The organism is Dactylosporangium maewongense (assembly GCF_039531485.1).
GTDB lineage: Bacteria > Actinomycetota > Actinomycetes > Mycobacteriales > Micromonosporaceae > Dactylosporangium > Dactylosporangium maewongense.
Map to the genome: position 1 here is coordinate 344,750 of NZ_BAAAQD010000010.1, position 55,397 is coordinate 400,146.

The following is a 55,397-nucleotide window of genomic DNA, read 5'->3' on the forward strand; positions in this document are numbered from 1 at the left end:
GACCTTGAGGTCCTTCACCACGCCGACCTCCTCCACCTCGATCCTGCCCCAGCTCACATCCACGATCCGCGGAGAACGTGCCTGCATGACGGAAACTCCCTTTGTCGACCGAATTGAGTGCGTGCATGTTACGCCCAAGGCGTGGACTTCGCCGGCTTGGGGCGCGATAATGCGCGAACGATGTGTGTCCAGGATGATACGGATGTACGAATCATCAGGTGGACGCATAGTTGATTGTTGGTGTTGATGATCGAGGGTGATCGTCCGCTGGTCTGAATTCGCTTGTCGTGCACGAGTCGCCAACCCGACAGCGATAGGAAGATGATCTCGGCCTGCCGATAGCGTCAGATGTCGCGCATGTGTCTCGACTGGGGGTCGGTCATGCAGGTCGTTGCGGTGATGAATTACAAGGGTGGGGTCGGCAAGACAACGTTGACAGCGAATCTTGGGGCAGAGATAGCAAGTCGGGGTCATCGAGTCCTGCTTGTTGATCTGGACCCTCAGGCGAACCTGACGTTCTCGTTCTACAGTATCGACGAGTTTCATGAGTCGCTTGCTGATGACAAGACAATCATGCAGTGGTATCTGGGCGACATGCCGGGACGCAAGGCGAACCTCGCGGACCTGGTCGTCACGCCCGAGCCGGTCAACCGGAGGTTCGGTGACGGTGATGGGCAACTCGACCTCATCGCCTCGCATCTGGGCCTGATCGACATCGACCTCGAACTCGCCGCCAAGTTGGGCGGCACGACGATCGGTGAGTCGAAGCGTAAGTTCCTCGAGCTGCACGGCTGTTTGCTCAAGGCGTTGAAAGGGCCTGACTTCGCGCAGTATGACCTCGTGCTCATCGATTGCGCACCGAACTTCGGACTTGTTACCAAGACCGCGATCGTTGCGAGCGACCATATTTTGGTGCCGGCAAAGGCCGACTACCTTTCAACACTCGGCATTGAGTATCTGGTGGGAAACTGTCAGAAATTGGTAAAAGACTTCAATGACTATGTTGAGCACGGATTCAGTGCGGATAGTGGTTTTGTGGCTATCCGGCCGCAATTTGCCGGGGTTGTCTTCACCATGATCCAAGTGTACGCGAATAAGCCGATCGGTACCCAGCTGAACTATGTCGAGGAGGTGCGCATGAACGCGTCGGTGCCTGTTCTGGACGGCGTCGTGCGTAACAGTCCCCGACATTTCGGCGATGCTGGATCGACTGGAGTGCCGGCCATGCTGCGGGCAGCGCTGGATGACGAGGTCGCCGCGGAGTTCCGCGACCTTGCGGAGGAGATCATCACCACGATCACCAGGCAGCGGAGTGCTGCCGGATGACCGACCTTGCCGGACTGCTGGTTCAGATCCAACAGAGATTCGTTGACTTCCTGGCTGGGCAGAGCGAGGAGGACCTGACGTCCCTCGCCGAGGGGCGTCTCGCTCTGGCGCTTGTTGATCATCAGCGCCTGAGGCCAAGTGCGGTGGCCAGCGTGACGCCTGAAGCGAAGCCGGCGGCGGGGGGTGACTCTGTGCGGCGGAGAAGGACCTCGCCCGCGAAGGCGGCACCCGCGGCTGCGCCGAAGGGCGCTGGTAGCAGGTCCCGCGGTAAGGCGCCGATCGACGCTACGGCTGTTGCTGCTGAACTTCGTGAGCTTGGCACGCTTGAGGACGGGATTGCTTATCTCTCATCCCGCGGCATGACCGTAGACCAGCTCAAGCAGGTCTGTGTCGAGTTGAACATCCGCCCTCGTGGCAACAAGGGCGATATCGAGAAGCAGGTCCTCAACCAGGCGATCGGTGCGCGGCGGAAGTACGCCGGCCTCCGTGAATGGTGACGGCGACGGTTGGAGTCGGCAGTGGTGAATCTCGCGAGCGGGTCCCCTTCGACCGCGACACGCTCGATGTATCTGCTTGGCGGGCGCAGGGTCACGGTGAGGGATCTGGTCGACAACGGCCTCGTCGATCCCGGTGCGGCGTTGCGATTCGAACGACGCCGCATCGGGCAGACCTACGTGGCTCGTGTTACCGAGTCTGGTCGGATACAACTCGAGGACGGGCAGGAGTTCCGCTCGCCGTCGCGCGCGGCCATGGTTGCCGCCGGGATGAGAGCAGTGGACGGGTGGCGGGCTTGGATTGTTGAGGGCAACGGTCGCATGCTTGACGGCTTGCGGCAGGAGCTGCTGGACAAAGCTGCTCGGAATGCCGCATCAGTGGCGCCGCTTGCCTTGGACGAAAATATCGACCAGCGTGTCCACGAGCGGCTCCGTGAGGCGCGTATCCGCGCTGACGCGAAGCACCCCGAGGAGATCTCGGTGCGCGAACTGCTGTCGTTGTGGGGCGCGAAGGGACGAGGCGACCAGATCAGTCGCATCGAGGCGGATTTGGCCAATCACGGGCTTGTCACCTCACCCAGCTTCCGAAAGGTCACGCTGGACGCGAACGTCCGGCTGCTTACCGCCAGTGATGAGCCGGACGAGGACACGCCCGCCGACGTCGCGGAGGTCCTTGCAACCACGGACGAAGAGGACGCCGGCGCTCCGGTTGGACTGACGGTGGGCAACTTGCCGTCTGCCCTCGGCGGTATCACTTCGGTCGCTCCCAACGCGTCGTTTGACGAGGCCATCACGGCGATGCTTCTCAACGACTACTCCCAACTCGCCGTGCTCAACGGTCCTCGCAACCTGCGCGGAGCCGTGACGTGGAGGTCGATTGCCCACGCCCGGCACGCTGGAGGCGACGCCCCCTTCTCGGATGCCATCGATCAGAATGTTCACGAGGTGCGGTATGACCGTGAACTGATCGATGTCCTGCCGGTGTTGCAACAGGCCGGCTTTGTCTTTGTTCGTAATGAGAAGAACGTCATTGCGGGCATCGTCACCACCGCTGACGTCGTCCAGATTTACGGCGAGATGGCGACTCCGTTCTTCCAGATCGGGGAGCTCGACCAGACCCTTCGGCGAGTCATCGCGCGAAACTTCGAACTGGACGAGGTAGCAAGCTTGTGCAGCCGGCCGGTGAAATCAGTCGACGAGATGACCATGGGTGACTATCAGCAGGTGCTGGGCAACCAGGCAATCTGGGCCAAGTTGGGGTGGCGGCTGGACAGAGCGACGTTCATCATGCGGCTCAGCGAGATCCGGAAGGTCCGAAACGACGTGATGCATTTCAACCCTGATCCCATCCCGGCGGATGCCGTCAACAAACTTCGGCGGCTGAACGCCGTCCTCCGCACGTACAGTGGATGATCGGGGTGAACGGCTGAGGAGACGTTCGCCTCGTGCGGGGTACCTTGTTCGCTCAGGTCGGTGCGGGCAGGGGAGGGTCGGTGCAGGTCACGCCGCTGTCCGGCAGGCTGTGGGTCAGTGTGCTCGGAGACATGACCGCGACGGTCGACGGGGAGGTCGTGGACCTCGGGGGGCGGCGGCAGCGGGCGGTGCTCGCGGTGCTGGTGGTCAACCGGGGCGACATCGTGCCCACCGACCGGCTCATCGACTGTGTCTGGAGCGGGCAGCCGCCGGCGAACGCGGCCGGGGCGCTGCAGGCGTACGTGTCGCACCTGCGCCGTCGGCTGGAGCCCGGTGCGACGGCCCGGGCGCGCGGGAACGTGATCGTGTCGCGGCCGCCCGGCTACGCGCTGACCCTTGAGGCCGGGGCCGTCGACGCGTGGCGCTTCGACCGGGGTGTCACCGAGGCGCTCGGCACCGCGGACCCGGCCGCGCAGCGGGACCTGCTCGAGGCGGCGCTGCGGCTGTGGCACGGGCCGGCCTACGCGGAGTACGCGGACGAGACCTGGGCGCAGGCGGAAGCGGCGCGGCTGCGCCAGCTGCGCGAGGTGGCGCGGGAGCAGCTGCTCGCGGCGCGGCTGGCGCTGGGCGACAGTGCGCTGCTGGTGCCCGAGCTGGAGGCGCTCGTCGCGGAGGAGCCGCTGCGGGAGCAGCGCTGGCGGTTGCTGGTCCTCGCGCTGTACCGCGCGCACCGGCAGGGCGATGCGCTCGCCGCGCTCCGCAGAGCCAGGCAGACCCTGTCGGAGCAGCTCGGCGTCGACCCCGGGCCGGCGCTGCGCGCGCTGGAGGCCGAGGTGCTCGCCCAGTCGGAGTCCCTCGACGCCCCGGCCGCGCCGACCACGCCGGCAAGCCAGGGCACGCCGGTGGAACGAGGCGCTCCGGCAGGGGCGGGCGCCACGAGCGATCCGGTGGCAGGGGAAACGGCGGGCGAGGGCGTGCCGGCGCACCGGTCCGATGTGCACGCGGCGGCCACCGGTCCGGCCGGCGCGGCGCCGAGGGTCGACCCGGTGGCGGTACAGACGCGGAAAACGCCGGACGAGCACCTTGTCGACCGGGACGCGGAGGTGGCCGAGCTGCGGATGGCGGCGGCCGACGCTTTCGGTGGGGTGCCGCGGCTGGCGATGATCGAGGGCCCGGCCGGGATCGGCAAGAGCCGGCTGCTCACGGAGGCGCGCAGGATCGCCGACGGGCACGGGGCGCTCACGCTGACGGCGCGCGGCAGCCAGCTGGAGAAGGAGTTCGGCTTCGGCGTCGTGCGGCAGCTGTTCGAGGCGCTGCTCACCGACCCGGCCGAGCGGGAACGGCTCCTGGCGGGCGCCGCCGCGAGCGCCGCGTCCGTCTTCGACCTCGCGGTGGACGGCGAGCGCGGCGACCACACGTTCGCGGCGCTGCACGGGCTTTACTGGCTGACCGCGAACGTCGCCGCGACCAGGCCCGTCACCATCGTCGTCGACGACCTGCAGTGGTGCGACACCGGTTCGCTGCGGTTCCTCGCGTACCTGGTGCGCCGCCTCGACGGGCTGCCCGTGCTGCTCGTCGCGACGCTGCGGACCGGGGAACAGTACGACGACGAGGCGCTGCTCGCCGAGCTGCAGCTGGACCCGGCGGCCGCGCCGGTGCGGCCCGGCCCGCTGAGCGCCGCCGGCGTCGCGGACCTCGTGCGGCAGCGGCTGGGCGACGGCGCCGAGCCGCGGTTCGTCGACGCGTGCCACCGCACCACGTCCGGCAACCCGCTGCTGCTGCGCCAGCTGCTGCGGGCCCTGGAGGCCAACGGCGTGCGCCCCACCGACGCGCACGCCGGCACGGTGACGGCCATCGGCTCGCGGGCCGTGTCCAGCATGGTGCTCATCCGGCTGCGGCGGATGCCGGCGGCGAGCACCGCCGTCGCCCGGGCCATCGCGGTCCTCGGCGACGGGGCGGGCCTGCCCACGATCGCCGCGCTCGCGGGCGTCGACGAGCCCACCGCCGCGGCCGCCGTCGCGGCGCTCGCGCGGGCCGAGGTGGTGCGGCACGAGTACCCGGTCGGGTTCGTGCACCCGCTCGTCCGCGACGCCGTCTACCAGGACCTGCCGCCCGGTGAGCGGCAGCTGCACCACGAGCGGGCCGCCCGCGTGCTCAGCGGGCTGTCCGCGGCGCCGGAGCAGGTCGCCGCGCACCTGCTGCAGATCCCGGAGCGCGCCGACCAGTGGGTCGTCGACGTGCTGCGGGCCGCGGCCGACACGGCGCTGCACCGGGGTGCGCCGGAGGGCGCCGCGACCTACCTGCGGCGGGCCCTGGCCGAGCCGCCCGCGCCGCCGCAGCGCCCGGCGGTGCTGCTCGCCCTCGGGCAGGTGGAGACGCTCAACGACGGTCCGGCGGCGATCGCGCACCTGCGGGCCGCGTACGACGACCCGATCACCGACCCGGTCACGTTCGCCGCGGTGGCACGGATGCTCATCCACACGCTGATCTTCGCCGGGCCCGAGGGGAACGCGCCGGAGTTCGCGCGGCGGGCGTCGGCGCGCCTCGCGGCCGGGTTCGTCGACGAGCGGCAGGGGATGCAGGCCCTGGAACGCATCGCCGCATACATGTACAGCGGTGCCCCGGACTCGTTCCCTGCCGAGGTGCCGGTGATCTCCGGCGACGGGCTCGGGGCGCGGATGCTCGCCGCGTGCCGCGCCTGGGAGCTGATGGCCCGCGGGGTGGACCTGGAGGAGGCGGTGCGGCTGGCCCGGTTCGCGCTCGCCGACGGCATCCTCATGCGCGGCGACCCGGGGCTCTTCTGGGTCATCGCGGGTGTCGTGCTGGAAGGCGCCGACCAGGATCCCGGCACCCTCTGGGACGACGCGCTGACGCTCGGGCACACCCGCGGGTCGCTGTTCACCGTGCTCGCCGCGCACCTGTGGCGCGGGTGGCGGGAGTGGCTGCGCGGCGACCTGCCCGAGGCCTGCACCTCGCTGATCGCGGCCAACGAGCAGAGCCTGCGCTGGGGCGGCGCGCCCGCGCTCGGCATCTCCTACGGCGAGGCGTGCCTGGTCCGGGCCCTCGTCGACCGGGGTGAGCTGGCCGAGGCCCGCGCGTTCGTCGACGGGCACCGCGGCCGGCCGCGGGTCGGCGACGGGATCCGGCTGTTCCGGCAGGCCGAGGCGGCCCTGCTGATCGCCGAGGGGGCGTTCGAGCCGGCGCTCGCGCTGCTCGACGTGGGGGCGGCCGGCAACCCGCTGTGGTACGAGGAGCGGTCGCTGCGGGCCAACGCGCTGGCCGCGCTCGGGCGCTCGTCCGAGGCGCTTTCGCTGGTGTCGGCGGATCTGGCGGGCATGCGGCGGTGGGGGGCGCCGCAGGGCGTCGGGCGGTCGCTGCGGGCCGTCGGGGCACTGCGGGGCGACCGGGCGGAGCTCGTGGCCGCCGTCGAGCTGCTCGCCGGCACGCACGCGCGCCTCGAGCACGCGCGGGCGCTGTTCGCGCTCGGCGAGCTCGACCGCGACCCGGCGACGCTGCGCGCGGCGCTCGGCCTCGCCGAGGAGTGCGGCGCCGCCCCGCTGCGCGCCGTCGTCGCCGCCGCGCTCACCGGCCTCGGCGAGGCCGTGCCCGCGGAGCCGTCCGTGACGCTGACCACCGGCGAGCGGCGCATCGCGTCCCTCGCCGTCGGCGGCGCCGACGACCGTGACATCGCGCAGGCGCTGTTCCTGACCCCGCACACCGTCAGCGACACGCTCGCCGCGATCCGGCGCAAGCTGGGCGTCACGACCCTCGCGGAGCTGCGCGCGCACGTCTGACGCAGGTCTCAGGTCTGCCGCAAGTTCGCTCCAAGGGCGCGGCCGCAGGGTGTACGCCATGACCACTGTTGCGAACTCACTGCGCGGCCTGTGCGGCGGCGCGGTGCACCTCCCTGGCGACCCGGGGTACGACACGGCGCGGACCCCGTGGAACGTCACGGTCGACCAGCGGCCCGCCGCCGTCGCGTTCCCGGCCGACGCCGACGAGGTCGCCTCGGTGGTCCGCGCCTCGGCCGCCGCCGGGCTGCGGGTCGCGGTGCAGAGCACCGGCCACAGCGCGGCGGCCCTCGGCCCGCTCGACGACGTGGTCCTGCTGCGCACGTCCGCGATGACGGGCGTCACCATCACCGGCCGCACCGCCCGGGCCGAGGCCGGCGCGCTGTGGATCGACGTGGTCGAGCAGGCCGCGCCGCACGGGCTCGCCGCGCTGCACGGCTCGTCGCCCGACGTGGGTGTCGCCGGCTACACCCTCGGCGGCGGCCTCGGCTGGTACGCCCGCGCGCTCGGCCTGCAGTCGAACGCGGTCACCGCCGCCGAGCTGGTCACGGCCGACGGCACCCTGGTGCGGGCCGACGCCACCACCGAGGCGGACCTGTTCTGGGCGCTGCGCGGCGGCGGCGGCAACTTCGGCGCGGTCACCGCCGTCGAGTTCGACCTGTTCCCGGTCCGGACCGCGTACGCGGGGCTGCTCGCCTGGGACTGGCGCGAGGCCGCGCGGGTGCTGCCGGCGTGGCTCGACTGGGCCGCGACCGCGCCCGACGAGGCGACGACGGCGCTGCGGCTGCTGCGGGTCCCGCCGATGCCGCAGCTCCCGCCGGCCCTGCGGGGCCGCCAGCTGATCGTGATCGACGGGGCCGTGCTCGGCGCCGCCGGCCCTTCCACGGTCGCCCCGTTGCGGGCGTTGCGGCCGTTCCTGGACACGTTCGACGACGCGCCGGCCGCGTCGCTGATCCGGCTGCACCTGGACCCGGAGGGCCCGACACCGACGGTGTCGAGGTCGGCGCTGCTCGGCGACCTGCCGCCCGCCGCCGCCGACGCGCTGCTGGCGGTCGCCGGCCCGGACTCCGGCACGTCCCTGCTCGTCGCGGCCGAGCTGCGCCACCTCGGCGGCGCGCTGGGGCGGCCCGCCCCGGGCGCCGGCGCGCTGCAGTCGCTGGACGGGTCGTTCGCGCTGTACACGGCCGGGATCGCGGCCACGCCGGCGATCGGCGCGGCGGCGGTGCGGGACGCCGCACGGGTCGTGTCGGCGATGGCGCCGTGGTCGACCGGCGCGCAGCTGCTGAACTTCGTCGAGGGCCCGACCTCGGTCGCATCCGCCTACCCACCGGCCGCGTGGGACCGACTGCGGTCGATCAGGGCGGCCGTGGACCCGTCCGGGCTGTTCGTCGCCAACCACGCCATCTGACCGTCGCCGACCGGCATTCTGGCGGTCGTCGATTGGCATCCTTCGCGCGGCGTGCCCGTCACCGTGGCCGCCTAGCGTGGCGGGCGTGGCACTTCCGATGCTGGCCGCAAGGCGCCCGCTGCCCGCGCAGGTGGCGGTGTACGCGTTCGTGACGGTGCCGTTCCTGGCGCTCGTCGCCGCCGTCCCGTTCGCCTGGGGCTGGGGGCTCACCTGGCTCGACGTCGCGCTCGCGGTGACCTTCTACACCGTGACGTGCCTCGGGGCGACGGTCGGGTTCCACCGGTACTTCACCCACGGCGCGTTCAAGGCCCGCCGGTGGCTGCGGATCACACTGGCCGTCACCGGCAGCATGGCGGTGCAGGGGCCGATCCTGCACTGGGTCGCCGACCACCGCCGGCACCACGCGTTCGCGGACAAGGAAGGCGACCCGCACTCGCCGTGGCTCTTCGGCACCGGCCCGGCGGCGCTCGTGCGCGGCTTCTGGCACGCGCACCTCGGCTGGGTCCTCGACCGCGGCCTCACCAACCAGCAGCGCTTCGCGCCCGACCTGCTCGCCGACCGCGACATCCGGCTCGTGCACCGGCTCTTCGGCCCGCTGACGATCCTCACGCTGATCCTGCCGGCGGTCATCGGCGGCCTGGCCACCTGGACCTGGTGGGGCGCGGCGACCGCGTTCTTCTGGGCGGGCCTGGTGCGCGTCACGGCGCTGCACCACGTCACCTGGTCGGTGAACTCGGTCTGCCACATGATCGGCGAGCGGCCGTTCGCGGCGCGGGACCGGTCGGCGAACTTCTGGCCGCTCGCGATCCTCAGCATGGGTGAGTCGTGGCACAACCTGCACCACGCCGACCCGACCAGCGCGCAGCACGGCGTGCTGCCCGGTCAGATCGACGTGTCGGCGGCGCTGATCCGGCTCTTCGAGCGGGCCGGATGGGCGTGGGACGTGCGGTGGCCCTCCGCGGAGCGCCTGGCCCGCCTCGCCGTCGCCAGGTAGCCGCCGTACGGATAGCCGTCTGTATAGGTGGACGTCTTACAGGTAGACGTCGACCCGGCCGTTGAACATGCCGTTGGTCTGGGTCGTCAGGCGCTGCGAGGCGTCGTTGGTCCGCTCGAACTGCAGCCGGGCGTCCTCCGCCCGCTGCCGCAGCTGGTCCTCCAGCCGCAGCTGGTCCTGGATCCGCTGCTGGTCCTCGAGCCGGCGGTCGTCCTGCAGCCGCTGCTGCTCGATCCGGTACTGGTCGTCGCGGGCCTGCTGGAGGTCGTCGGCGCGGCGCTGGTCCTGGCGCACCAGATCCTGGCGCACCGCCTGCTGGTCGTCGATCCTGCGCTGGTCCTCCAGGCGCTGGTCCTGCAGCCGCTGCTCCTGCGCCCGGTCCTGGGTCCGCTGGTCGTCCAGGCGCTGTTGGTCGACCAGATCGATCTGGCGGTTCTGTTGCACCTGGGTCGCGGTGAGACCGGTGGTGGTGGCTGCTACCGGTGTGATCGACATCGCGCATCCCCGTCCTGCGACACGATTACTCTCCGAATGCTCTTGACTACTTAAAGGTACCCGCCGGAGCGGCCCGTAACCAGCCGACCGCCTGGGTGGTGCCCAGTGTTGTTCCTGTGTTCGATGAGGGTCCTGCGTCCCGGTGGATGGGACGCTCGGCGGCGATCGAGGGTCATGCAAACGCTTGTAGGGCCGTAGGGTGGGATTCGCGAGACGCCGGTCACGTTCTGGAATCGTTGCTGTGCGCGGCGGTTGACTCGTAGTGTCACGGCGGCAGTCCGAGGAGAGGCGCGCATCCATGCTGAGCGACAGTGAGCACGTCACCATCCCGCAGGAGTCCGACGACCGGCACGCCCCACCGGCGACCGTCGTCATCTTCGGCGCCTCGGGTGACCTCACCCGGCGCAAGCTGATCCCCGCGATCGAGAGCCTCGCCAGGCACAACCGGCTCACCGAGCAGTTCGCCGTGGTCGGCGTCGCCCGGACGCCGATGGACGACGACCAGTTCATCCACGCCGTCCTCGGCGACCGCGGCCTGTCCGGCATGCCGCAGCTCAACGGCGCCGTGCGGTACATCGCCGGCGGCTACGACGACCCGGAGACCTACAAGCGGCTCGCCACCGTGCTCGACGACCTCGACCGCGACCGGGGCACCGCCGGCAACCGGATCTTCTACCTGTCGACGCCCGCCGAGGCGTTCCCGCTCGTCATCAACGGCCTCGCCGGCGCCGGCCTGCACCGCGCCCGCGAAGGTTCGTTCGCCCGGCTGGTCATCGAGAAGCCGTACGGGCACAACGAGGCCAGCGCGAAGCAGCTCGACACCACGGTGCACGCCGCGTTCGACGAGTCGCAGGTCTTCCGCATCGACCACTACCTGGGCAAGGACACCGTCCAGAACGTGCTCGCGCTGCGCTTCGCGAACGCCATCTTCCAGCCGATCTGGGACCGCACCTGGGTCGACCACGTGCAGATCACCGTCGCGGAGACGCTCGGCGTCGGCACCCGCGGCAGCTTCTACGAGCACGCCGGCGCGATGCGCGACATCGTGCAGAACCACGTGCTGCAGGTCCTCGCGCTCGCGCTGATGGAGCCGCCCGCGTCGTTCAGCGCCGAGGCGGTCCGCAACGAGAAGGTGAAGCTCCTGCAGGCCATCCGCCTGCCCAGCGGGCGGGCCATCGACGACATCGCGGTCCGCGGCCAGTACACGCGCGGCGGCTCCCGCGAGGAGCTGATGGCCGGCTACCGCGAGGAGCCCGGCGTCGACCCGCTGTCACGCACCGAGACCTTCGCCGCGCTGCGCCTCGACGTCGACAACTGGCGCTGGGCCGGCGTGCCGTTCTACGTCCGCACCGGCAAGCGCCTGCCGAGCCGGGTCACCGAGGTCGCCCTGCAGTTCCAGCGCCCGCCGCACCTGCCGATCCCCAACCGGCAGCTGACCGAGCTCCAGCCCGACGCCCTCATCCTGCGCATCCAGCCTGACGAGGGCATCGCCCTGCGCTTCGGCGCGAAGGTCCCGGGCCACTCGTTCCGCGTCCGCTCGGCGAGCATGGACTTCTCCTACGACAAGACCTTCCGCGAGGAGTCCCCGGAGGCCTACGAGCGGCTCCTGCTCGACGCCCTCATCGGCGACACGACCCTCTTCATCCGCTCCGACGAGGTCGAGCAGTGCTGGCGCATCGTCGACCCGATCCTGGAGCGCTGGGCCGAGGACACCGGCCCGATCCCGACGTACGAGGCCGCCTCCTGGGGCCCCACCGAGGCCAACCGCCTCATCGAACGCAGCGGGCGCGCCTGGCGAAACACTGTTTCCCGCCCGTAGCCTTCGGCTATAGCTCGCCGCCCCACCGCTGGCGCGGCGGGTCCCGCCGGGGATTCTCACCCGGACCCCAATGCTCGCTGCGCTCGCACAGCCAGCGCTTCGCGCGGCCGGATTGCGCATTCGCGCCCATCCGGTGGTCGGCCGCCGCGGTGGCTGGGGTGGGGGGGTTTCTCATGATCCGGAAGACTTTGTGTCGCTATGACGGCACAAAGTCTTCCGGATCACGGAAACGAGGGTCAGGGTGCCAGGCCGCGGTGATGGCGGGGTGCAGCCCTCTCGTGATCCCGAATGGTTCTGGCAGCTCTGGCTACCGGAACCGCGCGGGCGCGCTTGGCGTGACACTGTTTCCCGCCCGTAGCCTTCGGCTATAGCTCGCCTCCCCACCGCTGGCGCGGTGGGTCCCGCTGGGATTCTCACCCGGACCCCCAATGCTTGCTGTGCTCGCACAGCCAGCGCTTCGCGCGGCCGGATTGCGCATCCGCGCCCATCCGGTGGTCGGCCGCCGTGGTGGCTGGGGTGGGGGGGGTTTCTCATGATCCGGAAGACTTTGTGTCGCTATAGCAGCACAAAGTCTTCCGGATCATGGAAACGGGGTCAGGGCCATTCGGTGGCGTTGGTGGCGTTGAGGGTGCCTGGGGGGTCGACGACGACGCAGAAGGTGATGCCGGCGGGGTCGCGCATGGTCCACCAGCGGTCGTGGCGGTCGAGGCGGGTCGCGCCCAGTGACTCCAGGCGGGCGACCTCGGCCTCCAGGTCGTCGGTGTGGAAGTCCAGGTGGACCCGCGGTGTGCCGTCGCCGAGGCGCTGGGTCAGCAGGACCAGGTCGTGGCCCGGGATGCGGGCGCCGTGGAAGTCCGGGTACTTGCCGACGCGCTCCAGCGGGGCGCCGAGCGCGCCCCGCCAGAACGTGACGGTCGTGTCCTCGTCGGCCGCGGGCACGTCCAGGACGATGGTGTACAGCCTGCTGTAGTGAGCCACAGCGGGAATCTACGCCGCCAGGAGGATCGAGGTACGAAGGGCCGGGGCGCCGTCGACCGGGGCCGGGTCCTCGTCGGTGGGGGCGACGCCGCCCGCGGCGATCCGGTCCAGGGTGTGCAGGCCGAGCGGGCGGACGCTGCCGAAGATCGTGTAGTTGGGGCGCAGCGCCGAGTCGGCGAACACGAGGAAGAACTGGCTGCCGTTGGTGTCGGGGCCGGCGTTGGCCATGGCGAGCACGCCGCGGGCGTACACCTTGCGGGCGCCGGTCGGGTCGGTCGGGGCCGGCGGCAGGTCGGTCGGCAGCTCGTCCTTGTACTTGTAGCCCGGGCCGCCCTCGCCGGTGCCGGACGGGTCGCCGCACTGCAGGACCTTCAGCGTCGGGTACGTCGTCAGCCGGTGGCAGATCGTGCGGTTGTAGAAGCCGTGCCGGGTCAGGTGCAGGAAGCTCTGCACGGTGCACGGCGCCTGCGCCCGGTCCAGGGTCAGCGGGATCAGGCCCAGGTTGGTGAAGAGCGTGACGGTCACCGTGCCGCGCGACGGCGTGTGCCGCGGGTCGCGGGGCAGTGGCACCGGCCGGACCGCCGGGTCGTCGGGTGTCGGGGTGTACGCGCACGGCCCGGTCGTCGGTCCGCCGGGAGCGGCGGCCGAGGCGGGTGTGGGTGCGACGGCGAACGCCGCCACCGCGAGCATGACCACGACGGCACGGATCCGGACCACAATGTCCTCCATCGAAGATTGGGAATCTTTTAGAGGTCTAACGGATGTCGATGTACCGCGTCAAGGCCGATGCCCGTTTGGGCACGGATCGGCGGCATAGCGGCGGCGGTGCCCCTTCCCGTTGTTCACCTCTTGCATGTCCGGCGTGCGCACACGGCCGCGCCTGTTGGACATGCGCTGTCCCGAGCGTGTGTCCCAGAGGGTGGGCGTGCCGGGTGGACGAAGGGGTAGCTGGTGCAACAATCGAGGTTCGTCTTCTTAGCGTTGGCCGCGGCGGCCGCCGATGACGGCACGGTAGCCGAGGCCACGACCTGGATGCTGGTCTCGCCGAACAACCGGCCGCTGGGCAGAGCGGCAAGGCTGTTCGAGACCTACGGAGCCTGCCGCGACGCGGTGCTGCACCTGCGGGCCGGGTTCGCCGGCGCGAGCAGCGCGGTCGCCGCGGTGGAGTCCAGCGGGCAGTGGGTCTGGCGGGTGGAGCTGGACGGCAGCACCGTCGGAATGTCCAGTCGTTCCTATCTGCGCGCAAGGGAATGCCACTACAACCTTGAGCGCTTCCTGGAAGCCGTGCCGGCGGCGGTCGTGGTGGCCGGCACCCGCAGTGTCCGAGGCGGTCATCCCCTGGTGCTCGGCGCCGGCGGTGACACGGCGGTCCTCCCGCCGCGCCCGGCGCCGCGGGGCGCCCGGGGCCCGTACGCCGACCGCCCCCGTCTCGGGGAGCGCGACGTGCGGGCCCAGGGCGCCCGCCTGATGTACCGGGCGACCCCCGGCAACCCGCCGGCATGACGGTCGTCGAAGCGCCCTCCGAGGCCACCGGCGCCGGGGAGGCCGACGCGCCGCGCCCGCTGAAGTGGCGCCCGTCCCCGGCGGACCGCGTGTTCCGCGGCGTCGCTCGGGGTGCGGGCGCGATGGTGCTGCTGGTGGCGCTGCTCGTGGGGTCGTTCCTGGCGTACCGGGCAGTCACCGCGCTCAAGGTGGTGCGCTGGAGCTTCTTCACGACCAAGGGGTGGGAGCCCGACCCGCTGGAGGGGAGCTTCGGCATCGCCGCCGTCGTGCCGGGCACGGTCATCATCGCCGGGATCGCGATCGTCCTGGCGGTGCCGGTCGCGGTCGGCACGGCGCTGTACATCTGCGAGTACGCGCCACGGCGGATGCGCCGGATGCTGGTGACGCTGGTCGACATGATGGCGGCCGTGCCGAGCGTCGTCTACGGCCTGTTCGGCGTGTTCCTGCTGCAGCCCAACATCATCCACCTGTCGCGGTGGATCGCCACGTACCTCGGCTGGATCCCGATCTTCGAGGTCGCCGACTACGACACGGCCAACCCGCTGTCGAGCATCACCGTGTTCACCGCGTCGAGCTTCGTCGCGGGGACGGTCGTGGCGATGATGGTCACCCCGATCATCTGCTCGATCTCGCGCGAGGTCTTCTCGCAGGCGCCGATCGGGGAGCGGGAGGGTGCCTACGCCCTCGGAGGCACCCGCTGGGGCATGATCCGCACCGTCGTCCTGCCGTACGGCCGGGGCGGCGTCATCGGCGGCTCGATGCTCGGCCTGGGCCGGGCGCTGGGCGAGACCATCGCCGTCTACATGATCATCTCGCCGGTGTTCGACATCCAGTGGCACGTGCTGCAGACCGGCGCGATCTCGGTGTCGTCCCTGATCGCGCTGCGCTACGGGGACTCGGCCGACTTCGCGGTGTCCGCGCTGATGGCCGCGGGCCTCGCGCTGTTCCTGATGACCCTGCTGGTCAACTTCGCCGCGTCGATCGTCATCGGCCGCACCCGCTCCGGAGCCGGCACATGACCTCCACCGACACCGCCCGGACGGCCGGACAGCCGGACACGGCCCCGGAGACCGGGCAGACGCACCACCACGCCGTCGCGGCGGCTGATCAGGCGCAGGACCAGGGCCACGCCACCGCGACCGCCGGGCACGCGCAGGACCAGGGACACGCTGCCGCGACCGCCGGGCACGCGCAAGACCAGGGGCACGCTGCCGCGGCGATCGAGCGGACCCGCGTCGACCTGACGAAGCCTGACGGGACCCGGAGCGAGCCGGACACCGCGACCCGGGCAGCCGGTCCGGTGAAGGCGGCCGATGGGGGGCCGCGGCACGCGCGCCCCGACACGGCCCTCACGTTCGTGCGGCGCCCGCTGCCCGAGGCGGCCCCGGGGGAGGAGCGGCGCCGCGAGCTGCGCGCCGGCCGGCGCCTCGACCGGCTCAACGTGACCGGCGCGCTGCTGGCCGCACTCGCGTTCACCGCCCTGCTGTTCGGCCAGATCGCCCCGTTCGACGGCGTGCTCGGCTTCATCGTCGTGACGTTCCTGGCGTTCCTGGCGTTCCTCGGGCTGCTGACGTCCCTCACCGAGGACGGGCCGGCGATCCGCGACCGGATCGCCGCGGCGGTCATGACCGGCGTCGGCATGTTGCTGTTGCTGCTGCTCGTGGTCGTCGTCGGCTTCACCTTCTGGCGGGCCTGGCCGGCGCTGGTGCACGTCAACTTCTGGATCGAGGATATGAGCGTCGTGCAGCCGACGAGCCCGCTGAACGTCGGCGGGGCGCTGCACGCGATCGTCGGCACGCTCGAGCAGATGGGCATCGCGCTGACGCTGTCGGTGCCGCTCGGCATCACCTGCGCGGTGTTCCTGGGCGAGATTCCGGGCCGCTTCAGCCGGTTCGTGCGCACGCTCGTCGAGGCGATGACGGCGCTGCCGTCGATCGTCGCCGGCCTGTTCGTCTACGCCGGCCTCATCCTGGCGCTCGACCAGCAGAAGTCGGGCCTGGCGGCCGGGATCGCGCTGTCGGTGATGACGCTGCCGATCATCATCCGCGCCTCCGACGTGGTGCTGCGGCTCGTGCCCGGGACGCTGAAGGAGGCGTCGTTCGCGCTGGGCGCCTCCCAGTGGCGCACCGTCTGGCACGTGGTCCTGCCGACGGCCCGGTCCGGCCTGACGACCGCCGTCATCCTCGGCACCGCGCGCGGCATCGGGGAGACCTCGCCGGTGCTCATCACCGCCGGGTTCACCCAGTTCATGGCCCTCAACCCGGCGGCCGGCCCGCAGGTGTCGCTGCCCCTGCTGGTGTTCAACAGCGTGCGCTTCCCGCAGGAAGAGATGATCATGCGCGGCTTCGGCGCCGGCGCGGTGCTCATGCTGCTCGTCCTGGTGCTCTTCGTGGCGGCCCGGATCATCGGCGGCCGCGGGCCCGGCGAGCTGTCCCCCGGACAGCTCAGGCGCCGGGCCGTCGCATCCGCCCTCGACGTCAAGCGGTTCCAGCGCCGCGAGCAGGCCGACCTCGACGGTGCACCGTCCCAGAGCCGCCCGCAGGCGGATCCCGACAAGGAGATGTCCGATGTTCCGTAGCGTCGCCAAGACCGCCGCCGGGGTCGTCCTCGGGCTTTTGGCCATCGCGGCGCAGCCGAACCCCGCGTACGCCGCACCCATCAAGGTGCAGATCGCCGGCGCCGGCTCCACCTGGAGCCAGCCGGCCCTGCGCGCGTGGATCGGCAACGTCACCCAGTTCGGCCTGAAGGTGTCCTACGCCGACACCGGCTCGACCGACGGCCGCAAGCAGTTCGCCAACGGCAAGGTCGACTTCGGCATCTCCGAGATCCCGTACGGCATGCCCGACAGCGCCACCCGCGACATCGACTCGCCGCCGACCGGCCGGGGCTACGCCTACATGCCGATCGTCGCCGGCGGCACCTCGTTCATGTACAACCTGACCATCGGCGGCAAGCGGGTCACCAACCTGCGCCTGGCCGGCGACACGATCGCGAAGATCTTCACGAACAAGATCACGTTCTGGGACGACCCGCAGATCAAGCGGGACAACCCGAAGCTGCCCCTGCCCAACCGGAAGATCATCCCGGTGGTGCGCTCGGACGGCTCCGGCACCAGCGCCCAGTTCACGCTCTGGCTCAGCAAGCAGCACCAGGACGTCTGGGGCGAGTTCTGCCGGTCGGTCGGGCGCAACCAGAGCCCGTGCGGGCTGACCTCCTACTTCCCCGTGATCAGCGGCAAGAACATCGGGCAGAGCGGGTCCAACGGCGTCTCCGGCTACGTCGCGCAGCCGCGGTACGAGGGCGCGATCACCTACGTCGAGTACTCCTACGCCAAGACCGCCAAGTTCCCGGTGGTGAAGGTGCTCAACAAGAAGGGGTACTTCGTCGAGCCGACGGACACGGCGGTGGCGGTGGCGATGACCCACGCGACGATCAACGCCGACCTGACCCAGAACCTCGACAACGTCTACACCAACGAAGACAAGCGCACCTACCCGCTGTCGTCCTACTCGTACATGGTGCTGCCGACCGACCTGCGGATGCAGATGAACGAGAACAAGGGCTTCACCCTCGCGGAGTTCGCGCACTACTTCCTGTGCAAGGGGCAGGCCCAGGTGGACGACCTCGGGTACTCGCCGCTGCCGAGGAACCTCGTGGACGCCGCCGCGGCGCAGGTCGCGCGGATCCCGGGCAGCGCCGCGTCGCCGTGGGACGTGACGAAGTGCCAGAACCCGACGTTCGGCCCCAACGGCGAGAACGCGCTGGCGACGACGGCGCCGTACCCGCCGGAGTGCGACAACGTCCAGAGCGGCGACCAGTGCACCACGGGCACCGGCGGCGCCGGCCCCACGACCGTCGGCGGCGGGGGCGGTAGCGGCGGTGGCGGGACCGGTGGTACGGCGACCACGGGCCCGTCGGCCTCGGCGTCGGCCTCGGCCGCCGTCGTCGTCGACCCGGACACCGGCGAGACCCTCGACGCGGCGCGAGCCGCCGGCGGCAACGACGTGGCCGGCGTGCCGGTGTCGCTGGACCAGGCCGGCACCTGGGGGCTGCGCCGGGCGCTGATGATCGTCGCCGGCGCGCTGCTGATCGGTCTGATCTTCGGCCCGCCGATGCTGTCCCGGTCCCTCGGCGGCCGGCGCGACCGTGACGGCGGCCGGCGATGAGCGCCACGGTCGCCACGGGAACCACCGGGCAACAGCCGGCACCGGACGACCTGCCGCCGCCACGCGGTGCGGCGCGGGCGGTGTGGAAGCGCCGGCTGGCCGGCGCCGGCGTCGTCGGCGTGCTGTTGCTCGCCACGCTCGTGCGGGGCGCCACCGCGACCGCCGGCGACACGTTCGTCCCGCCGCTCGGCGTCGACGTGCCGACGTCGTCGGCGAAGACGATCACGGTGAAGCCGGGCGAGGCCGGCGGCGACTTCGACGGCACCGAGATCACCGTGTCGCAGACCCGCGACCTCGGCAACCAGGGCATCACCATCTCCTGGAAGAACGCCCCGTCGACCCCCGACGCCACGATCGGCCAGAACGTGTTCGCGTTCATGCAGTGCTGGGGCGACCCCGACGCGCCGGACCCGTTCCACGAGGGGGCCGCGAAGGACCCGTTGTGGGGGCGGGAGACGTGCCAGTTCGGCGCGCTGCTGGACACGCCCGTGTGGGGCGGGGACAAGGCGCCCGGCGGCGGGACGATCCGCACCGTGGGCATCAACGGCCTGCCCGACCCGGCCGAGACGCTGCCCCCGGACGCGGTCATCGCGCCGTTCCGCTCGGTCAAGGGCACGCGGATCGGCCACGGCGGCAAGAGCGACCCCTACCCGGGGAACCTCGACCCGCAGACGACCGGCTCGGACGTCATCATGTCCGAGTACTTCGACAAGAACAAAACCAACGAGATCCCCTACGGCTACACCGCCGGCGACGGCACCGGCCGGGTCGTGTTCGAGGCGCAGACCGACATGGAGGCGCCGCACCTCGGCTGCGGACTGCCGGACTCCGGCGGCGTCATCCAGCCGTGCTGGCTGGTGATCGTGCCGCGCGGGCACCACGACCCGCTGACCGGCGGCGAGCTCGCCGGCAGCGACACCCCCGTCAACGGCTCGCCGCTGGCCGCCACCCACTGGAAGCACCGCATCGCGGTCCGGCTGGACTTCCGGTCGGTGCAGACGCCGTGCCCCATCGACCAGGCGGAGCGCGCGACGGTCGGTTCGGAGATGGCCGCGCCGGCGATGCAGGCGTGGCAGCCGGCGCTGTGCGGCAGGACCGGCAACGTGTACGGCTACACGCCGACGTCGGAGGACGAGACGTCCAGCGCGGTCCTCGGCAGCGGCGACGACTCGCCCGGGCTCGGGTTCACCTCGAGCCCGGTGGTCGGCGTGCCGGGCGGCCCGCCGCCGGTGCACGCGCCGATGGCCCTGTCGTCGGTCGTCGTCGCGTTCACCATCGACAACCAGGTGAACCCCGGGTCGACGAACCCGGAGGAGGAGCTGCTGCGGGCCAGGCAGGTCAACGGGATGCGGCTCACCCCGAAGCTGGTGGCGAAGCTGCTGACCTCCTCCTACCAGCGCGACATCCCCGACGGGTCGAAGGCCGAGCACCTCAAGGACAACTACCGGACGATCCTCGCCGACCCCGAGTTCATCACGATCAACCCCGACTTCCGGTTCTCCCGGGCCAACCGCGACATCCAGCCGGTGATGGTGCCGCTGGGCGGCTCCGCGGCGAACCGGGCGGTGTGGGGCTGGATCCTCGCCGACAAGGCCGCCCGCGACTTCCTGTCCGGCGTCCCGGACCCGGAGCACAAGGACCCGGTCACCGGCGTCACGTACCACATGAAGGTCAACTCGTTCTACCAGGACTTCGGCCTCGACGGCGTGGTGCCGGACAGGTTCCCGAAGTCGGACCCCACCTGTAGCCAGCCGCGGCCGGACCTCGTGCCGGAGCTGAAGGTGTGCATCTTCAACAAGCAGCCCTACACGTCGTCGATGACCGACGGGGCGCAGCAGACGCTGAAGGCCGACACCCACTCCGAGGTCGAGTTCGACGAGGCGAAGTACCAGAGCAGCGACCACCAGATCGTCACGCTCAAGCGGGCGGCGCCGCAGACGAAGGGCAACCGGTGGGTCATGGCGATCACCGACTCGGCGTCGGCGGCACGCTTCGGCCTGTACTCGGCGAGCCTGCTCAACGGCAGCGACCCCACCGACCTGAACGCCTACGTCACGCCGACGAAGCAGAGCCTGCAGGCGGCGGTCGCGGCGATGGGACCGACGGCCAACCCCGACGTCCTGGCGCTGGACCCGGCGCTGAAGAAGCCGGGCGCGTACCCGCTGACGATGCTCACCTACGCCGCCGTCGACCCGAGCCGCGGGCAGGCGCTGCGGGAGGCGTACGCGAAGCTCATCGAGTTCGCCGCCGGTGACGGGCAGAACGAGGGCGTCTCCGTCGGGAACCTGCCGCCCGGGTACGTGCCGCTGCCGGACTCGCTGAAGGCCAAGGCCCGCAGCGCTGCCGAGATGGTCAGGCGCGGCTGGACGGCGCCGCCGACACCCGCGGCGACCACGACCACCGCGGCGCCGGTCACGGGGGGCACCCTGCCCGCCCGCGGGTCCGTGCCGTCGGCCGCGCCGACCAGTGCCCGGCCGAGCCTGTCGGCCGCGCCGGTGCCGGCGGCCCGGGCCACGGATCCGGAGCCCGTCGAGTGGGCGCAGCGGTACCTGCTGTCGATGATCCTCGGCGCGGGGCTGCTCGCGGCCGCCGCGGGCCCCGTGCTGACCGGGCTGGCCCGCCGACGCGAACGCCGGTGAGCCTGTTCATCCGGCCTACATGTTGGCGACCGGCCCCGCACGAACCGCCTGCGAATGATGACCACGCTCGACCCTCGCAAACCCTGAAGCAGAAGGGGAAACGCATGAAGGTGCTGACCTTCGGACGGGCTGTCAGCCTCGGCCTCGCGGTCGCCGCTGTCACCCTCACGGTCACCGCGGCACCCGCCGCCGCCAACCCGCCGGCCGGCGAGTACCGCCAGCTGGCCGGCGTCGGCTCCGACACGACCCAGGACGTGCTGAACGGTCTCGGCGAGACCGTCACCAGCGGCGGCTCGAAGGTGATCGCGTCCTACGACGCCCGCCCGGCCGGCCTGATCAAGACCAAGACCACCGGCTGCGAGTTCAACCGTCCCGACGGCTCCGGCGCCGGCCGGACCGCCCTCAAGGCGTCCGAGAACGACGGCGGCAACGTCTACCAGGGCGTCAACGTCACCGGCTGCATCGACTTCGCCCGCTCCTCCAGCTACGGCGGTGGCTCCTCGCCGCAGACCACGGGCAACTACACGTACATCCCGTTCGGGGTGGACGCGGTGTCGTTCGCGGTCAACACCGACAGCGACCTGCCGACCAGCCTGACCTTCGTGCAGCTGCAGCGCATCTACCGCTGCCTCACCACGGTCGTCAGCGGTGTGCCGGTCAAGCCGCTGCTGGTCCAGTCCGGCTCGGGCACCCGGTCCTTCTGGCTCAGCAAGATGGGCATCGCCGAGGCCGACATCGCCAACGGTGACTACCCGTGCATCGTGCAGACGGTGAACGGCGCGGCGATCCAGGAGCACGACGCCCGGGTCCTCGCCGGCCACAACGACTACATCATGCCGTTCTCGGTCGGCCAGTTCATCGCGCAGGGCAACGCCGCCACCATCGCGACTCAGACCGGCGTCGTGGTCGAGGACCGGCGCGGCACCTCCCGCATCGGCCGCGTCAACGGCCTCCAGCCGATCGTCAACGGCAAGCTCAACATCAACTTCCGTCCCCAGCTGATCCGTGACGTCTACAACGTGGTCCCGACCCGCCGCCTGGCGGAGCCGGTCATCGCGCAGACGTTCGTCGGCGCCACGTCCGCGGTCTGCGCCAACCAGTCGGTCATCGAGCTCTTCGGGTTCGGTTTCCGCACCACGGCCGGCGCCACCCTGTTCGAGGGTGTCTGCGGCTCGACCTCGCTGAAGGCCGCGTCCTGAGCACCGCGGCCCCCCTGTAAGGCCAACCGGCCGGGCGTCCACTGTGGACGCCCGGCCATCCCTGTCGAGACGAGGATCTCCCCATGCGCCTGCGCCGAACCGCCGCGGTGGCCGCCGCCGTCACCGTGACCGCCGTGACCCTGCCCGGGCCCCTGACGGCCCCGGCCCACGCCGCGCCGCTCGGCTCGATCACCGTGACGCCGGCGACCGGCAGCGTGGACACCGACCCGATGTTCGCCACGGCGACCGCGTCGGCGACCTGCCCGGCGAACTACGGCACCAACGCCGGCCTGCGCATCGCGCGGGCGGGCACGTCGCAGTTCGCGAACCTGACCCGGGTCGGCGACGACGGCGACTACGACGCCGTGCCGCCCACGCTGCGGCCGAACCGGTCGATGCGCGCCGCCTTCGGCACGACGCCGATCGCCGACGGCGACTACACGCTCGTCATCGTCTGCACCGGCGAGAGCGCCGGCGACCACCCCGACGTCTTCAGCACCACGATCCGGGTCGCCGGCACCACCTGGACCGCGGGCGGTGGCGGCCCCGGCCCCACGACCGGCCCGACCACCGGGCCCACCGGCGGGCCCGGCGGCAGCGGCAACAAGCAGACCCTGAACATGCAGGTCGACCCCGCGGCGACGAGCGCCTCGCCGTCGCCGACCGGCACGCCCGGCGGCGGCCTGCCGCGCACCGGCTCGGCGGTCGCCCGCACCGCGGCCATCGGCCTCGGTCTGGTCGCCGCCGGTGTCCTGATCGTCCGCCTCGTCCGCCGGCGGCGGCTGGCATGAGCGAGCCGGAGCGCGGCGGAGGCGGCGGCGCGACCGACGGCGAGCCGCAGTACACGACCTGGGTGGGCGGCGCCTCCGCGGTCACCGTGATGATCCCGCCGGCGGAGCCGGCGATCGACGTGACGTTCGAGGAGCCCGACCGGACCGACAGGATCGAGAAACCGGACAGGGTGGTCCCGCCACCGGACCAGCCCGCGTCGGGGCTGCGGATCGCGGGCACCGGGCTGAGCATCCTCGCGGTGCTGCTCGTCGGCTTCACGCTGCACGTGACGCTGCTGTCGCAGCTCGGGTACGGCCGGGTGCAGCAGACCGCGTACGCCGACTTCCGCGGCGCGCTCGCCGAGGCGACCGCGCCCGTCGGCCAGATCGGCCCCGACGGCAAGCTGCTGCCCCTCGGCACGCCCGTCGCCGTGCTGCGCATCCCCGCGCTCGGCGTCCAGCAGGTCGTGTTCGAGGGCACCACCGCCGGCGTCATGCAGTCCGGCCCCGGCCACCGCCGCGACACGCCGCTGCCCGGCCAGGCCGGCACGAGCGTCATCATGGGCCGTAACGCCGCCTACGGCGCCCCGTTCGCGGGGCTGTTCCGGCTCAACTCCGGCGACCGGGTCGAGGTCGTCACCGGCCAGGGCGAGTTCACGTTCGTGGTGCTCGGCGTGCGGCACGCCGGCGACCTGACCCCGGCGCCGGTCGCGCCCGGGCGCAGCCGGGTCACGCTGATGACCGCCGCCGGGACGATGTTCTTCCCGTCCGACGTCGTGCGGGTCGACGCCGACCTCGACAACGGCACCGAGACGGTTCCGGCGCCGCCGCGGCAGCTCGGGTACGCACAGCTGCCGGCGTCGGAGAAGGTGCTCGCCGGCGACGACTCGGCCTGGATGCCGCTGGTCCTGTGGGGGCAGCTGCTGCTCGCCGCGGGTCTTGGCGTCACCTGGGCGCGGCGGCGCTGGGGCGGCGTGCAGGCGTGGGTCGTCGGCGTCCCCGTCCTCGCCGTGATCGGCACCGCCACGTCCGACGTCGCCGTCCGGCTGCTGCCGAACGTCCTGTGACCACACCGATTGCGAGGGCCCTGCCGTGACGAGCACGACGCTCGACCCGTCCACCGTCGACTCCCCGACGACCGCCGAGCTGGACGCGCGGAACATCTCCGCGTGGTTCGGCGGTCACAAGGTCCTCGACCGCGTCTCGCTGCGGATGCCGGCGGGGCAGGTCACCGCGCTCATCGGCCCGTCCGGCTGCGGCAAGTCGACGTTCCTGCGCATCCTCAACCGGATGCACGAGCTGGTGCCCGGCGCCGAGCTCGCCGGGGAGGTGCTGCTGGACGGCGAGGACCTCTACGACCCGTCGCGGCGCATCACCGACGCCCGGCGGCACGTCGGCATGGTGTTCCAGAAGCCCAACCCGTTCCCGGCGATGTCCATCTACGACAACGTCCTGGCCGGGCTGAAGCTCACCGCCGTGCGGGCGTCCCGCCGCACCAAGGACGACCTGGTCGAGGAGTGCCTGCGCAAGGCCGGGCTGTGGCACGAGGTCCAGACGCGGCTGCGCTCGCCCGGTGGCGCCCTGTCCGGCGGCCAGCAGCAGCGGCTGTGCATCGCCCGGTCCCTCGCGGTGCGGCCGCGGGTGCTGCTGATGGACGAGCCGTGCTCCGCGCTGGACCCGACCTCGACCCGGCGGATCGAGGAGACGATCGGCGAGCTGTCCACCGAGGTCACCATCGTCATCGTCACCCACAACATGCAGCAGGCGCAGCGGGTGTCGCAGCACTGCGCGTTCTTCCTCGCCGAGCAGGGCACCCCCGGCGTCATCGTCGAGCACGGCCTGACGTCGGCGATGTTCGACACCCCGCAGGACCGCCGCACCGCCGACTACGTGCACGGCCGCTTCGGATAAAAGCGCCGTTTCGGAACGGGCGACACCTCGAATTCGCTTTGCGCATGTCCGGCGTATGAGTTGGCCTGCCCGCTGGGAAACGCCGCGCCGAAAACCTGATCGAGCAACGCAAGAGCGCCTCTTTCGAGTAGAGGAAGTGATTCATGAAGGGTCCGAAGTCCCTGCTGGTCCGGGCGGTCGTCGTGGCCGCCGCGGCCTCCGTGGCGGTCGTCGGCCTCGCCGCGGCCCCGGCCAACGCCGCTGACCTGGGCACGCTCACGCTCACGCCCACCCAGGGCCTGACCACCACCAACCCGGCGCTGTCGGCGCTGACGTCGGCGGCCTGCCCCGCGAACTACGGCACCAACGCGGGTCTGAAGATCGGCAAGGTCGGCAGCGGCGACTACCGCAACCTCGCCCGCGTCGGCGACGCCGCCAACTACGACCAGGCCGCGTTCACGCTCGACGCGAACCGGTCCATGGTTTCGGCGTACGGCGGCACCGCGCTCAGCAACGGCGACTACGAGATCGCCGTGCTGTGCACCGGCGAGTCGACCGGTGACCACCCGGACCTGTTCCGCACGGTCATCACGGTCACGGGTGAGAACTGGAAGGTGAAGGGCGGCGCCGAGCCGGCCGTGCCGACCACCACCACCCTCGCGGCCGCCCCGGCGAGCCCGCAGGTCGCCGGCACCCCGGTGACCCTGACCGCGACCGTGGCCCCGGCCGCGGCGACCGGCTCGGTCACGTTCAACCGCGGCGCGACCGCGATCGGCACCGCGCCGGTCGTCAACGGCACCGCGACCCTCTCGGTCAACAACCTGCCGGTGGGCGCGTTCTCGCTCTCGGCGACGTACACGCCCGACTCGGCGGCGTACCTTGCCTCCACGTCGGCGAACCTGGCCTACACGATCACCGCGCCGGCCGGCTCCATCACCAAGGAGCAGACCATCACCGGTGACATCGCGCCGGGCCAGTTCTCGCTCAACGTTGCCGGCACCACCGTCGCGCTGACCGGCGGCTCCGTCGGCGGCCAGGCGACCGGCAACCTGAACAAGGCCACCGTCGTGGACCTGCGCGGCACCAACGCCGGGTGGAACCTCGTCGGCCAGGTCAGCGACTTCACCGGTGCCACCAGCACCATCCCGGGCACGAACCTCGGCTGGACCCCGTCGTCGGTCAAGGTCAGTGGCTCCGGCGCGGTGGTCACCGGCACGAACGCGACGGGGCTCGGCAGCCCGTCGACCCTGTGCAAGTCGAACGTCGGCAGCAGCGCCGGCACGTTCGAGTGCGGCGCCGGCCTGACCCTGGTCATCCCGGACAACGTCGCGCCCGGTGCGTACAGCGCCACCCTGACGCTGACGCTCGCCTGATCGGTTCATCCAAGCAGGGTGCGGTCCTCACGGGCCGCACCCTTGCGTCGTAGGAGGTCTCCCGTGCGTCGAATGCTTCTCGTCTTGGCGGTTGCCGCGTCGGTACTGGTAGCGCCCGCTCCCGCGGGGGCGCGCGAGGGCGACGGCCTGCGCTGGGCGGTGACCCCGTCGGGTCCGGAGGGCCCGAACGGCCGCGCCGCCTACGACTTCGAGGCGAAGCCCGGTGACGTCATCACCGACATGGTCGGCGTCAGCAATCTCAGCGACGCCCCGATCACCTTCACCGTCTACTCCACGGACGCGTTCACCGCGCCCGACGGTGCCTTCGCGCTGCTGACCGGGACGACCCAGCCGAACGACATCGGCTCGTGGACGGACCTGACCCCGAAGTCCTACACGGTGCAGCCGAAGAAGCGCGCCGACATCGCCTTCACGCTCCGCGTGCCCACCAACGCCACACCCGGCGACCACGCCGGCGGGATCGTCGCCTCGGTCATCGAGCGCCAGACGAACCCGCAGGGCCAGCAGGTCAACGTCGACCGCCGCATCGCCGCCCGGATGTACCTGCGGGTCGCCGGCCCGGTCCAGCCGCTCGTGCAGGTGTCCTCGCTCAACGTCGTCTACGGCTCGCCCGCGCTGCCGTTCGGCACCGGCGACCTGGTCGTCACGTACCGGCTGAAGAACGCCGGCAACGTCCGCGTGCACGGCACCGCCAAGGTCCGCGCCAGCGGCCTGCTCGGCGTCTCCCTCGGCGAGAGCGAGGAGATCACGGTGCCGGAGATGCTGCCGGGCGCGGAGCTGAGCGTCCAGAAGCGCATCCCGGGCGTCATGTCGCTGGGCCGCCTGACGGCCGCCGTGACGGTCAACGCGGAGGCGAAGGAGGGCCGGCTGCCGATCGCCAGCCGCAGCGCCGCCGTGTGGGCGTCGCCGTGGGGGCTCGTCGGTCTGCTGGTCCTGGTGCTGGGCGCGGTCGCGCTGGTCGTCCGCTGGCGGCTGCGCCGCCGCCTGCTGCGGGCCTGACCGTCACCGCCGGCGCAGGGCCGACTCGGGGATCGGCCCGCGCAGCTGCCGCACGACGGCGGTGCCCCAGCCGAGATGCCACTCGTCGGCCTCGGCGTGGAAGGCGCCGCGCAGCTCGTGCCAGTGCAGCCCCGGGTGCCGGTGGTGCACGCTGTGCAGGTTGAACGCCAGCACGAACAGCTCCAGGGGCCGGGGCAGCCGCAGGTTCATCGCCTCCAGCGGGCGCTCCAGCTCCGTGCGGTAGTGGTAGGCGTTGTCGGCGAGCGACACCAGCAGCGCCCGCCCGCCGACGGCGACCGCGAGCATCCACGCGTGCCGCCCGTAGCCCACGGCCGAGCCGGCGTAGGTGACGACCACCGCCAGCGCCTCGACGCGGAAGCGGCGCAGCGTGTCCCGCTTCGAGACCCGCTCGAAGAGCAGCCCGGTGACGGAGTCGAGGGAGTCGGTGCGGCGCACCAGCCACCGCCACCCGGCGGCGGGCATGGCGGCGAGGACCACCGACGCGGCCTCCAGCACGTAGAGGCCGCCGAGCAGGCGCGGATAGTAGCCGCGGGCGGCGGCGAGCCAGGTGGTGACCGTAGGGTCGTAGACCTCGGTCCGTTCGCGGCGGGTGCGGCTGTACCGGTGGTGCAGCAGATGCCCGGCCTTCAGCAGCGAGAACGGGGCGCCGTAGCCGGTCGCGAGGACCCTGGCGAGGCGGTCGTTCCAGGTCCGGTCGCGCAGGAGGGTGCCGTGGATCCCCTCGTGGATGAGCGACCACAGCGGCACGGTGGTGAGCGCGAGGGGGACGAGCAGCCAGCCCCAGCGCGGGTCGGCGGGCAGCAGCCACACCGGCAGGATCAGCAGTTGCAGCACGAGCGTGCCGGCGGCGGCGGTGGTCAGTACCCCCGAGATCAATGTCTGACGGGCAGCCATGCCCGAAAGGTAGCGCCGGTAGGAGAACTCAGCCTGAACTGTCGCGGACGGTCAGTGTGGTGGGGAACGTGCCGTGCCAGCCGGGCCCGGTCTCCCCGCCGAGCAGCGCCCGGGTGGCGGCGGCCGCCATCTCCTCGACCGGCTGGCGGACCGAGGTCAGCGGCGGCGTCGTACACGTGGCGATGAGACTGTCGTCGAAGCCGATGACCGCCACGTCGTCCGGGACCCGCAGGCCCGCCGCGGCGAGCGCCTGCAGCGCCCCGGAGGCCATCAGGTCGCACGCGACGAACAGCGCGTCGATGTCCGGGTGCTCGGCCAGGAGCCGCCGGGTGATCTCCGCGCCCGACGTCCGGTTGAACTCGCCGGCCTCGCCGGTGATCGGCTCGAGCCCCGCGTCGCGGACCGCGGCGAGGTAGCCCGCGCGGCGGTCGACGGCGTCGGCGATGTGCTCCGGCCCGGGCACGGCCGCGATGCGCTTCCGGCCGTTGCGGTGCAGCAGCTGGACCGCCGCGTACGCGCCCGTCGTGTTGTCCGGCACGATCGACGGCACGGGCGCCGCGGTGCGGCCCATCGACACCACACGCGGGCAGACCGCGTGGAAGGCGGCGGCGAGCGGCGCGGGCACGTTGACGAGGATCGCGCCGGCGCTCACGGTGTGCGCGACGCGGTCGAGCAGCCGCGGCGCGTCGGCCTGCCCGACGACGTGCACGCGCATCTGCGCCTCGGACCGCCGCAGCCCGTCGACGATCCCGGCGACGACCCGCCCGTAGTAGGGGTTGGTGCCGAAGCACGTCGGCTCGTCGTCGATGACGATGAGCTCGACGACGTCACCGTGCCCGCGGGCGAGCGCCCGGGCGACCGGGTCGGGCCGGTAGCCGAGCCGCTCGACGGCCCGGTCCACCAGCTCGCGGACGTCCGCCGCGACCCGCGGGTTGCCGTTGATGACCCGCGAGACGGTGGCCCGGGACACCCCGGCGGCCTGCGCGACGTCGTCCAGGGTGGGGCGCTTGTGCTGCACCGCACCAACCCTAGCGCCCCCGCCACCCCCGGGTGTGCCGCTGGACACCTCGGCGGCCCTGTACGGGCAGGTCCGGGGACGGCGCTGGCACGATTGGTCCATGATCAGGCCGTTGCTGGAGGTCATCGCCCTCGACGCCGTGGACGCGCGGCTGGCGCTGGAGGGCGGGGCGGACCGGGTGGAGCTGGTCAGCGACATGGCGGCCGACGGCCTCAGCCCGGCGCCGGCGACCGTGGCGGCGGTCCGGGCGGCCGCCGGCCTGCCGGTCCGGGTGATGGTGCGCACCGCCGCGGGCTTCGCCGCCGGCGATCTCCGGTCCCTGCGGCGCACCGCGAAGGATCTCCGGGCGGCCGGCGCCGCCGAGTTCGTCCTGGGCTTCCTCACCCCGGACGGCGCGGTGGACCTGCCCGCGGTCCTGGAGGTCCTGGAGGTCCTGGACGGCGCGCCGTGGACCTTCCACCGGGCGATCGACCACACGGCCGACCGGCACGCCGCCTGGGCCGCGATCACCGGCCTGCCCGGCCTGGACGCCGTGCTGACCTCGGGCGCCCCGACCGGCCTGCCCGACGGCCTCGCCACGCTCCTCGCGGAGGCCCCCACCCGGCCGCAGGTCCTCGCCGGCGGCGGCCTGCGGCACGAGCACGTCGCCCCGCTGCGGGCGGCCGGCGTGACCGCGTTCCACTCCGGCAGCGCGGTCCGCGAGGGCGGCACCTGGACGACCCCCGTCGACCCCGTCCTGGTGCGCGACCTGCGCCTCACCCTGGACACGCCCGTCACTGGGTCACAGCGGGCCGGGAGTCGGTGAAGCCGCGCTCGAGGTAGACATTCGACCAGATGGTGCCGGTGCCGTCGGCGTAACCTGCTGCCAGGAGATCGCCGGTCGAAGGATCCACGATGATCCGGTTGACACCGTGCTTTAACGGGCCCACTTCCAGGGCACTGTCGAGCGGGCCTGTGACGGCGACGCCCCGGCGGCCGGTCGGGTCGGTGGCCTCGCCCGCGCAGACGACGCCGTCGGCGGCAGCGATGAACCTCAGCAACGCGGACCGGGTCGCGACGTCCAGGACCCGAGTCCCGTACGTCCCGGAGGCCCTGGAGAGCACCAGCGCCGGTCGGAAGGTGCTTCCCGTGGTGTCGAGGGTGTCGATCAATGACTCCGGGGGCGGGGGCGAGCTCGTCCCCATGAACTCCGGGGGTACGCCCTGGAGCACGTCGACGACGGTCGTGCCGACCGTCCGCATCCGCTCCGGGTGGCTCTGAAAGTAGGCCCGCGACGCGTCGTCGGCGAACGTCACCGACTCGGTGACGGTGCGTTGACGCACATTCCGGCGGTCGGCGGTGGTCCAGGTGGAATATTCCCCCACGTAGTACACCCAGGCGACCCCGCCAGGTATCGGCGCCCTGTCGCTGAAGCGCCCTGCGTTTCGCACGTACTCGTACTGTCCGGTGGTTGCCTCATACGGTGCCGCGTGCAGTCCCGCGGCCAGCTCGGCGAGGCAGTCCGACGGCCACACCCTGGGCGCGACGGGACGGTTGGCCGGGGCCCGGTCGAGCACGACGGCCGCGGCCGCCCCGGTCACCGCCACGACCGCGACGGCGGCCGCGACCCCGGCCAGGGCCCGCCGCCGGCGGCGGTCGGGAAGGTGCAGCTCGTAGCTGGTGACGTCGTTGGAGGCCAGCCGCAGCAGCGTCTCCACGTCGCCGGGGCCGACCGGAGCGTCTCGGGCGGGGTCGGCGGCGGCCAGCAGGTCGAGGGTGCGCTCGGTCATCGGGTTCCTCCCGTTCGGGTAGGTGCGGGGGGACGGGCAGAGGAAGGTGCAGGTGCAGGGGCTGGGGTGTCGGCGACCAGGACGGTGAGGCGGCGCCGGGCACGGTGCAGCCGGACCCGTGCCGCGGTCACGCCGCAGCTCAGGACGAGCGCCGCCTCCGCGACGGACAGCTGCTCCCACGCGACGAGCCGGAGGATCTCCTGGTCGTCGTCGGACAGCCGGGTCAGCGCGGCCCGGACCGCGAGGAGCTCGGTGAGGCCGTCGTGCCGGTCGGCGGCCGGGTGGTCGCCGAGGGCACCTGGCGCCGGGGCCGTCCGGCGCGCCCGGCGGTGGTTGGCCAGCAGCCGGCGGCCCACCCCGTACAGCCAGGGCAGCGCGGGCTCGGGCACCTCCCCGCGCCGCCGCCAGGCGACGAGGAACACTTCCTGCGCGAGCTCCTCCGCCGCGGCGGTCCCGTCGAGCCGGCGCAGGCCGTAGCGCACGACGTCGGCGTAGTGCCGGGCGTACACGTCCCGGAACCAGCCGGCGTCGCGGTCGTTTGCGTCGTCCATACCCCGTTCTATGTCGCGTCCCCGGAAGGCGTTACAGCAGGCTCCGCAGATATTCGAGATTGTCGGCGGTGCGCTGCTCCAGCGGCACGGCGGTGGAGAAGTCCTCGACGGTGACCCAGCCGTCGTAGCCGTGCGCGGTGAGCGCAGCCAGGTAGCGGCCGACGTGCGCCTGCCCGGTCCGCAGCGGCGCCCAGTCGTGCGCCCAGGTGACGGTGCCGTCGGCGGCGGTGTCCACGGGCCGCCACGCGACGTTCTTCACGTGGACGTGCTGCAGGTAGGGGCCGAGCAGCTCGAACGCGGCGCGGTGGTCCTCGTGCCCCTCGATGACGAGGTTGCCGAGGTCGTGGATGACGCCGACGTGCCGCGGGTCGAGCCCGTCGACGAGGCGCATCGCGGCGGACGCCGACGACACGATCGTCTCGTGGTGCAGCTCGATGAGGATCGTGACGCCGTGCCGCTCGGCGAGCCCGGTCGCCCACTCGAGGTCCTTGCGGGTGGCGTCGAACAGGTCCGGGTAGCGGCCGGTGGACAGCAGCGGCATGGTGACCCGGACCCGGCCCGCGCCGAGGATCGCGGTGGCGGCGAGGAGCCGGGCGACGTCGTCGTGCTCGAAGCTGCGCGCGTAGCCGCCGACACCGGAGAACTCGAGGCCGGCGCCGCGGGTGAGGGCGGCGATCTCCGGCAGCGCAGCCTCCAGGCCGGTCAGCGGCCAGGTGGCCCGGTTGCCCTTCCAGAAGCCGGGCTGGTCGGCGTCATCCTGGTCGACGACGCGCCACTCGACGCCGTCCCAGCCCTGCGCGGCGAGGTGCCGCACGACCTCGTCGGGCGCCCAGTCGGGCGTCGATGCGGTGAAGACCGAGAACCTCACGCCTGAACCTCCTGTGTCGAAACCACCGGCTGCACGTCGTCGTGGACGCCGTCGAGGACCTGGTCGAACAGCACCGGCCGGTCGAGCGTGGCCGCCACGTACACGGCCCGCACCGTGGCGAGGGCCAGGAGGCCGTCCGCGACCCGTACCCCGGGAAGCCGCCGCTCGTCGATGGCGTCGACGAGGTCCTGGTACTGGCGCAGGTGCCCGACGATGAAGCCGTCCGCCGGTTTGGGCGCGCCGTACAGGTCCTCGGCGGCGACGAGGTCGGCGGCCGTCTCCCCGGTGTCGGCGCTGTGGAAGTACTCCAGCTGGTCGTCGTGCAGCACGGCGGAGCCGCGGGTGCCGTGCAGCTGCAGCCGCACCGGCAGGCCGGGGTGGGCGCTGGTGCTGGCGTGCAGCACGGCGAGCGCGCCGCCGGCGAAGCGGAGCGTGGCGACGGCGAGGTCCTCGACCTCGATCCGCTCGTGCGCGATCCGGGTCGTGCGGGCGGTGACCTCGACCGGCGGGCCGAGCAGCGCCAGCATCTGGTCGACGAGGTGGATGCCCTGGTTGGCGACGGCGCCGCCGCCGTCGAACTCCCACGTGCCGCGCCAGTCGGCGGAGTCGTAGTAGGCCTGGTCCCGCCACCATGGCATGGACACGACCGCGGACGTGAGCCGGCCGAGCCGGCCTTCCCGCGCGGCCCGCCGCACGGCGACCATCGCCGGGTCGAACCGGTGCTGGCTGACGACGGCGCAGACGAGCCCGCGCTGCTCGGCCTCCGCGGCGACCTTCGCGAACGCGCGGGCCTTCGGCAGCGACACGTCCAGGGGCTTCTCGACGAGCAGGTGCGCGCCGGCCCGCAGGGTCTCCTCGGCGGCCTCGACGTGCAGGCCGCTGGGCGTGCAGATCGCGACGAGGTCCACCCGCTCCGCGGCGAGCGCGGCACCCAGGGTGCGGTGGCAGGACGGCGGCGGGTCGATCCGGGCGGCCAGGGCCGCGTTCGCGGCGTCGACCGCGTCGACCAGGGCCACGATCCGTAGCCGGGGATGGCGCAGGATCGCGTCGGCGTGGTTGCCGCCGATGATGCCGCTGCCGACGATCGCCACGTTGATCAGGTCTGTCATTTCACTCCCCCGGCGGTCAGGCCGCCGACCAGGAACCGTTGGAACACCAGGTACAACACCACCACCGGCAGCGCGCAGATCAGCGCGGAGGCCATCAGCTGCCCGTAGACCGGGATGGCGCCACCCTCCTGGGTGGCGCCGAACACCTGCAGGGCCACCGCGACGGTGCGGCTGTCGGGGTTGGTCATCACGGAGGCGAACAGCACGTCGTTCCACCCGAGGAGGAACGCGAAGATGCTCGCCACGACGAGGCCGGGCCAGCTGAGCGGGATGATGATCGAGCGCAGGATCCGCCACGAGGAGGCGCCGTCGAGGCGGGCGGCCTCGTCGAGCTCCGCGGGCAGCCCCCGCAGGTACGTCACCATGACCCACGTCGAGAACGGCAGCGCGAACGTCAGGTACGTGACGAACAGCGCCCACCGGGTGCCGATGACCTGCACGCCGAGGACCGCGGACAGGTTCGCGAACAGCACGAACACCGGCAGCAGCATCAGCGTGCCGGGGATCGACTGCAGCGCCAGGAGACCGCGCAGGATCAGGCCGCGGCCGAGGAACTGGAACCGCACGAGGACGTACGCGGTGGCGACGGCGACGAGCGCGGACACCACGGCGACGCTGCCGGCGACGACCACGCTGTTGCCGAGCCCGGCGCCGAGGTCGACGGTCGACCAGATCTTGCTGTAGTTGTCCAGGTGCAGGCTCTTCGGCCAGAACGCGCCGCGGGCGACGGCGAGGTCGTCGTTGACGGACGCGAACAGCATGTACAGCACCGGCGTCAGCACGAACACCAGCAGGACCGCGATGACCACCGCCTGCACGCTTCTCGGCAGGAGCCGCTGTACGTCAGTCCTCATGCTGGTTCAGCCTCACCGCGCGCAGGTACACCGACAGAGGGATCGCCACCAGGACCAGCGACAGCACGGCCATGGCGGCGCTGAGCCCGAACCGGAAGTTCTGGAAGCTCTCGACGTAGGTCAGCACGGGCAGCACCTCGACGTCGTGCGGGGCGGGCACCCCGAACAGCACGTACGGCAGCGTGAAGCTGTTGAGGTTGTGCAGGAACGCGATGATGAGCGCCAGGGCGAGGACGCCGCGCAGGTGCGGGAAGACCACGTGGCGCAGCTTCGCCCACCAGCCGGCGCCGTCCAGCGCGGCCGCCTCGTGCACCTCCTCGGCGATGCTCTGCAGGCCCGACGCCGCGAGGAGGTACAGCAGCGGCCACGACGTCCAGAGCTGCACGACGACGAGCGTCCAGTAGCTGTCGGGGCCGTTGAGCCACAGGCGCCCGTCGCCGAGCAGCGAGTTCGCCGGGCCGGACGGCATGAGGATCGTGCGCCACACCGTGCCGACGACGAACGCGGGCAGCACGTACGGGATGAGGAACGCCGACCGGACGAGGGCGCGCCCCTTGAACCGCTGCTGGGTGGCGAGCGCCGCGGCGAGGCCGATCGGCAGGGTGGCGACGGTGACCAGCGCCGAGTAGCCGACGGAGACCCAGATGGCGTGCGGCAGGGGCGTGTCGGTGACCGCCTCGACGTAGTTGTCGAGGGCGATGAACGGCGCGCCGGTCCACTCGCGCAGCGTGTACTGGTCGAGGTCGAGCAGGGACACGGTGAGGGCGACGCCGAGCGGCACCAGGATCACCAGGACGAGCAGGACCCCGCCCGGCGTCAGCATCCACAGTGGACGGTGCCGGGGGCGGCGGCGGGCCGGCGGCCCGGGCGTGGTGCCCCGGGCCGCCGGCGGTGCGGCAGTTTCGATCGCCATGAATCTATTTACTCTTGTCCAGCGCGTCCTGCGCGGCCTTCTGGCCGTCGGCGATCAGTTGCTTGAGCTTCGCCTCGTCCAGCTTGCCGTCCTTCAGTGCCGGGATCGACTGCACGACGACGTTGACGAGGGCCAGCTGCACCTGGCTCCACGCGCCGTTGAACGGGGTGCCGCTCGCCTTCGACGCCGAGTCGATGATCGGCGCGAGGGCCGGGTCGGCCTGCAGCTTCTTCGCCGCGGTCGCGTTCGTGGGCAGCTCGCCGAACGTCTTGTAGTACGACTCCTGCTGCTCCGGGCTGGTCAGCAGCTTCACCAGCGCGAGGGCGAGGTCCTTGTTCTTCGTGTACTTCGCCACGACGAGGTTGTCACCGGACAGGATGCTGGTCGCGCCGACGCCTGGTGTACTGGTCTGCCCCGGCGGGACGGTCGGCATGATCGCGTAGGCGTACTTGCCGGCGACCGACGACTTGTCGAGCGTGACCTTCGACGTGGCGGACACCATCGGCAGGAACGCGGCCTTGCCGGCGCCGAAGTCGGCGATCGCCTGGGCGTTCTTCCACCCGACGGCGGCCGGGTTGACGACTTTGTCGGTGGCGAGCCAGCCGAGGTAGGTCTGGTAGGCCTTCAAGGTCACCGGGTCGTTCAGCGACGCCTTCTTGTCCTTGACGAGGGGGTTGCCCGCCTGGACGCTCATCGCCCAGATGAACTTCCACGGGTCGAAGCCGTCGGCGTAGGCGACCGCGAGCCCGTAGGTGTCGCCCTTCGTCAGCTGTTTCGCCTGGACGAGCAGCTCGTCCCAGCTCGTCGCCGGCTTGTCGATGCCGGCGGCCTTGAGCAGCTCCGTGTTGTAGGCCATGACGAACGGCCGGCTGGTGAACGGGATGCCGACCTGGTGCTCGGCGTCGGGCCCGGAGATGCCGAGGGTCGAGGGCAGGAACGCGTCCTTGCCGCCGAGCTTCTTCCAGTCGTCGTCCTTGAGCTCCAGGAACGCCCCGGTCGCGTAGGCCGTCGGGGTGAACGTGGTGCCGAGGGAGTAGATGTCGGGGCCCTGACCGGACAGCACCGACGTCTGGATCTTCGTCAGCTCGTCGTTGGGCGAGGCGAACGTCTCGAACTTCACCTCGGCACCGGTCTGCGCCTTGAACTTGTCGTTGATCTCCGTGAACCAGGCGCGCTGCTGGTCGGGGTAGATCGTGTTGGCCTGGACGAGCACGTTGAGCGTCTTGCCGGCGCCGTTGAGGCCCGTTTCGCCCGGTTTGTCGTCGCCGCCGCCTCCGCAGGCGGCTAAGAGCAGAAGGCTCGCGGCGATGATGGAAACGCGTTTCATAGGGGTGTCCACTCCTCGTTCACTGGGGGTGTGACGGAGCGCATCGTTGCTGCTGGCGGGCATCTTTCATTGCTGCTTGGGGGCGGACGCTATCAGCGCCGTCTTTGTGGTGGCAACCGCTTGCCATCGTTTGCCATCATCTGCTTTTCTCATCCCCATGCCCCGTGCGCATCAGTTCGGCTCCGGTGACCGGCCCGTCACCATCAACGACATCGCCGCGGCCGCGGGGGTCGCCGCGTCGACGGTGTCGCGCGCCCTGAACAACCCCGGCCGGGTCAACCCGGCGACCCGGGAGCGGATCGAGGCCGCGGCCCGCGAGCTGCGCTACGTGCCGAACTCACAGGCGCGGGCGCTGAGCTCGGGCCGTACCGGGGCGATCGCCGTCCTCGTCTCCGACGTGACGAACCCGTTCTACTTCGGCGTGCTGCGCGGCACCCAGATGCAGCTCAAGGCCGCCGGCTACGCGCAGCTGCTGATCGACACCGAGGACTCCGGCGACCTGGAGGTGGAGCTGCTGCACAAGATGCGCCGCTCCCTGGACGGGGCGATCCTCGCCGCGTCCCGGCTGCCGGACCGGGCACTGGCGGCGCTCGCCCAGGACATCCCCCTGGTCACCATCAACCGCAACGTCCGCGGCGTGCCGAGCGCGATCATCGACACCCCCGCCGGGATGGGCCAGGCGGCCGAGCACCTGATCTCCCTCGGCCACCGCGATATCGCCTACGTCTCCGGCCCCGAACGCTCCTGGCCGAACGAGGCCCGCTGGCACGCCGTCCGGGCGGTCGCGGCCCGGCACCGGCTGACCTTCACGCGCGTCGGGCCGTTCCCCTCCGGGCGCCGCTCCGGCTCCGCCGCCGCCGACGCGGTCCTGAACACCGGCGCGACCGCCTGCATCGTCTTCAACGACCTGCTCGCCATCGGCATCCTGCAGCGGCTGCGGGAGCGGGAGGTCCGGGTGCCGGAGGACCTGAGCGTGGTCGGCTGCGACGACATCTTCGGCGCCGACTTCTGCCACCCGCCGCTGACCACCCTCACCGCACCGATCGAGCAGGCGGGCCGGGTCGCGGTGTCGATGCTCCTGTCCCGCCTCGACCCGTCCGCCCCGGCAATGCGCCAGTCGGTGATGCTGCCCGTCCACCTCACGGTCCGCGGCTCCACCGGAGCTGTTTCCCGCCAGTAGCCTTCGGCTACAGCTCGCCTCCCCGCTGTTTCCCGCCAGTTGCTTCGCAATGGGCTCGCCTCCCCACCGCTGCCGCGGCGGGGCCCGCCGGGGGATTCTCACCCCGGACCCCCAATGCTCGCTGCGCTCGCACAGCCAGCGCTTCGCGCGGCCGGATTGCGCATCCGCGCCCATCCGGTGGTCGGCCGCCGCGGTGGCTGGGGTGGGGGTTCCTCATGATCCGGAAGACTTTGTGTCGCTATAGCAGCACAAAGTCTTCCGGATCACGGAAACGGAGGTCAGGATGGCCCGCCGCGTGAGTTGGCGTCGGGCCCTCCCGTGATCCCGAATCGTTCTGGTAGCCGGGGTCACCGAAAGCTTTCGGGATCATTCCGCGGGCGCCTGGTTCTCGTGATCCGGAAGACTTTGTGTCGCTATGGCAGCACGAAGTCTTCCGGATCACGGAAACGTCTGTCGCGTGCGTGGCGGAGGGTCGGGGCTAGGCGTTGGTGGGGTCTTTCCAGCCGCGGGAGTAGATGACGGCCAGCTTCTTCTCCAAGGCCTGGCGGAGGTCTATGCCCATGGTGTGGGCGGTGACGAAGGCGGTCAGCACGACGTCGGCGAGCTCCTCCTCGACGTCGCTGAAGGGGCCTGAGCGGCGGGCCATTCCCGCGTGCCGGCGGACCGCGCCGACGAACTCGCCGACCTCCTCGGCGAGGGCCAGGGTCTGCCGCAGCTGCGGCGACTCCGTGAAGCCGGCCGCGTCCAGGTGGGCGGCGACGTCGGCGGCGGTGGAGGGCAGGTCGTTCAATGCGAATGACACACCGCACCCTAACCTTCTACGGTCTCCAGGTGCCCGACCGTCATGCCGTCCGCGCCGTCTTCGACGCTGACACGATCACCGTCTACCAGGCCTACAGCCCCGCGATCGCGCTGCCGGCCCTGGACGCGCAGCGGTTCGTGCCGCCGTTCAAGCGCGACAGGATGACCTGGGTCAAGCCGTCGTTCCTGTGGATGATGTACCGCAGCGGCTGGGCCACCAAGGAAGGCCAGGAGCGCGTGCTGGCGGTCCGGCTGCGCCGCGATGGGTTCGACGCGGCCGTCGCGGAGGCGTGCCTGAGCCACTACGTGCCGGGCATCCACGAGAGCCGCGCGGCCTGGTCGCGGGCCCTGCGCACGAGCCCCGTCCGGGTCCAGTGGGACCCGGAGCGCGACCTGCACCTGCGTCCCCTGGAGCACCGTTCGCTGCAGCTCGGCCTGAGCGGGGCAGCCGTCCACCGGTACGTGGACGAGTGGACCGTCGGGATCCGCGACGTCACGCCCCTGGTCCACGAGATCCACGCCCTGGTCGAGGCCCGCGCGCTGGAGGAGGCCGCAGCCCTGCTGCCGCCCGAGCGGCCCTATCAGTAGGCGGCGGCGTCCGGGTGGGCGGCGGCCCAGGCGGCGCCGATCAGGGCGGCGTGCTCCGTGTCCGACACGGGGCGGGCCGGGAGGTTGAGGGCGAGCGCCGGCTCGATCAGGTCCCAGGCGCCGGTCATCGAGCCGCCGAAGACGACCACCTCGGCGTCGAAGCGGGTGAGCCACTCCGTCAGCAGCAGGCCGAGGGCGCCGAACGCGGTGTCGATCACGGTCTGGGCGGCGGCGTCCAGCTCGCGGGCGCGGGCGGCCAGGCCCCGCATGCCGTCCACGTCCACGCCGGTGGCTTCGCGGTACGCGCGGATGAGCGCACGGTCGGAGACGACGTCCTCCAGCTCGACCCCGTCGATGGTGCAGAAGTGCACCTCGCCGTCGGGTGGGACGGTCGGGCCGGTGGTGACGACGCTGCCGTCGGCGAGCCACGCGGAGCCGATCCCGGTGCCGAGGGTGATGGCGACGCAGCGGGACGCGCCCTTGGCGGCGCCGTCGACCCACTCGCCGAGCAGGAAGGCGTCGGCGTCGTTGACGAAGGTGAAGGCGTCCGGTGTGGTCGGGATGGCGAGCGCGAGCGCGGCGCGCAGATCCAGGCCGTGCAGGCTGTCGAACTTGCCGACGCCCTCGTGCAGGGACACGCCGGTGCGGTAGTCGAACGGGCCCGGCATCGCGATCGCCCAGCGGTCACCGGCCTGCGGGTCGAGGAGCTTCGCGGCGCCGGCGAGGGCGTCGACGATGCCGTCGGCGGACAGGGTGGGGTCGAGCGGGTGGCGCTGCCGCTGGATCACCTGCCGGTCGTCCAGCAGCACGCCGGCGGCGGTGACGTGGCTGCCCCCGACCTCGAGGACCCAGATCGGCCGGGTGTCGGCGTCGGAAGAGGGCAAGTGCACGGCGTAACGTTAGCGCACCCATGATCGACGGATCATGAGCTACCACCGCCGAAGGGGGAAGCCGTGGAACACGACCCGAACCGGTTGCTCGGTCCGGACGGTGGCCTGCCCGAGTCCGTGCCGCCGTGGCCGGCCCGCGACGCCCTGCGGATCACCAGGGTCCGGCCGATCGTCACGGCGCCGGAGGGCCTGCCGCTGGTCGTCGTCAAGGTCGAGACGACGGAGCCGGGGCTGTACGGGCTGGGCTGCGCGACGTTCACCCAGCGCTACGCGGCGGTGGCGGCGGCGGTCAGCGAGTATGTCGGCCCCCTCGCCGTGGGGCGGCACCCGGCCGACATCGAGGACATCACCCGCACGGTGCACCTCTCGTCGTACTGGCGCAACGGGCCGGTCCTCAACAACGCCCTGTCGGGCCTGGACCAGGCGCTGTGGGACATCGCCGGGAAGCGGGCCGGGCTGCCGGTGCACGAGCTGCTCGGCGGGCGGGTCCGCGGCGGCGTCGAGGTCTACACGCACGCGTCCGGCGCCGACACCGGCGAGGTGCTCGACGAGGCGGAGCGCCTCATCGCCCTCGGGTACCGCTGCATCCGCCTCCAACGGGCGGAGCCCGGCCTCGGCAGCTACGGCCACGCGGGGACGGGCGGGCACTACCCGGACTCGCCGAACCCGGACGGCTGGGACCCGGAGCGCTACCTGCGGGGCACCCCGTCGCTGTTCGAGGCGGCCCGCGAGCGGCTCGGCACGGGCGTCAACCTCATGCACGACGTCCACAGCCGCCTCTCCCCGAAGCAGGCGGTCGTCCTGGCGCGGGCACTGGAGCCCTACGGGCTTTCGTTCCTGGAGGACCCGATCCCGTCGGAGCTCTACGACCGGCTGCCGGAGATCCGCGCCGCGTCGCCGGTGCCCCTCGCGGTCGGGGAGCAGGTGAGCTCGGTCGCCGACGCGGCCCGGCTGATCCGCGACGGCGGCGTCGACCTCATCCGCCTGCACACGTCCGCGGTCGGCGGGCTCACCCCGACGCGGAAGCTGGCGGCGCTCGCCGAGCTGTGCGGGGTGCGGACCGCGTTCCACTCCCCGGCGGACGTGTCGCCGGTCGGCGTCGCGGCGAACCTCGCGGTCGACATCTCCAGCCACGCGTTCGGGTTCCAGGAGTCGCACGAGTACAACGAGGCCACCCACGACGTGTTCCCCGGCTGCCCCGACGTGACCAAGGGCTACATGTACCCGTCGGACCGGCCCGGCTGGGGCGTGGACGTCGACGAGGCCGAGGCGGCGAAGTACCCGCCGACCAAGTTCCTCTTCGACCGGTGGGCCGCCGTCGTCCGCCGCCCGGACGGCTCGCTGGAGGCGCCGTGAGGATCGTCGTCACGGGCGCCGGGGGCAACATCGGCCGCGCCACGGTCGCCCGCCTGCGCGCCGCCGGTGCCGACGTCGTCGCCCTGTCCCTGGAGCCCGTCACCTTCCCTGATGTCGTTTCCGGCGTCGGTACCGCCGATGCCCCGGACGCACGTACCGGGGTCGACGGCGGCGGCCGCTCCGGCGCCGGGACGGCCGGCGCCCCAGAGGCGCGCAACAGGGCCGGTGGCCGCGTCGACCTGGTCATCGGATCGGCCGGGGACCCGGACGTCGTCGCGGCGGCCTTCGACGCGCCGGTCGACGCCGTCATCCACCTGGCCGCGATCCCCGCGCCGACCCTCGGCACCGGCCTGGAGGTGTTCGGCGGCAACACCCGGGCCACGTTCGTGGTGCTCGACGAGGCCGCCCGCCGCGGCGTCCGCCGGGCCGTCCTGGCCAGCAGCTACGCGCTGCTCGGGATGCCGTTCTCGCCGCACGACCTGCACCCGCCGTACTACCCGCTCGACGAGGCCGCCCCGCCGCGGATCGAGGACCCGTACGCGCTGTCGAAGCTCGTCGACGAGCTGACCGGCGAGATGTTCCACCGCCGCGACGGCATGGACGTCGTCGCCCTGCGGTTCCCGTTCACCGGCGACACGGACCGGCTCGCGAAGGCCGCCGCCGACCTGCGCGCCGACCCGGCGAAGGGCGCCCGGAACTCGTGGGCGTACCTGCACGTCGACGACGCCGCCGAGGCCGCGTGGCTGGCCGCGACCGTGCCGCTGACGGGGTTCCACCGGTGCTTCGTCGCCGCGCCGGAGACGTTCTGCGACACGCCGACCGAGGAGCTGATCGCCACCTACCACCCGGGCGTGCCGGTCCGGTCGCCGATCCCGGGCCGGCGGGTCCCGATCGACACCGGCGCCGCGTCGCGGCTGCTCGGGTTCACGCCATCACGGGGTACGGCGCCGTCTTAGCCCCGGTGACCAGCTCCTGGAAGAACGCGGTCGTGACGAGGGCCCGGTCCGCATATCGGCGCATCACCGAAGCGGCGGCGGCCGGGCCCAGGAACGGCGCCTCGCCGCGGAGCACGGCGGCGCGGTCCGCGTCGCCGCGGAACTCCTCCGCCAGCCAGGTGGCCAGGTGCCCGGTGGTGTACCGCAGGTCGTAGTCGGCGTGCTCGCGCAGCCAGGCGCGCTCCGGGGCGGTCAGGTCGAAGCCCTCGTGCAGGGCCAGGCCGTAGTCCGCGAGGTACACCTGCCGGCCGTCGGTCAGGATGTTGTTGAAGTGCCCGTCGAAGTGCCACAGCCCGGCGCCGTTCATGAACGCGATCGCGTCCCGCAGCTGGACGTCGACGTCGGGCGCCGCCTCCGGCCGGTCCTTGAGGTGCTCGTGCACGGTCCGGGGGAGGTGCTCGAGGAAGAGCACCAGCCGCGCCGGCGCGTCCTGGAGCTGCGTCAGCCGGAGTCGTACGGACGGCGCGTCACCCCAGTAGGCGACCCGCTCCTCGATGTCGACGCGCTCCCACGCGAAGCCCGCCGGCAGGACCCGCCAGTGGTGCAGCAGCGGGAACGCCGGGTGCCGCCCGGCGAGCACCCACCCGGTCGTGACGCGGTGCGTGGCCAGCTCCCGCCACACGCCGAAGCCGGTCGAGCCGACCCCGTACTGGCAGTACATCGGCAGCCCGAACAGGTTCGCGGTGGAGTGCGGGTGTGCCAGGTCCAGCTCGGTGACCGGCACCTGCTTGACGAACACCGGCACCCCGCCGACGTCGAGCGTCGCCGTGTGCCCGCCGATGCCGACGGCGTCCGGCCGCGCGTCGTCCAGCATCGCCGCGACCGCGGCGTCACTGAGCAGCGCCAGCCGCGAGGACACCCGCTCGTGCCGCTCGACCCGGCTCATCGCAGGATCCCGGCCGCGTCGCGCAGCCAGCGGGCGTCGGCCTCAGCGCAGGCGGGGGACTGGTGCACCGACTGGGCGAAGTTGTGCTCGAGTCCGGGCTCCGTCCGGTGTACGACCGGCACCCCGGCCTCCCGGAGGCGCCGCGCGTACTGGTCGCCGCCGTCGCGGAGCGGGTCGTGCTCGCAGGTGACGACGAGCGCCGGGGGCAGGCCGGTGAGGTCCTCGGAGAGAGGGTCCGGGGCCGCCCCGGGCGCCCACCAGCCGATCCACTCCCGCAGCTGCGCGCCGTCGAGGCCGAAGCCGGCGCCCTTCTCGGCCACACTGCGGCTGGTGGCGGGGAGCGCGACCTCCGCGACCGGGCACACGAGCAGCTGCCCGTCGACCCGCCCCCGCCTGGCCAGGGCCGCCAGGATCGCGAGGAAACCGCCGGCGGAGTCCCCGGCGAGCGCCACCCTGCCGTCCGGCCGGGTCTTGAGCACGGCGTCCAGCACCGTGAGCACGTCGTCGAACGCGGCGGGGAACGGGTGCTCCGGGGCCCGCCGGTAGTCCACGGCGACGACCGTCCGTCCGGTGGCCTCGGCGATCCGCCGCGCGAAGGCGTCGTGGGTCTCGAGGTCGCCGAGGACGAAGCCGCCGCCGTGGGCGAAGACGACCGTGTCGGGGCCGCGCTGCTCGTACCTGCGGATCCCGACCCCGTCGACGGTGCCGTCCTCCACCGGCACCGGCGGCCCGGCCGGGCGCAGGGCGGCCCGTTCGCGACCGCCCCGGCGCAGCTCGGCGATGGCGTCCTCGCGCATCAGTCGCGGCCCTGCCAGGTGGTGACGCAGACCTCGTTGCCCTCGACGTCGGCGAGGATCCAGTACGCGGGGGCGGCCGCCGCGGACACGAGGACGCCGCCGGCGGCCAGGGCGGCGGCGATACGGTCCGCCGCCGCGTCGTGCGGGACGCTGATGTCGAGGTGGATCCGGTTGCGCTCGACGCGCGGCTTGTCCATCTGCTGGAACCAGACGGCGGGGCCGAGGCGGTGCGGGTCGACGACGGGCGCGCCGGTGTCGCCCTCGCCGCCGGCCTCGTCCTCGTAGCCGAGCACGGCCTTCCAGAACGGGCGGACCGCCGGGATGTCCATCGCGTCGACGGCGACCTCGATGAGCTGGGCGGCCCGGCCGGTCGCGGGCACGGTGCTCAGGCCGATCTCCCGCAGCGACCCGGTGAGCGCCCGGGCCAGCTCGATGTCACGGGGCGTCACCGCGGCCTCGCCGAGGCTCTGGAGGGTGAGCAGGACGTGGTCGGCCCGCAGGTCGAGCCACAGGTGCCGGTCGGCGTCGTCGCCGGCGGCGGCGGTGCACCTGGCCGCGACCTCGGCGGCCTGGCCGACCGATCCGACGGGGACCATGGTCATGATCGTGCCGAGGATGTACCGCCATCCGACGTCGACGACGGCGTCGCTGATCTCCTGCCGCTTCATCCGACCGAATCTAGTCCCTACAGGTAGATGTCGACGCCCTTGCCGTCGGAGAGGCCGGCCGCGACCGCGGTGTTGTGCTTGGTGCCCATGAGCGCGCTGAGCGTGTCGGCCTGCGCGTTGACCTGTGCCTGGGCGGCGGCGGGGTCGACCCCGCGACCGGCGGCCGGGACGCTCCAGGTGATGGACGATGCGATGGAACCGACGTCCATGCCGTGTCTCCTCTGCTCGCCGGGCTGGTCTTGCCCACATCGGCACCGCCGGCCCGCGCTGTAGACCTTCCGCGCCGGGCCCCGGCGGGACCGGCCACCCGCAGGGTCACGCGGGGCGGGTGAGCCGCCACTGGGTGAACAGGCCGGCCGCCGCGGCGGCGAGGATCGCGGCGCCGTACAGCAGGACCGTGGTGAGCAGTCCGAGCGGGGCGACGAGCTGCCCGGCGACGATCGCCGGCACGCCGAAGGACAGGTAGGCGACGATGAACACGGCCGCGAACAGGCCGGCCCGCTGGTGTGTCTCGGCGAGCGGCCCGACGGCCCGCAGCGCCCCGGAGAACGTGGCGCCGAACCCGGCGCCACCCACGATCCCGCCGATCCAGACGAGCGGCAGCGCGACGGCGACGATGCCGGTGAGCACGACCGTGGCGCCGAGCAGGACGGCGGTGCCGCCGAGCAGGATCGTGCGGCGCGGGTGCTGCCGGCCGAGGGCGTAGCCGGCGACTGCGGCGGCCGCGGGCGGCAGGAACGCGGTCGCGCCGTTGAGCAGGCCGCTGTCGAGGTGGAAGATGTCGCGGACGATCGTCGGGGCGAGGCCCATGAACAGCCCGGCGAACATCCAGCTGGCCAGGTGCACGGGGATCGCGGCGCCGAACTCGCGGCGGGCCGCCCGGGGCACCGTGACCTGTGGCCTGAGCGAGCCGAGCGCGCCGGCGCGGCGGGTCACGGTCTCGCCGGACAGTGCGGCGGTGAGCGTGCCGAGCACCATGATGACGGCGAGCGTGCCGAAGACGATGAGGTTCGCCGAGCCGGTGAACTGCACGGCCGTGCCGGTCAGCAGCGCCCCGAGGCCGAGCCCGCCGGCGGGTGCCGCGCCGGCGACGACCGTGCCGAGGCGCTTGCGGTGCGGCGGCGCCAGCTCGACGAGCGCGGCGGTGAACGCGCTGCTGGCCGCGCCGGTCGCGACGCCCTGCACGACGCGGGCGGCGATCACCCAGCCGATGCCCGGCGCGAACACGAACATGAGCATCGCGACGACCTCGACGCTGAGCGCGCCGACCAGCACGGGGCGGCGGCCGACGTGGTCGGACAGCGAGCCGGCGACGAGCAGCGCCGCGAGCAGCCCCAGCGCGTAGGCGGCGAACGCGACGGTGAGCACCCACGGCGCGAAGCCCCACTCCCGCTCGAACAGCACGAGCAGCGGCGTCGGCGCGCCGGCCGCCAGGTAGAGCGACGCGAACGCGAGACCCGTGCCGGCGAACGCGACCCCGGCGGGCAGCGTGAACGGTCTGGCCAGAGCGGTGGTGGTCATGGCGTACCCCCTAAAGCAAAAATCTCTGCGTTAGGCTGAAGCTACGCGCTCCGGCGCCGCTTAAAGCAATTATCGTTGCGTTAGGAGCGTCACATGCCCGAGAAGCGCACCGGCGGTCGCAGCGCCGCGGTGCTCGCGCAGATCAGGACCGCGGTCGAGGACCTCGTGCGGGAGCGCGGCGCCGAGCGGGTCACCATCCCGATGGTCGCCGAGCGGGCCGGCGTCAACCCGACCTCGATCTACCGGCGGTGGGGCGACCTGCCGACGATGCTCAACGACATCGCCACCTACCGGCTCGACCCCACCCGCCCGCTGCCCGACACCGGCGAGCTGCGGGCCGACCTCGTCGCCTGGGCCGGCGAGATCGTCGAGCACTACGCCAAGCCCGTCAACGCCGCCCTGCTGCGCGGCGGGGCCGCCTCCGCCGGCGAGACCGAGTCCGACTGCCTGCGCAACCGCCGGGCCGAGGCCGTCGTCCTCGCCTCGCGGTCCGGCGCGCCGTTCGCCGCCGACGACATCGTCGACCTGGTCGTCGCCCCGATCATCTACCGCGTGATCTTCCTGCCCTGGACGCTCACCGACCCGGGCCTCGCCGAGCGGTGCGTCGACCGGCTGCTCGCGACGGGCCGGGCCGCCTGACCGCGAGCTAGGGTCGGGACCATGAAGATCCCCGATGCGAGCCACCCGATCACCGTCACGCCGACCGGCCGGCGCGTGACGGTCCGCGTCGACGGCGTCACCGTCGCCGACACCACCGACGCGCTCACCCTGCAGGAGTCGACCTACCCGCCGGTGTACTACCTGCCGCTGGGCGACGTGGACCAGTCGCTGCTGCGGCGCACCGAGCACCAGACCCACTGCCCGTTCAAGGGCGACGCGTCGTACTACAGCGTCGTCACCCCCGACCGTGAGCTGACCAACGTCATCTGGACCTACGAGACGCCCTATCCGGCCGTCGAGCCGATCGCGAAGCGGGTCGCCTTCTACCCGAACCAGGTCGAACTGACCGTGGAATAGCCGAATTCCTCACTGTCGTGTGCAACGCGAAGGGTTTTGCGAGACGTCTTCGTGTGGGTAGCGTTCGCGGGCGGGGAGGGACGAGACATGCTGAGTCGTCGTAAGGTGCTGGTCACGGGTGCGGGAGTCGCGACCGCCGCGGTGCTGGCGGGGTGCTCCGACACGCCGAAGAAGACCGGCGCCGGCGCCGGCTCGACCGGCGGCGCGGGTGGCGGGGGCGGTGGCGGCGCCCAGCCGGCCAAGGTCACCATCACGCCCGCCGCCGACAGCAAGGACGTCGCGCCGTCGAGCCCGGTCACCGTCGCGATCGAGAACGGCACGCTCGACACCGTCACGGTCGCCGCGGGCGGCAAGAACCTGGCCGGCACGCTCGCCGAGGACAAGCACGGCTGGCAGTCGACGGGCGCCCTCGCCTACGGGCAGGCCTACACCGTCACGGTCACCGGTGTCGACGCGGGCGGCGCCGCCGTCAACCAGACCGCGACCTTCACCACGCTGAAGCCCGCGAGCACGGTGTCCATCACGTTCCAGGCCAACCCGATGCTCGCGCTGAAGAACGGCAACACGTATGGCGTCGGCCAGCCCGTCATCGTCTTCTTCAACAAGGCCGTCACCAACAAGGACGCCGTCGAGCAGGCCATGAAGGTGACGACCTCGCCCGAGGTCGAGGGCAAGTGGCACTGGGTGAGCGCGCAGAGCGCCCACTGGCGCCCCGAGAAGTACTGGACCCCCGGCACCACCGTGAAGGTCAACGCCAACCTCCTCGGCGTCGACATCGGCAACGGCGTCTACGGCGGCACCAACGCCTCCGCCGGCTTCTCCATCGGCAAGTCGCGCATCGCCATCGCCGACTCCAACACCAAGCAGATGGAGTGCTACATCGACGGCCAGATGGTCCGCCGGATCCCCTGCAGCATGGGCAGGGGCGGCAAGGGCACCGTCGGCTCCAAGGGCGAGAAGATCGACTACCTCACCGCCAGCGGCGTCCACGTCCTCATGACCAAGGAACCCCTGGTCACCATGAGCTCCGCCAGCTACGGCGTCACCAACAAGAACGACCCGAACTTTTACGAGGAGAAGATCCGGCTGGCGTGCCGCATCTCGCTCTCGGGGGAGTACGTCCACCTCGCCGACTGGAACATCCCCAAGCACGGCAAGGAGAACACCTCCCACGGCTGCATCAACGTGGCCCCCGACCACGCCAAGTGGTTCTACGACACCTTCGACGTCGGCGACGTCGTCGAGGTCCGCAACACCCCCAAGAACCTGCAGCTCACCGACGGCCTCGGCGACTGGAACGTCCCCTACGCCCAGTGGTGACCCGCCGCTTCGTCCGGCAAATCCGATTTTTGCGATTTGGGCGGCGAATCGGGTCCTAGCGGCACCAGAATCATGCGGTGCGGGGGATGCGGGTGCTGGTCACCGACGACGGGCGGTGGCGGCTGGAGGTGCGGGCGCGCGGCGTCGACGTGTACGACCGCGGGGCGCAGTCGGCCCGCAAGACGCGGGTCGGGGCGCTGGTGCTCCGGCAGGCCGACCTCGACCGGGCCGTACGGTTCCTGCTCGACCACGGCGCCGACGTGGACACCCTGCACGAACGCTGACCACGCTCACGCCGTGGCGAGGGCCGGCGGGGCTCGACCGCCTTCTCGACGGGATCGGGAAGAAGGGCTACAGCCTGCCGACGGCCCCGTAGACGGACACGTCCGCGGGCGTCAGTGCCGGGTCCGGCGCGGTGTCGGGGCGCCACTCGTGCACCGCGACGACGCCCGGGTCGACCAGCGTCAGCCCGTCGAACAGGGCGCCGAACTCGGCCTCGGTCCGCGGCCAGATGTCGGTCTGCCCGGCGGCGAGCATCCGGTCGTACACCTGCGAGATCTGCGGCGGGAGGAAGTCCTTCGTCGCGTTGCTGGCGACGAGGTAGCTGCCCTCGGGCAGGGCGGCGAGCAGCTCCCGCACGATCGGCGCGCCGGCGCCCTCGCCGTGGATGAAGTGCAGGACCGCGACGAGCATCAGGCCGATCGGCCGGGTGAAGTCCAGCGTCGCCCGCAGGTCGGGGTGGGCGAGGATGCGGCCCGGGTCGCGCAGGTCCGCCTCCAGGTAGGCGGTCCTGCCCTCGGGGGCGCTGGTCAGCAGCGCCCTGGCGTGGACCATGACCATGGGGTCGTTGTCGACGTAGACCACCCGGGCCGACGGGTCGATCGCCTGGGCGACCTCGTGCGTGTTGCCGGCGGTCGGCAGGCCGGTGCCGATGTCCAGGAACTGGCGGATGCCCGCCTCGCCGGCCAGGAACCGCACCGCGCGGCCGAGGAAGCGCCGGTTCTCCCGGGCCGCGATCGGCGCGCTCGGCCAGGCCGCGGCGATCGCGTCGGCGGAGGCGCGGTCGGCGGCGAAGTTGTCCTTGCCGCCGAGCCAGTAGTTGTACCGCCGCGCGGGGTGGGCGACGCTGGTGTCGATCCGGTCCATGGACACGCGCCAAACTGTATACGCCCGTTGTCAGGAGGCCCGGATCGCGGCGGCCATCTTCGCGGGGTCGTGACCCGGGCGGACCCCGTCGAACAGGATCGCGGAGCCGGCGATGTGGTCCGTGCGCAGCGGCAGGATCTCCTGGTAGGCGGGGGAGTCGTACCAGGAGCGGGCGGCGGAAAGCGTTGGGAAGGCGATGACCACGACCGTGCCGGGCCAGTCGCCCTCACGGACCTCCACGTCGGGGCCGTGGGCGATGAACGTGCCGCCGAACGGGTCCAGCGTCGCCTGGATGCGCTCCAGGTAGACCAGGACGTCCTCGTTGATCGTCGGGGTGTGCAGGTGCGCGAGCGCGTATGCCGTCATGCCCCCGATCCTCGCCCGCCGGAGGTAGCCGGGTCGATTACCCCGGAGGTCATGTCCAGCAGCATCGCCGCGGTACGGCTGGCGACATCACCGATCGCCGCGCCGCGCATGACGGCGCGGACGGAGGCGCCGTCGAAGAGCATCAGCAGCTGCGTGCCGAGCTGCCCCGGGTCAGGGGCGCCGAGCAGGGCGGCCTGGCGCTGGAAGTACCCCTCCAGCTGCTCCTTGAACTCCAGCGCGACGCGGCTGGCCTGGTGCGCCGCGTCGTGCAGCTCGATCGTCGTGTTGGCGAACGGGCACCCGTGGAAGCCTGGTGAGCCCGCCTGCTCCTCCAGCGTCGTGAACACGTGCAGGATCCGCTCGCGCGGCGACGGAGCCGTGTCCTCGGGGGCGAAGTAGCGCGCGACGGTGGCGGGTCCGTGCACCCGCAGGGCCTCGGCGACCAGGTCGTCCTTGGTGGCGAACAGCTGGTACATCGACCGCTTCGACACGCCCGCGGTCTGGCACAGGCGCTCGACGCCCACCGCGCCGACACCCTCCGCATAGAACAGGTCGGCGGCGGCACGCAAGAGGCGGTCCCGTGTCGGAGAGGTCACACCCCAATCGTAAACCGATCGGTTTATGGTTGCCATCGGGAGCGGAAACCGATCGGTTTCCGCCACGGCCGGAGGGAGCGGACATGGATCTCAAGCAGGCAGTGGTGCTGGTGACGGGCGGCAACCGGGGCATCGGCAAGGCCCTGGTGGCGCAGGCGCAGGCGCGGGGCGTCCGGAAGGTGTACGCCGCGGCCCGCGACCCGCGCACGGTGACCGCGCCGGGGGTCGAGGCCGTCGCGCTCGACGTGACCGACCCCGAGTCGGTGCGGCGGGCGGCCGAGCGCACCGGCGACGTCACCGTCCTGGTCAACAACGCCGGCATCTACGTCGGCGCCAGCTACGTCACCGGCGACCTGGTGGACATCCGGCGCGAGTTCGAGACGAACTTCTACGGCCCGCTCAACGTCACCCGAGCGTTCGTGCCGCAGCTGCTCGCCAACGGCGGCGGCCGGATCGTCAACGTGCACTCGGCGCTGTCGTGGGTGGCGCTCGGCGGGTCGTACAGCGCGACCAAGGCCGCCCTGTGGTCCGCCAGCGACGCGCTGCGCCTGGAGCTCGCACCGCGCGGCATCGGGGTCACGGGCCTGCACGTCGGCTACGTCGACACCGACATGGCCGCGTCGGTCGACGCCCCGAAGATCAGCCCGGACGCGGTGGCGGTCCAGGTCTTCGACGCGATCGAGCAGGACCGCGACGAGGTCCTCGCCGACGACACGTCCCGCGGTGCGAAGCGGTCGCTGACCGCGGAGCCGGGCGAGCGGTACGCGCGGGTGGCAGCATAGGACGCATGGGTGCATACCGGTCGACGGGCGAGTTCAAGCGGGACCAGAACTACATCACCACCCGCATCACCGCCGACGGACGGGACGGCTACCCGGTCGAGCCCGGCCGCTACCGGCTGGTGGTGAGCCGGGCCTGTCCGTGGGCGAGCCGGGCGATCATCGTGCGGGAGCTGCTCGGGCTGCAGGACGTCCTCTCGATGGGCGTCTGCGGCCCGACGCACGACCCGCGCAGCTGGACCTTCGACCTCGACCCGGGCGGGCGCGACCCGGTGCTCGGCATCGAGCGCATCCAGGACGCGTACTTCGCCCGCTTCCCCGGCTATGAGCGCGGCATCACCGTGCCGTGCGTCGTCGACGTCACCACCGGCCAGGTCGTCACCAACGACTACGCGCAGATCACCCTGGACCTCTCCACGGAGTGGGCGGAGTTTCACCGGCCCGGTTCGCCGCAGCTGTACCCGCCGGCGCTGCGCGAGGAGATCGACGAGGTCAACGCGCTGGTCTTCAAGGACGTCAACAACGGCGTGTACCGGGCCGGGTTCGCCGGCACGCAGGAGGCCTACGAGGCCGCCTACGAGCGGCTGTTCGCCCGGCTGGACTGGCTGTCGGAGCGGCTGTCGACCCGGCGGTACCTCGTCGGCGGCCAGATCACCGAGGCCGACATCCGCCTGTTCACCACGCTGGTCAGGTTCGACGCGGTCTACCACGGGCACTTCAAGTGCAACCGGCAGAAGCTCACCGAGCTGCCGGTCCTGTGGGACTACGCCCGCGACCTGTTCCAGACCCCGGGCTTCGGCGACACGGTGGACTTCGAGCACATCAAGCGCCACTACTACGAGGTCCACCGCGACATCAACCCGTCGGGCGTCGTGCCCCTCGGCCCCGACCTGTCCGGCTGGCGGCTGCCCCACACCCGGGCCTCGCTCGCCTAAGCTGCCGTGGTGGAGAAGATCACCATCATCACGGGCGGCAGCAGGGGCATCGGCGCCGCCACCGCCGTCCGGCTCGCCGCGGACGGGCACCGGATCGCCGTCGGGTACCAGCAGTCCGCCGCTTCGGCCGCCTCCGTGGTCTCCGCCGTGGCGGCCGCCGGCGGCCACGCGGTCGCCGTGCAGGTCGACACGTCGGTGGAGGAGGACGTGGCCCGGCTCTTCGCGACCGCGGCCGCCGAGCTCGGCCCGGTCACCGGCCTGGTGAACAACGCCGCCGTCACGTCCCCGATGGGCCCGTTCGCCGACCTGCGCACCGCCGACCTGCGCCGCGTCGTCGACGTCAACTTCGTCGGCGCCTTCCTGTGCGCCCGCGAGGCAGCCCGCGTCCTGCCCCGCGGCGGCGCGATCGTCAACGTCTCCTCGGGCGCCGCCACGCTGGGCAGCCCCGGCGAGTACATCCACTACGCCGCCACCAAGGCCGCCCTCGACACGCTGACCGTCGGCCTGGCGAAGGAGCTCGGCCCGGCCGGTATCCGCGTCAACGGCGTCGCCCCCGGCATCATCCGCACCGAGATGCACGCCGTCTCGGGCGACCCGGACCGCGCGGAGAAGGCCGGCCCGAACCTCCCGCTCGGCCGCCCCGGCGAGCCCGCCGAGATCGCCGAGGCGATCGCCTGGCTGCTCAGCGACGCCGCGTCGTACGCCACCGGCACCACGATCCGCGTCGCCGGCGGCCGCTGACGCCCCTTTGCGGGGGCTACCCGCGGAGGATGGCCTCGAGGGTGTCGTACATGGTGTCGCCGCGGCCGTGGTCGCCGAGGCGGCGGGTGACGTACGCGAGGCTGTAGCCCAGCGACTCGTCGTGCCCGGCGGAGGAGCCGCCGATGCCGCCCATGCCGAACCAGGAGCCGTCGCGGCGCCAGCCGAGGGTCCAGGTCGCGTCCTCCTCCAGGAGCCGGTCGACGCCGACCGCCTGGGGGCCGAGCGCCTCGGTGAGCAGCGGTGCGGGCAGCAGGCGGGGCAGGGCCTCGTAGAAGGCGGCGAGGCCGCGGGCGGTCGCGTGGCAGTTGACGGCGGGCAGCTCGCCGGTGCGCCAGAGTGGGCCGTTGACGACGTCGGTGGCGAGCAGCTCGACCGGGCCGAGCGCGCGGGACCAGAGCTCGCCGTGGCCGGACAGCTGGCGCTCGGGCCAGTCGGGGGTGGCGTGCTCGACCTCGGCGCAGCGGGCGCCGTCCGCGGTGGACAGTCCGAAGTGGACGTCGAGGCCGAACGTGCGCACGACCTCGCCGACCGTCTCGCCGGTGGCGCCGAGGAGGATCTCGCCGAGGATGGTGCCGTACGTGAGGGCGTGCTCCCCGAACGCCGTCCCCGGCTCCCACTCCAGCGGCGTGGCCGCGATCGCCGCCGCGAACCTGGAGCTGTCGAGAATTTCGGAAATGTCGGGAAGGGGGAAGGCGGCGGAACCGGGGTGCGGGTCGCCGCCGGCCGGCGGTAGGGGAGCGGCAGCGGTGGCGGCCGAGCGGGCCGCGGGCAGGCCCGCCTGGTGGGACAGGGCGTGACGGACGGTGGCGGACGGGTGAGGGAACGCCTTCCAGTACGTCGCGATCGGCGCGTCCAGGTCGATCCTGCCGTCGGCGATCCTGCGCAGCACGGCCATCGCGGCGACCGGCTTGCCGGCGGAGAACACGGTCGACAGCGTGCCGGGCTCCCACGGGCGGGTCCTCGCCGCGTCGGCCCAGCCGCCCCACAGGTCGACGACGAGTGCGCCGCCCACGTGGGCCGCGACCGACGCGCCGGTCTCCGCGCCCGAGCTGAACAGGTCCTCGAACGCCGACCGGACCGCCTCGAACCCGGGTGCGACGCCGCCCCGCACGATGTCTGTCACGCGCCGCACCCTACCGGCGCCCCGACGGCACGCGCCCGGAATTACTCCCTGTCGCCGCCGCGGGTGGTGTACAGCGAAGCCTCGAACCTCCGTTTCAGCGCCGGGACCCGGTCGGTGGTCCGCAGGAACGCCCGCTGGCCGGCCAGGGCCAGCCGCCCGATCACCGGCCGGTGGACCAGCTGGTCGCCGCCGGTGCGGGCCTTCGAGGCGGCCACGGCGGCGAAGCCGTAGTCGAGCATCTGCCGCTCGTACACCCGCGGCGAACGGCTTCCGGAGGTCAGTGCCCGCACGAGGTTGTGGGCGTCGCGCAGCGCGGTGTTGGCGCCGACACCCTGGCCGGGGGTCATGGTGTGGATGGCGTCGCCGAGCAGCGTGACGCGGTCGGTCGGCCACGCCGGCACCGGCACCGACGTGCGGATGTTGATCGGGAAGCAGGTGGCGGGGTCGGTGAGCGTGAAGAGCCGCCGCAGCGCCGGGCTCCACCGCGGGGTCATGGCGAGGGTCTGCGCGACCAGCCGCGGGCCGTCGAGGCCGGTGACGTCCGCGGGGAAGCGGTCGCGGTGCGCGGAGACGCCCCAGTTGATGTGGTCGACCGTCGGGTCGCCGGGCACGGGCGAGCCGCCGCCGGGGCCCCACGGGAACTCCATGACGTGCAGGATGCAGGCCATGCCCCGCGGGGCGAGGACCAGGCCGATGCCGGGGAACACGCCCTCGGGCAGCAGCGCCCGCGTCTCGCCGGTGAGCGGCACCTTCCCGCCGATCGCCACGACGCCGGAGTCCTCGACGCGGGCGTGCGGCAGCTTCTGGGCGCGGACCCGCGAGTTGGTCCCGTCGGCGCCGACGAGCAGGTCGCCGGTGACCGAGCTGCCGTCAGCGAAATATGCCGTTATTTCGGTTTCGGTCTGTTCATAGTGGGTGAAGTCGCTGCCGAAGCGGACGACGTCGGTCATGCCCGTGTAGAGGACCTGCCGCAGCGTCATCCGGCTGACGGACTTCTCGTCGTTGACGTCGTCGGTGGGTGTCCGCAGCGGCACGGTGAGCGTGCGGCGCAGCCGCTCGTCCAGGAACG

Annotated in this window: 55 protein-coding genes (2 of these 55 running past the window's edge); 30 read left to right on the top strand and 25 right to left on the bottom strand. The window is 72.3% G+C overall.

The window, feature by feature from the left end; genetic code table 11:
* On the bottom strand, positions 1–87 hold the start of the coding sequence (locus tag ABD332_RS26010; protein ID WP_344504729.1) for an Mth938-like domain-containing protein. 282 nt of this gene lie to the left of the window's left edge; the window shows 87 of its 369 coding nt (coding positions 1–87); the start codon lies at positions 85–87; the stop codon falls past the left edge of the window.
* A 294-nt stretch (positions 88–381) separates the two neighbouring features.
* Here ABD332_RS26010 and ABD332_RS26015 point away from each other — a divergent pair, with 294 nt between their 5' ends.
* The 6 genes from ABD332_RS26015 (at position 382) to ABD332_RS26040 (ending at position 9,426) form a co-directional block, all read left to right on the top strand.
* Positions 382–1,326 carry a ParA family protein gene (locus ABD332_RS26015; protein WP_344504730.1) on the top strand — a complete coding sequence of 315 codons (945 nt, stop codon included), beginning with the start codon at positions 382–384 and terminating at the stop codon, positions 1,324–1,326.
* On the top strand, positions 1,323–1,823 hold the full coding sequence (locus ABD332_RS26020) for a hypothetical protein (RefSeq protein WP_344504731.1): 501 nt from the start codon (positions 1,323–1,325) through the stop codon (positions 1,821–1,823). The genes ABD332_RS26015 and ABD332_RS26020 overlap by 4 nt, the downstream gene beginning before the upstream one ends.
* Before the next feature lie 21 nt (positions 1,824–1,844).
* Positions 1,845–3,233 carry a CBS domain-containing anti-phage protein gene (locus tag ABD332_RS26025; protein ID WP_344504732.1) on the top strand — a complete coding sequence of 463 codons (1,389 nt, stop codon included), beginning with the start codon at positions 1,845–1,847 and terminating at the stop codon, positions 3,231–3,233.
* Between the two features lie 80 nt (positions 3,234–3,313).
* Positions 3,314–7,027, top strand: coding sequence for an ATP-binding protein (locus ABD332_RS26030; RefSeq protein ID WP_344504734.1), 3,714 nt, complete (start codon positions 3,314–3,316; stop codon positions 7,025–7,027).
* Positions 7,028–7,085: 58 nt separating this feature from the next.
* Positions 7,086–8,432 (top strand): FAD-binding oxidoreductase, encoded by a 1,347-nt coding sequence (locus ABD332_RS26035; RefSeq protein WP_344504735.1) that lies wholly within the window; start codon positions 7,086–7,088, stop codon positions 8,430–8,432.
* 97 nt (positions 8,433–8,529) lie between these two features.
* The gene (locus ABD332_RS26040; protein WP_344504811.1) at positions 8,530–9,426 is read left to right on the top strand and encodes an acyl-CoA desaturase; all 897 of its coding nucleotides are present in this window, start codon (positions 8,530–8,532) and stop codon (positions 9,424–9,426) included.
* A 36-nt stretch (positions 9,427–9,462) separates the two neighbouring features.
* Here ABD332_RS26040 and ABD332_RS26045 read toward each other — a convergent pair whose 3' ends face one another.
* The gene (locus tag ABD332_RS26045) at positions 9,463–9,921 is read right to left on the bottom strand and encodes a hypothetical protein (protein ID WP_344504736.1); all 459 of its coding nucleotides are present in this window, start codon (positions 9,919–9,921) and stop codon (positions 9,463–9,465) included.
* Between the two features lie 298 nt (positions 9,922–10,219).
* On the opposite strand from ABD332_RS26045, the gene zwf reads away from it, so the two are divergent.
* Positions 10,220–11,740, top strand: coding sequence for a glucose-6-phosphate dehydrogenase (gene zwf, locus ABD332_RS26050; protein ID WP_344504737.1), 1,521 nt, complete (start codon positions 10,220–10,222; stop codon positions 11,738–11,740).
* A gap of 594 nt (positions 11,741–12,334) precedes the next feature.
* Here the strand turns inward: zwf and ABD332_RS26055 are convergent.
* Together ABD332_RS26055 and ABD332_RS26060 are read right to left on the bottom strand one after the other, a co-directional pair.
* Positions 12,335–12,718, bottom strand: a complete 384-nt coding sequence (locus tag ABD332_RS26055; protein WP_344504738.1) for a VOC family protein — start codon at positions 12,716–12,718, stop codon at positions 12,335–12,337.
* A gap of 9 nt (positions 12,719–12,727) precedes the next feature.
* A complete protein-coding gene (locus tag ABD332_RS26060; RefSeq protein ID WP_344504739.1) occupies positions 12,728–13,447 on the bottom strand; it encodes a peptidylprolyl isomerase in 720 nt (239 codons plus the stop codon).
* Between the two features lie 222 nt (positions 13,448–13,669).
* On the opposite strand from ABD332_RS26060, the gene ABD332_RS26065 reads away from it, so the two are divergent.
* The 11 genes from ABD332_RS26065 (at position 13,670) to ABD332_RS26115 (ending at position 27,278) form a co-directional block, all read left to right on the top strand.
* Entirely contained in the window at positions 13,670–14,221 is a 552-nt protein-coding gene (locus ABD332_RS26065; protein ID WP_344504741.1) for a hypothetical protein, read from the top strand.
* The gene (gene pstC, locus ABD332_RS26070) at positions 14,218–15,240 is read left to right on the top strand and encodes a phosphate ABC transporter permease subunit PstC (protein WP_344504742.1); all 1,023 of its coding nucleotides are present in this window, start codon (positions 14,218–14,220) and stop codon (positions 15,238–15,240) included. The genes ABD332_RS26065 and pstC overlap by 4 nt, the downstream gene beginning before the upstream one ends.
* Complete coding sequence (pstA, locus tag ABD332_RS26075) at positions 15,237–16,799, top strand: phosphate ABC transporter permease PstA (protein ID WP_344504743.1); 1,563 nt, start codon at positions 15,237–15,239, stop codon at positions 16,797–16,799. Before pstC ends, pstA begins: the two co-directional genes overlap by 4 nt.
* Positions 16,789–18,387 carry a phosphate ABC transporter substrate-binding protein PstS gene (gene pstS, locus ABD332_RS26080; RefSeq protein WP_344504744.1) on the top strand — a complete coding sequence of 533 codons (1,599 nt, stop codon included), beginning with the start codon at positions 16,789–16,791 and terminating at the stop codon, positions 18,385–18,387. The genes pstA and pstS overlap by 11 nt, the downstream gene beginning before the upstream one ends.
* Entirely contained in the window at positions 18,384–21,026 is a 2,643-nt protein-coding gene (locus ABD332_RS26085) for a hypothetical protein (protein ID WP_344504745.1), read from the top strand. The genes pstS and ABD332_RS26085 overlap by 4 nt, the downstream gene beginning before the upstream one ends.
* Positions 21,027–21,130: 104 nt before the next feature.
* Complete coding sequence (locus tag ABD332_RS26090) at positions 21,131–22,225, top strand: hypothetical protein (protein ID WP_344504746.1); 1,095 nt, start codon at positions 21,131–21,133, stop codon at positions 22,223–22,225.
* A gap of 83 nt (positions 22,226–22,308) precedes the next feature.
* On the top strand, positions 22,309–23,016 hold the full coding sequence (locus ABD332_RS26095; protein WP_344504748.1) for a hypothetical protein: 708 nt from the start codon (positions 22,309–22,311) through the stop codon (positions 23,014–23,016).
* Positions 23,013–24,062 (top strand): sortase, encoded by a 1,050-nt coding sequence (locus ABD332_RS26100; protein ID WP_344504749.1) that lies wholly within the window; start codon positions 23,013–23,015, stop codon positions 24,060–24,062. The genes ABD332_RS26095 and ABD332_RS26100 overlap by 4 nt, the downstream gene beginning before the upstream one ends.
* Positions 24,063–24,087: 25 nt before the next feature.
* Positions 24,088–24,906 carry a phosphate ABC transporter ATP-binding protein gene (locus ABD332_RS26105; protein WP_344504750.1) on the top strand — a complete coding sequence of 273 codons (819 nt, stop codon included), beginning with the start codon at positions 24,088–24,090 and terminating at the stop codon, positions 24,904–24,906.
* Between the two features lie 143 nt (positions 24,907–25,049).
* Complete coding sequence (locus ABD332_RS26110; protein ID WP_344504751.1) at positions 25,050–26,258, top strand: Ig-like domain repeat protein; 1,209 nt, start codon at positions 25,050–25,052, stop codon at positions 26,256–26,258.
* A 72-nt stretch (positions 26,259–26,330) separates the two neighbouring features.
* A complete protein-coding gene (locus ABD332_RS26115; protein WP_344504752.1) occupies positions 26,331–27,278 on the top strand; it encodes a WxL protein peptidoglycan domain-containing protein in 948 nt (315 codons plus the stop codon).
* Positions 27,279–27,281: 3 nt separating this feature from the next.
* On the opposite strand, the gene ABD332_RS26120 is transcribed toward ABD332_RS26115, so the two are convergent.
* Together ABD332_RS26120 and ABD332_RS26125 are read right to left on the bottom strand one after the other, a co-directional pair.
* Positions 27,282–28,193, bottom strand: coding sequence for a fatty acid desaturase family protein (locus tag ABD332_RS26120; RefSeq protein WP_344504753.1), 912 nt, complete (start codon positions 28,191–28,193; stop codon positions 27,282–27,284).
* Between the two features lie 28 nt (positions 28,194–28,221).
* Positions 28,222–29,211 carry a LacI family DNA-binding transcriptional regulator gene (locus ABD332_RS26125; protein ID WP_344504755.1) on the bottom strand — a complete coding sequence of 330 codons (990 nt, stop codon included), beginning with the start codon at positions 29,209–29,211 and terminating at the stop codon, positions 28,222–28,224.
* A gap of 100 nt (positions 29,212–29,311) precedes the next feature.
* Between ABD332_RS26125 and ABD332_RS26130 the strand changes: the two genes are divergently transcribed.
* Positions 29,312–30,016 (top strand): copper homeostasis protein CutC, encoded by a 705-nt coding sequence (locus tag ABD332_RS26130; RefSeq protein ID WP_344504756.1) that lies wholly within the window; start codon positions 29,312–29,314, stop codon positions 30,014–30,016.
* Here the strand turns inward: ABD332_RS26130 and ABD332_RS26135 are convergent.
* From ABD332_RS26135 to ABD332_RS26165, 7 genes are read right to left on the bottom strand one after another with little or no spacing between them, the layout of a single operon-like run.
* Positions 29,985–30,980: a hypothetical protein gene (locus tag ABD332_RS26135; RefSeq protein ID WP_344504757.1), complete on the bottom strand. Its 996-nt coding sequence runs from the start codon at positions 30,978–30,980 to the stop codon at positions 29,985–29,987. The two genes, ABD332_RS26130 and ABD332_RS26135, sit on opposite strands and share 32 nt — an antisense overlap.
* Entirely contained in the window at positions 30,977–31,531 is a 555-nt protein-coding gene (locus tag ABD332_RS26140) for an RNA polymerase sigma factor (RefSeq protein WP_344504758.1), read from the bottom strand. The genes ABD332_RS26135 and ABD332_RS26140 overlap by 4 nt, the downstream gene beginning before the upstream one ends.
* Before the next feature lie 31 nt (positions 31,532–31,562).
* Positions 31,563–32,399, bottom strand: a complete 837-nt coding sequence (locus ABD332_RS26145; protein WP_344504759.1) for a sugar phosphate isomerase/epimerase family protein — start codon at positions 32,397–32,399, stop codon at positions 31,563–31,565.
* Positions 32,396–33,508 (bottom strand): Gfo/Idh/MocA family protein, encoded by a 1,113-nt coding sequence (locus ABD332_RS26150; protein WP_344504760.1) that lies wholly within the window; start codon positions 33,506–33,508, stop codon positions 32,396–32,398. The genes ABD332_RS26145 and ABD332_RS26150 overlap by 4 nt, the downstream gene beginning before the upstream one ends.
* A complete protein-coding gene (locus ABD332_RS26155; RefSeq protein ID WP_344504761.1) occupies positions 33,505–34,362 on the bottom strand; it encodes a carbohydrate ABC transporter permease in 858 nt (285 codons plus the stop codon). The genes ABD332_RS26150 and ABD332_RS26155 overlap by 4 nt, the downstream gene beginning before the upstream one ends.
* Positions 34,352–35,275: a carbohydrate ABC transporter permease gene (locus tag ABD332_RS26160; protein ID WP_344504763.1), complete on the bottom strand. Its 924-nt coding sequence runs from the start codon at positions 35,273–35,275 to the stop codon at positions 34,352–34,354. The genes ABD332_RS26155 and ABD332_RS26160 overlap by 11 nt, the downstream gene beginning before the upstream one ends.
* A gap of 4 nt (positions 35,276–35,279) precedes the next feature.
* Positions 35,280–36,602, bottom strand: coding sequence for an ABC transporter substrate-binding protein (locus ABD332_RS26165; RefSeq protein ID WP_344504764.1), 1,323 nt, complete (start codon positions 36,600–36,602; stop codon positions 35,280–35,282).
* Positions 36,603–36,759: 157 nt separating this feature from the next.
* On the opposite strand from ABD332_RS26165, the gene ABD332_RS26170 reads away from it, so the two are divergent.
* Positions 36,760–37,782 (top strand): LacI family DNA-binding transcriptional regulator, encoded by a 1,023-nt coding sequence (locus tag ABD332_RS26170; protein WP_344504765.1) that lies wholly within the window; start codon positions 36,760–36,762, stop codon positions 37,780–37,782.
* Between the two features lie 478 nt (positions 37,783–38,260).
* On the opposite strand, the gene ABD332_RS26175 is transcribed toward ABD332_RS26170, so the two are convergent.
* Positions 38,261–38,584: a MazG nucleotide pyrophosphohydrolase domain-containing protein gene (locus ABD332_RS26175; RefSeq protein WP_344504767.1), complete on the bottom strand. Its 324-nt coding sequence runs from the start codon at positions 38,582–38,584 to the stop codon at positions 38,261–38,263.
* Between ABD332_RS26175 and ABD332_RS26180 the strand changes: the two genes are divergently transcribed.
* On the top strand, positions 38,578–39,171 hold the full coding sequence (locus ABD332_RS26180; RefSeq protein ID WP_344504812.1) for a DUF4291 domain-containing protein: 594 nt from the start codon (positions 38,578–38,580) through the stop codon (positions 39,169–39,171). The genes ABD332_RS26175 and ABD332_RS26180 overlap by 7 nt on opposite strands.
* On the opposite strand, the gene ABD332_RS26185 is transcribed toward ABD332_RS26180, so the two are convergent.
* Positions 39,165–40,061, bottom strand: coding sequence for an ROK family protein (locus tag ABD332_RS26185; protein WP_344504768.1), 897 nt, complete (start codon positions 40,059–40,061; stop codon positions 39,165–39,167). The two genes, ABD332_RS26180 and ABD332_RS26185, sit on opposite strands and share 7 nt — an antisense overlap.
* A 63-nt stretch (positions 40,062–40,124) precedes the next feature.
* Between ABD332_RS26185 and ABD332_RS26190 the strand changes: the two genes are divergently transcribed.
* Together ABD332_RS26190 and ABD332_RS26195 are read left to right on the top strand one after the other, a co-directional pair.
* Positions 40,125–41,417, top strand: coding sequence for an enolase C-terminal domain-like protein (locus ABD332_RS26190; protein WP_344504769.1), 1,293 nt, complete (start codon positions 40,125–40,127; stop codon positions 41,415–41,417).
* Positions 41,414–42,373, top strand: a complete 960-nt coding sequence (locus ABD332_RS26195) for an NAD-dependent epimerase/dehydratase family protein (protein WP_344504770.1) — start codon at positions 41,414–41,416, stop codon at positions 42,371–42,373. Before ABD332_RS26190 ends, ABD332_RS26195 begins: the two co-directional genes overlap by 4 nt.
* Here ABD332_RS26195 and ABD332_RS26200 read toward each other — a convergent pair.
* The 5 genes from ABD332_RS26200 to ABD332_RS26220 all read right to left on the bottom strand — a co-directional run bounded on the left by ABD332_RS26200 (position 42,342) and on the right by ABD332_RS26220 (position 46,284).
* Positions 42,342–43,298, bottom strand: a complete 957-nt coding sequence (locus tag ABD332_RS26200; protein ID WP_344504771.1) for a protein kinase family protein — start codon at positions 43,296–43,298, stop codon at positions 42,342–42,344. The genes ABD332_RS26195 and ABD332_RS26200 overlap by 32 nt on opposite strands.
* Entirely contained in the window at positions 43,295–44,095 is an 801-nt protein-coding gene (locus tag ABD332_RS26205) for an alpha/beta hydrolase (protein WP_344504772.1), read from the bottom strand. The genes ABD332_RS26200 and ABD332_RS26205 overlap by 4 nt, the downstream gene beginning before the upstream one ends.
* The gene (locus ABD332_RS26210; RefSeq protein WP_344504773.1) at positions 44,095–44,763 is read right to left on the bottom strand and encodes a VOC family protein; all 669 of its coding nucleotides are present in this window, start codon (positions 44,761–44,763) and stop codon (positions 44,095–44,097) included. The genes ABD332_RS26205 and ABD332_RS26210 overlap by 1 nt, the downstream gene beginning before the upstream one ends.
* Before the next feature lie 17 nt (positions 44,764–44,780).
* Positions 44,781–44,972, bottom strand: a complete 192-nt coding sequence (locus ABD332_RS26215; protein ID WP_344504774.1) for a hypothetical protein — start codon at positions 44,970–44,972, stop codon at positions 44,781–44,783.
* A gap of 106 nt (positions 44,973–45,078) precedes the next feature.
* Complete coding sequence (locus ABD332_RS26220; RefSeq protein WP_344504775.1) at positions 45,079–46,284, bottom strand: MFS transporter; 1,206 nt, start codon at positions 46,282–46,284, stop codon at positions 45,079–45,081.
* 93 nt (positions 46,285–46,377) lie between these two features.
* Between ABD332_RS26220 and ABD332_RS26225 the strand changes: the two genes are divergently transcribed.
* The 4 genes from ABD332_RS26225 (at position 46,378) to ABD332_RS26240 (ending at position 48,905) form a co-directional block, all read left to right on the top strand.
* On the top strand, positions 46,378–46,923 hold the full coding sequence (locus ABD332_RS26225; protein ID WP_344504776.1) for a TetR/AcrR family transcriptional regulator: 546 nt from the start codon (positions 46,378–46,380) through the stop codon (positions 46,921–46,923).
* A 21-nt stretch (positions 46,924–46,944) separates the two neighbouring features.
* Positions 46,945–47,301 carry a DUF427 domain-containing protein gene (locus tag ABD332_RS26230; protein ID WP_344504777.1) on the top strand — a complete coding sequence of 119 codons (357 nt, stop codon included), beginning with the start codon at positions 46,945–46,947 and terminating at the stop codon, positions 47,299–47,301.
* 87 nt (positions 47,302–47,388) lie between these two features.
* Positions 47,389–48,621 (top strand): L,D-transpeptidase, encoded by a 1,233-nt coding sequence (locus tag ABD332_RS26235; protein ID WP_344504778.1) that lies wholly within the window; start codon positions 47,389–47,391, stop codon positions 48,619–48,621.
* Positions 48,622–48,698: 77 nt separating this feature from the next.
* Positions 48,699–48,905: a hypothetical protein gene (locus tag ABD332_RS26240; RefSeq protein WP_344504779.1), complete on the top strand. Its 207-nt coding sequence runs from the start codon at positions 48,699–48,701 to the stop codon at positions 48,903–48,905.
* Positions 48,906–48,972: 67 nt separating this feature from the next.
* On the opposite strand, the gene ABD332_RS26245 is transcribed toward ABD332_RS26240, so the two are convergent.
* Genes ABD332_RS26245 through ABD332_RS26255 form a run of 3 tightly spaced genes read right to left on the bottom strand, consistent with a single transcriptional unit; the run spans position 48,973 to position 50,729 of the window.
* Complete coding sequence (locus ABD332_RS26245) at positions 48,973–49,767, bottom strand: SAM-dependent methyltransferase (protein ID WP_344504813.1); 795 nt, start codon at positions 49,765–49,767, stop codon at positions 48,973–48,975.
* A gap of 30 nt (positions 49,768–49,797) precedes the next feature.
* Positions 49,798–50,133: a DUF1330 domain-containing protein gene (locus ABD332_RS26250; protein ID WP_344504780.1), complete on the bottom strand. Its 336-nt coding sequence runs from the start codon at positions 50,131–50,133 to the stop codon at positions 49,798–49,800.
* Positions 50,130–50,729 (bottom strand): TetR/AcrR family transcriptional regulator, encoded by a 600-nt coding sequence (locus ABD332_RS26255; protein ID WP_344504781.1) that lies wholly within the window; start codon positions 50,727–50,729, stop codon positions 50,130–50,132. The genes ABD332_RS26250 and ABD332_RS26255 overlap by 4 nt, the downstream gene beginning before the upstream one ends.
* A gap of 83 nt (positions 50,730–50,812) precedes the next feature.
* On the opposite strand from ABD332_RS26255, the gene ABD332_RS26260 reads away from it, so the two are divergent.
* From ABD332_RS26260 to ABD332_RS26270, 3 genes are read left to right on the top strand one after another with little or no spacing between them, the layout of a single operon-like run.
* Entirely contained in the window at positions 50,813–51,511 is a 699-nt protein-coding gene (locus tag ABD332_RS26260) for an SDR family oxidoreductase (protein ID WP_344504782.1), read from the top strand.
* 5 nt (positions 51,512–51,516) lie between these two features.
* Entirely contained in the window at positions 51,517–52,443 is a 927-nt protein-coding gene (locus ABD332_RS26265) for a glutathione S-transferase family protein (RefSeq protein ID WP_344504783.1), read from the top strand.
* Between the two features lie 9 nt (positions 52,444–52,452).
* The gene (locus ABD332_RS26270; protein ID WP_344504784.1) at positions 52,453–53,184 is read left to right on the top strand and encodes an SDR family oxidoreductase; all 732 of its coding nucleotides are present in this window, start codon (positions 52,453–52,455) and stop codon (positions 53,182–53,184) included.
* A gap of 16 nt (positions 53,185–53,200) precedes the next feature.
* Here ABD332_RS26270 and ABD332_RS26275 read toward each other — a convergent pair whose 3' ends face one another.
* Both ABD332_RS26275 and ABD332_RS26280 read right to left on the bottom strand, forming a co-directional pair.
* A complete protein-coding gene (locus ABD332_RS26275; protein WP_344504785.1) occupies positions 53,201–54,328 on the bottom strand; it encodes a serine hydrolase domain-containing protein in 1,128 nt (375 codons plus the stop codon).
* 41 nt (positions 54,329–54,369) lie between these two features.
* Positions 54,370–55,397, bottom strand: partial view of an FAD-dependent oxidoreductase gene (locus tag ABD332_RS26280; RefSeq protein ID WP_344504814.1) — the 3' portion only. Its footprint extends 247 nt past the window's final position; 1,028 of the gene's 1,275 nt are visible here — the last part of the coding sequence; its start codon lies beyond the right edge, outside the window; it ends in the stop codon at positions 54,370–54,372.

Bases quoted from the DNA above. Each gene is read 5' to 3' on its own strand.
- ABD332_RS26020 (WP_344504731.1), top strand. From the start codon at position 1,323: ATGACCGACCTTGCCGGACTGCTGGTTCAGATCCAACAGAGATTCGTT.
- ABD332_RS26120 (WP_344504753.1), bottom strand. From the start codon at position 28,193: ATGGCTGCCCGTCAGACATTGATCTCGGGGGTACTGACCACCGCCGCC.
- ABD332_RS26060 (WP_344504739.1), bottom strand. From the start codon at position 13,447: ATGGAGGACATTGTGGTCCGGATCCGTGCCGTCGTGGTCATGCTCGCG.
- ABD332_RS26040 (WP_344504811.1), top strand. From the start codon at position 8,530: ATGCTGGCCGCAAGGCGCCCGCTGCCCGCGCAGGTGGCGGTGTACGCG.
- pstA (WP_344504743.1), top strand. From the start codon at position 15,237: ATGACCTCCACCGACACCGCCCGGACGGCCGGACAGCCGGACACGGCC.
- ABD332_RS26035 (WP_344504735.1), top strand. From the start codon at position 7,086: ATGACCACTGTTGCGAACTCACTGCGCGGCCTGTGCGGCGGCGCGGTG.
- ABD332_RS26200 (WP_344504771.1), bottom strand. From the start codon at position 43,298: ATGAGCCGGGTCGAGCGGCACGAGCGGGTGTCCTCGCGGCTGGCGCTG.
- zwf (WP_344504737.1), top strand. From the start codon at position 10,220: ATGCTGAGCGACAGTGAGCACGTCACCATCCCGCAGGAGTCCGACGAC.
- ABD332_RS26220 (WP_344504775.1), bottom strand. From the start codon at position 46,284: ATGACCACCACCGCTCTGGCCAGACCGTTCACGCTGCCCGCCGGGGTC.
- pstS (WP_344504744.1), top strand. From the start codon at position 16,789: ATGTTCCGTAGCGTCGCCAAGACCGCCGCCGGGGTCGTCCTCGGGCTT.
- pstC (WP_344504742.1), top strand. From the start codon at position 14,218: ATGACGGTCGTCGAAGCGCCCTCCGAGGCCACCGGCGCCGGGGAGGCC.
- ABD332_RS26115 (WP_344504752.1), top strand. From the start codon at position 26,331: ATGCTTCTCGTCTTGGCGGTTGCCGCGTCGGTACTGGTAGCGCCCGCT.
- ABD332_RS26265 (WP_344504783.1), top strand. From the start codon at position 51,517: ATGGGTGCATACCGGTCGACGGGCGAGTTCAAGCGGGACCAGAACTAC.
- ABD332_RS26250 (WP_344504780.1), bottom strand. From the start codon at position 50,133: ATGACGGCATACGCGCTCGCGCACCTGCACACCCCGACGATCAACGAG.
- ABD332_RS26045 (WP_344504736.1), bottom strand. From the start codon at position 9,921: ATGTCGATCACACCGGTAGCAGCCACCACCACCGGTCTCACCGCGACC.
- ABD332_RS26180 (WP_344504812.1), top strand. From the start codon at position 38,578: ATGACACACCGCACCCTAACCTTCTACGGTCTCCAGGTGCCCGACCGT.
- ABD332_RS26205 (WP_344504772.1), bottom strand. From the start codon at position 44,095: ATGCGCGAGGACGCCATCGCCGAGCTGCGCCGGGGCGGTCGCGAACGG.
- ABD332_RS26155 (WP_344504761.1), bottom strand. From the start codon at position 34,362: ATGAGGACTGACGTACAGCGGCTCCTGCCGAGAAGCGTGCAGGCGGTG.
- ABD332_RS26235 (WP_344504778.1), top strand. From the start codon at position 47,389: ATGCTGAGTCGTCGTAAGGTGCTGGTCACGGGTGCGGGAGTCGCGACC.
- ABD332_RS26230 (WP_344504777.1), top strand. From the start codon at position 46,945: ATGAAGATCCCCGATGCGAGCCACCCGATCACCGTCACGCCGACCGGC.
- ABD332_RS26160 (WP_344504763.1), bottom strand. From the start codon at position 35,275: ATGGCGATCGAAACTGCCGCACCGCCGGCGGCCCGGGGCACCACGCCC.
- ABD332_RS26245 (WP_344504813.1), bottom strand. From the start codon at position 49,767: ATGGACCGGATCGACACCAGCGTCGCCCACCCCGCGCGGCGGTACAAC.
- ABD332_RS26225 (WP_344504776.1), top strand. From the start codon at position 46,378: ATGCCCGAGAAGCGCACCGGCGGTCGCAGCGCCGCGGTGCTCGCGCAG.
- ABD332_RS26260 (WP_344504782.1), top strand. From the start codon at position 50,813: ATGGATCTCAAGCAGGCAGTGGTGCTGGTGACGGGCGGCAACCGGGGC.
- ABD332_RS26015 (WP_344504730.1), top strand. From the start codon at position 382: ATGCAGGTCGTTGCGGTGATGAATTACAAGGGTGGGGTCGGCAAGACA.
- ABD332_RS26090 (WP_344504746.1), top strand. From the start codon at position 21,131: ATGAAGGTGCTGACCTTCGGACGGGCTGTCAGCCTCGGCCTCGCGGTC.
- ABD332_RS26135 (WP_344504757.1), bottom strand. From the start codon at position 30,980: ATGACCGAGCGCACCCTCGACCTGCTGGCCGCCGCCGACCCCGCCCGA.
- ABD332_RS26130 (WP_344504756.1), top strand. From the start codon at position 29,312: ATGATCAGGCCGTTGCTGGAGGTCATCGCCCTCGACGCCGTGGACGCG.
- ABD332_RS26100 (WP_344504749.1), top strand. From the start codon at position 23,013: ATGAGCGAGCCGGAGCGCGGCGGAGGCGGCGGCGCGACCGACGGCGAG.
- ABD332_RS26215 (WP_344504774.1), bottom strand. From the start codon at position 44,972: ATGGACGTCGGTTCCATCGCATCGTCCATCACCTGGAGCGTCCCGGCC.
- ABD332_RS26165 (WP_344504764.1), bottom strand. From the start codon at position 36,602: ATGAAACGCGTTTCCATCATCGCCGCGAGCCTTCTGCTCTTAGCCGCC.
- ABD332_RS26150 (WP_344504760.1), bottom strand. From the start codon at position 33,508: ATGACAGACCTGATCAACGTGGCGATCGTCGGCAGCGGCATCATCGGC.
- ABD332_RS26210 (WP_344504773.1), bottom strand. From the start codon at position 44,763: ATGAAGCGGCAGGAGATCAGCGACGCCGTCGTCGACGTCGGATGGCGG.
- ABD332_RS26085 (WP_344504745.1), top strand. From the start codon at position 18,384: ATGAGCGCCACGGTCGCCACGGGAACCACCGGGCAACAGCCGGCACCG.
- ABD332_RS26140 (WP_344504758.1), bottom strand. From the start codon at position 31,531: ATGGACGACGCAAACGACCGCGACGCCGGCTGGTTCCGGGACGTGTAC.
- ABD332_RS26095 (WP_344504748.1), top strand. From the start codon at position 22,309: ATGCGCCTGCGCCGAACCGCCGCGGTGGCCGCCGCCGTCACCGTGACC.
- ABD332_RS26170 (WP_344504765.1), top strand. From the start codon at position 36,760: ATGCCCCGTGCGCATCAGTTCGGCTCCGGTGACCGGCCCGTCACCATC.
- ABD332_RS26110 (WP_344504751.1), top strand. From the start codon at position 25,050: ATGAAGGGTCCGAAGTCCCTGCTGGTCCGGGCGGTCGTCGTGGCCGCC.